The following is a 53,527-nucleotide window of genomic DNA, read 5'->3' on the forward strand; positions in this document are numbered from 1 at the left end:
CCGCCCGTCCGGCACGTGCGGCACGTGACCGGACACCTCTCCACCGGCTCCTGGTCAAGAGTCCGTGGCCTGCAGCATGTAGCCCCGGCCCCACACCGTGCGGATGGACAGGTCGATCGGCAGCAGCCGTCGACGCAACCGCATGATGTGCAGGTCGAGTGAGTTCCTGGTCAGCGCGGGTACCCGCACGGCCAGGCAATGGGTGAACTCGTTGCGGTACACCACTTCGCCGAAGCGTTCCACCAGAAGGGCCATGAGCTCCGTCTGAGTGGTCGAAATGGTGATCGAGCGACTTCCGTAACTCAGGGTTCCCGACGAGTCGAGAATCGGCACCTGGCGGCTGTCGAACCGGTTCTGCAAGGCCTTGACACGCGCCTCCAGATCGTCTTTCGAGATCGGAGGTCGTACCCAGTCCTCAGTCGGGTCGTTGCTCACCGGAGGCACCGCGCCTCCCTCTACGACAAGCAGCCGAGGTATTCCTTCGCTCTGGCAGCGGCTTCTCAGATCCGCCTGTGCCGGCCACCTGACGAAGATGACGTCGGTGTTGCGAACCCCCACGAGTAAATCCCTCCCCCATACGTGGCTACGAGAGCTGTTGCCTGGCTGTCAACTCGTCTCTGTGCCCGTTGGCGAATGGATCGTGGTTCATAGCGTGCCTCCCAGTTTTTGTTTCATCGGTCATCAAAACAACGAGCGAGGTCCCGGTGCGCACGCCTTTGTGGCGCCGCCGGGTTCGTCCGCATTTCGTGACCGCTACACGCCGTCGAGCTTCGGGGGATAACCCACACTACATCCGCACGACGGCACGACTGTGCTGTTACAAATCTTTTTCCTGACCGGTTGCGCGAGCGCGGTCCCGTCCGTCAGTGGCGGCCTGACGGAGTCGGTCAGGCTCGCCTGCCTCGCTGCTGAAGCGCCGGCTCACCTGTCCCGCACCCCCCTTGTGCGCTCCTGGCGACGAGATCCCGCTCGGAACCTCGTCCACCCCCCATGGTGGTCACTCTGTCAGGGTTGACCACCGTGCTGAAAGAAGTTGGGCAGAAACAACCGTCATCTGAAGGCAAGCTGAAGGAAAAGAACAACCGGCCGGAGCGGTACGGCGCGGCCCGAAACGGACATGTCCGGCAGGGGTACCGGCCGCGGGTGCCGCAGGAACTACCAGGTCACCGGCGTTTTCCCGGTCCTGATCATGCCGGGCGGGAGCTTTCCGTCACCTTTCCGCCGAACGGCCCACGCGTCAGTTCGGTGCGGCGTCTTTCACGTATGCGATCACGTCGTTGGTCGCGACGTTGACGGGGGACAGCGGCGAGTAGCGGTACGAGGACGACTCGCGGTGCACGAGTGACAGATCTCCGACGGCGGCGGCCAGCACCCGCGCGTCGACGACGTACCGGTCCTGCGGGACCTCGTGCAGGACCCCTTCGAGGGTGCCGGACGGCGGTGCGTCGACGCCGTGGCGGTCGAGCGTGCCGACGGCAGTCGTCACCAGCGCGTACTCCTCGCCCAGCCGGTCGCTCAGGATCATGCCCGCGCTCGGCCACTCCACCAGCTGCTCGCCCATGTTCATCGAGCTGGTGACCCGCTGCAGATGACCGTTGTGGCCGTTCGCCAGCGTCGGACCGCGCTCGGCGAGGGCGAGCAGGTTGCCGGCCATCATCGACTCCCGCAGGCCCAGCAGCCGTTCCACGCGGTCCGGTGACGTGTCGGCCAGCCAGAAGTGATACTCCAGCACCCCGGTGGCGGCACGGCGGTACAGGCGTGCCCGGTCCCACTCGTCCGGAGTGGACGTCTCGGCCAGGTGCGCGGTCCTGGCGTCGAACAACTCCGCGAGGTCGCCCGCGAGCTGGCGCAGCCGGTCGGCTTCCGGGGTTCGCCCGACAGACTTCGACGGGTCCATCAGCGCGCCGGGATCGGACCACCGGTCGTCGTCGCCGATCAGGCCGTCGAGGGTCTCCTCGGTGCACGGCAGCAGATCCGGGCCGAGACGGGCGGCCAGGTGGCCGTGGAGCGCGATGAGGGCCTGCCGCGGGCTCGCCGCGCCGGAGTCCGTCAGCGGGCCCTCGAACCCGGCGAAGCGCACCTGCTCCGCCGCGGGCCTGCCGTCGTTGTACTCGCGCATCCAGCGGACGAGCTCGCGGTTGCCCTCGGACACGTTGAACCAGGCGTGGCTGAAGCCGCGTTCCACGACCTCGTCCAGCGTGCCCGCACCGGTGGTGACGTAGTCGTCGACCATCAAGCCCAGCAGACAGTCGCTCTCGATCGCGATCGTCCGGAAGTGCTCCTGTTCGACGAGCTGCCGGAAGAGCCCGTTGCGCAACCCGAGCAGCACGTCCTCGCCGTGGACCGGCTCACCCAGGCCGAGCAGTCGCGGCCTGGTCCGCAGCAGTCCCAGCACACCGGCCGCGTCGACGGCCCTGACCGAATCCCTGATGGCGGAAGTCATGGCTCCCAACGTATCGGTGATGATCTTCAGACGGGTTCGCGGTCCAGGATCTCCGAGACCAGGGCGGCGACGTCGGTGGCCACGTGGAAGTGGCCGCCCGGTCGCACGCGCAGCCGGAAGCCGCCCGTGGTGACGCCCGCCCACTCCGGCAGCCGCGCCTCGTCCACCAGCGGGTCGCCCTCGCCGTGGTAGCAGCTCACCGGGCAGGCCAGCGGCTTGGTCTCGGCACCCGGCCGGTAGGTCGCGTGCGCCCGGAGGTCCGCGCGCAGCGCCGGGATCAGGAGGTCGCGCAGCTCCGCGTTCTCGGCGATCCCCCGGTCGATGCCGCCCAGCTCGCACAGGGCCGCCCAGAACTCGGTGTCGGGTGCCAGGTGCAGGTCCCGGTTCATCATGTCGCCGGGCGGAAGGCAGGAGGAGACGTGCAGCCGCGCCGGCTCCCGGCCCATGTCCCGCAGCAGCACCGCGGTCTCGTAGGCCACCATCGCGCCGAGGCTGTGCCCGAACAGCACGAGCTCGCTCGAAGGCAGGGAGAGCAGCTCCCCGACCACGTGACCGGCCAGCGCGGCCACGTCGTCCACGAGATCGTCACCGAGCCGGTCGCCGCGTCCGGGGTACTGGACGGCCACGAGCTCGATCTCGGGCGGAAGTGCGCCCGCCCAGTCCCGGAACGCGTTCGCCGAACCCCCGGAGTGCGGGAAGCACACCAGGCGGACTGTGGGTGCCGCCGACGCAGCCAGTGTCCGCAGCCAACCCTGTCGCCCCATCCGGCTCATCCTTCCGCCTTCCTCCGCGCGCTTTACCTCATCGTTTGTGCTGCGAACCGGAATTTCGCGGCTCGCGAAAGAGATCGGTAAGACCTCGCTGGCCCCGCGGGCGGCGTCACCACAATTCGACTCGGCGACGCGAACGGCGGCGCCGAGTTCTCGTCAGGGGAGTGCGGATGAAACGAGCGGTGATTGTCGGGTCTGGCATTGCCGGTCTTGCCACGGCGCTTCGGCTGGGAATGGACGGGTGGGACGTGCTCGTGCTGGAGCGGTCTCCGGCTCGGCGCAGCAGCGGTTACATGCTGAGCCTGCTCGGGTCCGGCTTCAGCGCCGCCGAGCGGCTCGGGCTGGTTCCCGCCCTGTCGAAGCAGGCGCTGGGCGTGTTCACGAGCGTGCTGGTGCGGGAGGACGGCAGGCCGAAGCTCACCATGCCGGCCGCCTTCGCCGAGGCCGCGATGGGCTCCCGGACCATGGCCCTGTTCCGGCAGGACCTGGAGACGGCGCTGTACGAGGCCGCGCGTGACCACGCGGAGTTCCGCTTCGGCACCACCGCCACCGACATCGAGCAGGACGGTGAGCAGGTCAAGGTCACGCTCAGCGACGGCACGACGGAGATCGCGGACCTGCTCGTCGGCGCCGACGGCGTGCACTCGGCGACCCGCTCCGCGGGGTTCGGCTCGGGTCACCAGGCCGAGATGCCGTACGTGGTGTCGGCGGTGCCGCTCGCCCACCCGATCGCGGACGTCCCGGAGCGGTCCGCCGTGAGCTTCATCGGTCCCGGGCGGTCGGCGGCGGTCATCAACCTCGGTCCCGGCCGGTCGTCGGCGTTCTTCACCTACCGCGCCGAGAACCCGGCTCAGGAGCTGGAGAAGGGCCCGGTGGGCGCGTTGACGGCGGCCTTCGGGGACCTGTCCGCGGGGGTGCCCGACGCGCTCCGCTCGCTCGAGCAGGACCCGTCCGGCGTCTACTTCGACAGCGTCAGCAAGGTGATCACGCCGAAGTGGAGCAACGGCAGGGTCGTGCTCGTCGGTGACGCGGCCTGGTGCGTCACGCTCTTCGCGGGGCACGGAGCGTCACTGGCGCTCGCCGGTGGCGACCAGCTCGGTGCGGCCCTGCAGAAGCACGGCGACGACATCCCGGCCGCTCTGACCGAGTGGGAGGCCGGACTGCGGCCCGAGGTCGCCAAGCGGCAGGCGATGGCCGCCCGCGGCACCTACTACTACGCGCCGCCGAGCCGCTTCCACGTGTGGATGAACACCATGATGACCCGGACGATGACGCTTCCCGGCATCCGCAACCTCGCCCAGAAGGGCATCCAGCGCCAGAACAGCTGAGGCGCCGCGAAAACACTTCTGTCCGATTTCTTTCACGACCCCTGCCCGGCAGGGTCCCGGCAAAGTCGCTCGGCCGTTCCTGGCCTGGGTGCAGGGGCGGCGACTCGATCAAGATCCGCACACGAGCCTGATGTGGATGAACGGAACCTTCATCCACGTCAGGTCGATGAAGGTTCCGTTCATAGACAACGCGCGGTGCGTGGGCGTGCTCTCATCGGGCATTTCGGGCGGGCGGGATGACTTTGCTGTCGCATGACCCCTGCCCGGTCGCGTCGTCACACGTTCGACCGGGTGTGGTAATGCCGGACTAATAGGGCGGTAAATCTTCCTGCGGACTGCGGTACGAACGCGAAATTCCTGCGTCCGCGAACAACAGCACTCGCACGTTGCATGGGGGAAGGATTTGTCAGTGGGTGCCCAGAACTCCGATGTCATTTTCGTCAGATGGCCCGTGCAGGCGGCGCTGAGAAGCCGCTGCAGACAGGACGGAGTGCCGAGACTGCTCGTCGTCGAGGGAGGTGCGCTGCCTCCGATCAGCAACGACCCGGTCGAAGACTGGGTGCGGCCTCCCGTGTCGTGCGACGACCTGCAGACACGGGTCCGCGCCCTGCAGAACCGCTTCAACAGCCGCCGGGCGCCGTCGATCGACTCCACCGGAACCCTGACCTTCGGCCGTCACACGCTCACGATCTCCAGCACGCAGGCGGAACTGATGCGGTTGCTCGTCGAGCGCTTCGGCAAGGTCGTGTACCGCGTCGAGTTCATGCAGCGCTTCGAGAACCGCACGCCGGCGCTCAACCGGAACTCGCTCGACCTGCACATCATGCGGCTGCGGCGCAGGCTCCTGCCGCTCGACCTGTCGATCCGCACGGTGTGGGGCCGGGGCTACATGCTCGACCACGCCGGGTCCGACCGAACGGAGAACGCGTGATGGCCGACATCGACTACGTCGTGGTGGTCAACGACGAGGAGCAGTACTCGATCTGGCGCGCCGGCGAGGCGTTGCCGGCGGGCTGGCGGCCCGAGGGGACCCGCGGCAGCGAGGAAGTCTGCCTCGACCACATCGAGCGGGTCTGGACCGACGTGCGTCCGCTCAGCGTGCGCAGGCGCTTGAACGCCGGTGCGGTCTGAAACCCCAGCGCGACAGACATTTCCGGCCGGGAGCGGTGATCGCTCCCGGCCGGGGTTCTTTCCCGGTCAGCTCTTCGCGCCCACGGACTCGCAGGACGCGCGCACGACGGCGGCGAGCTCGGACAGGGTCGCCGACTCGAACACCGCTCTCATCGGCACGGTGACGCCCAGTTCGTCGCGAAGCCGTCCGGCGAGCCGGGTCGCCAGCATCGACTGACCGCCGAGCGAGAAGAAGTTGTCGCTCGCCTTGGCGTCCGGCACCGCCAGGATCTCCCGCACCATCAGGTAAAGCCTGCTCTCCACGTCGTTCGCCTCGTCACCGGCGGGTGCCTCGTCGGGCACCGCCGCGGACTCGGCGAGAGCACGCAACGCCGTGCGATCGATCTTGCCGTTGGCGGTGACCGGGAGCTGCGGCAGCACGTGAACGGATGACGGCACCATGTGCTCGGGCAGGGTTTCCGCCGCGTGCGCACGCAGTTCGGCAGCGGACACCTCGGCCCCGCCGACGGCGCTGACGAACGCCGCGAGGCGAGCGCCCGCGAGATCGCCGATCACCACCGCGGCGGCGACGTCCACCGAGGCGTGGGCCGCCAGCCGTGCCTCGACCTCGCCCAGCTCGACGCGGAAACCGCGGATCTTCACCTGGTCGTCGCCCCGGCTGGAGAACACGAACTCCCCGTCCGCACGGCGGTGCCCGCGGTCGCCGGAGCGGTACAGCAGGCTGCCCGGTGCGCCGAAGGGGTTGGGCACGAACCGCGAGGCCGTCAGTCCCGGCCTGTTCAGGTAGCCGCGAGCCAGGCCGTTGCCGGCCAGGTACAGCTCGCCGTCACGACCGTCCGGGACGGGACGCAGGCGCTCGTCGAGGACGTGCACGCTGTTGCCTTGCCACGGAGTTCCGATGGTGATCTCGTCGACGGCCGTGATGGGACCGGCCACAGTGGACCCGACGGTGGTCTCGGTCGGCCCGTAGCCGTTGAACATGCGCCGCCCAGGCGCCCACTTGGCCACCAGCGCTCGGGTGCACGCGTCGCCGGTGGACATCACGGTGCCTCCGACCAGGACGTCGTCGGGGTCGGTGACGCTCAACGCGACGGGGGGCAGCACGGCGTGGGTGACCGCGTGGCGCCGCAACGTCTCGCGCAACGGCTCACCCGGCAGGAGTTCCTCCGCCGGTGCCACGACCAGGGTGGCCCCGGACAGCAGAGCCGCGGACCAGTCCCAGAACGCCGCGTCGAAGCTGATGGACGCCCACTGGAGCACGCGGTCGCCTGGGTGGGGCGCGATGGACGCGGCCTGGGCGGCCACGACGTCGGCGACACCGGTGTGCGTCACCGCGACGCCCTTCGGTGTCCCGGTCGAACCCGACGTGTAGATGACGTACATCAGGTGCTGCGGACGCAGGGGAGCGTTGCGGCACGCGTCGGTCAGGTCGTGGCCGGGCTGCGCCGCGGTCTCCCATTGCACCCCGGGGTCGTCGACCACCAGCTCGGGAACGAGTGCCGCGAGGTCCAGCGACACCTCTGTTGACCGGACCAGCAGCACGGGCCTTGCGTCCTCGACCATGTGCGCCAGGCGTGGGGCGGGGTACTGCGGGTCCAGTGGCAGGTAGGCGCCACCGGCCTTGAGCACCGCCAGCAGCACGACCACCAGCTCGTCGCACTTCGGCAACGCCACCGCCACCGCGGTGTCCGGGCCGACCCCGCGCTCGACCAGCACCCGCGCCAACCGGTTGGCGCGGGCGTTGAGCTCGGGGTAGGTCACGACGAGGTCGCCGAACACCACAGCGGGCGCGTCACCCGCTCTGTCCACAATGGACTCGAACAGTTCCGGAACGGTGGGCACCGGCTCACTCCGTCCTCTCGACAAGGGATGTGGTCACTGCTCAGCGGCCGGTGAACGTGACGGGCAGGCTGCTGTGGCCGTTGAGGAAGTTCGAGTAGATGCGCTGGGGAGGCCCGGCCAGCTCGATGTCCGACACCGTGTCCACCAGCGCGGTCAGCAGCGCTCGCAGCTCGGCCCGTCCGAGGTGGGCGCCGAGGCAGAAGTGAGGACCGTGGCCGAACGACACGTGCCTGTTCGGGTCGCGTGCCACCCGGAACTCCAGCGGCGTGTCGAACTGCCGTTCGTCGAAGTTGGCGGAGATGTTCCACAGGGACACGATGTCGCCCGCCCGCACCCGCCGGCCTCCCAGCTCCAGGTCCGCGGTGGCGGTGCGCGCGAAGTGCAGCGCGGGTGTGGCCCACCGCAGCACCTCCTCGACCGCGGTGTCGATCCCGACGTCGCCGTCGCGCACGGCACGCCACTGGCCGGGGAAGTCCGCGAACGCCTTCACCGCGCAGATCGCCGACACGCGGGAGGACTCGTCGCCGCCGATGATCAGGCTGTAGCAGTTGAGCGCCACGTCCTCGACGGACAGCTGCTCGCCGTCGACGGTGGCGGTGGTGATCATGCTGACCACGTCGTCGCCGGGACGCGCTCGGCGTTGCGCTGCCAGGTCGGTGAAGTAGAGCAGGATCTCGTTGCGGGCTTCCAGCGCGGCGTACGGGTCCGCGTCGGCCTCGTCGGAGGACAGGGCTTTCTTGTTCCACCCCAACAGGTCCGGCCGATCGGCCGGCGGGATCGACAGCAGGTCGCAGATCGTGCCCATCGGGATGTGCTCGGCGACCTCGGTGGCGAAGTCGAAGGTCCCCGTCTGCGTGACCTGCTTGATGAGCTCCCGCGTCCGGCGCTCGACCTGCTCCGTGACGTCGCCGAGCACACGGGGCGAGAACGCGCGCAGCATGACGTTGCGCAGGCTCCGGTGCCGCGGCCGGTCGGTGACCGCGAGCATGCGGCCGCCGGCGGAGTCGTCGCCGCGCAGCAACACGTCCAGCACGGTGCCCCGCGCCGAGCTCAGCCTCGCCGCGTCGGTGTAGCAGGCGACGACGTCGGCGTAGCGCGACACCACCCAGAAGCCGGGGCGGTTCTCGTCGCCCTGGTGCCAGAAGACGGGGTCGCGGTCGCGCAGCTCCGCCCAGAACGCGTGCGGGTCGTTGTGCACGAACGTTTTCGGGTCGGCGAGGTCGAGCGAGGTGATGCCGGCCGTGGACGGGCTCATCGACATGACCTTCCTTCCGGGAATCCGCGGACACGGCAGCGCGGCGAGCCGTACCGGTGCCCGCACCGTCACAAACACGGGCGCGGCAGGGGGCGCATCTGGCGCAGTTCTGTCGGAATGCGATCCACCTGAGGCCGTTCTTACCGACATCTTTCAGGCGCGGACTCGCCGACGACGCCGGACATCACGATGGACGGGCAGGACCCACCTCGGCAACGAGGCGACGAGGCGACGCTGGGAGTGAGAGTGTCCAAGCAGGCAGAACCAGTCGAGATCAACGACCCCGACGTGCAGAGCGTCTGGCGTCCCATCGCCGAGGCCGGCGTGCGCGATCTCGCGGCGCAGTACGTGCTCGCCAGCACGTTGGTCGGCACGGCCCGCGCCGGTGTCGCCGAGCGGCTCAGCGAGCAGTGGACCCCGTTCGCGGACGTGGTGCCGGACGGTGCGCTGCCGCACCTGGTCCGCAACACGTTGCGCTACCTGGAGATCCACGACGTCGTGGAGTCCCGCGACGTGAGCTGGGACGGCGCGGAGCTCAGCGCTCTGACGCCGGACGGGGGTCGGTGGAGGCTGACCGAGAAGGGCGCGGTGCAGCTCGCCGAGGTCTCGACGGCGCTGCTCGGCTTCTACGTCGAGTCCTACGGCTCGGTGCTGGCCAACCTCGGCGGTCTGCTCACGGGCACGGTCGACTACGGCACCGACGTGGTGCGCGACGGCGAGTCCCTGGGCCGCCGGTGCGAGCTGATGACCATCAGCTTCCTGTCCAACCTGCTGCGCGACCTGATGCGTCAGCGCGGCGCGCATTCGGTGCTGGACATGGGATGCGGCTCCGGCGGCCTGGTGCTGCACATGGCCGAGACCGATCCGAAGTTCCGCGCGGTCGGCATCGACATCGCACCGGACGCGATCCGGTTCGCCGAGAAGCGGGTCGCCGAACGGAACCTGGCCGACCGGGTGTCCTTTGTGGTCGGTGACGCCTTCGCGCCGGACTCCTGGCCCGCCGAGGCGACCGACTGCGACTTCTTCCTCGCCGTCGGCGCGCTGCACGAGGAGTTCCGCAAGGGCAGGCAGGCCGTCGTGGACCACCTGCTGCGGTACCGCACGCTGCTCGCGGAGCGGCCCGACCGGGTGCTCCTGCTCGCGGAACCGGACCTGCGCGTCAACACCGGTGACGCCGAGTACTACCTGATGCACGTGCTCACCAAGCAGGGGTTCCCGCGCGACCGCGACGCCTGGCTGGACGTCATCGAGGCCGCCGGCCTGACCTGCGAACGGGTCTACTACCAGCCGAACGTCGAGTTCCGGTTCGCCTTCTACGAGATCACCGCGCCACGGGCGTGAGAGCCCGAGAGCCCCCGCCCGGCTGGGCGGGGGCTCTCGCCGTCTTGGGTCGAGGTCAGTGGTAGCGGCCGTGGACGATCGTGCCGTCGGGGTCGAGGAAGTTCTTGAGTCGCCGGGTGAGTGCGGTTGCTGCGGGGTCGGTGTGCAGTCGTTCGCGCCAGTCGGCGTGGTCGACGTCCAGCCGGTAGGGGATGAACCCGGCCGCGGTGAACCGTTGGTACAGCAGGTCGAGCGCACGGTGCGCTGCCGCCACGCCGGCCTCGTCGTCGCGGTCGAACCGCAGTCCGACAACGCTTTCGACGACGTCCTGGTCGAGGACGTGCAACGTCGTGGCCGCGCGCACGCCTGTCTGCTCGGAGACCTCGCGCAGCAGCCGGTCGGCCAGCGCGATCTTCTTGCCGTTGAACGGGATCAGCGGCAGGAACGACGCCAGGCCGATCTTCTCGTCCACCTCGGCGGGCGCGTGGCCGGTCTTGGCCTCGAACACCGTGTTGCGGACGTCGGGATCACCCGCGTAGCCGCGTTCCACGAGCACCGCGGTCTCGTGGTTGGGATGCGCGGGTTCGGTGGCCTCGGTGTGCGAGATGCCGGAGAACAACCCGGTGGCGCGGGCCTCGGCAGTGATCACCCGCACCAGCGCGGCGACGGACTCGGTGGTGCCGTCCACGCAGACGTGCACCAGGTACTTCCCGGGATCGCCGCCGTACGGGCGGGAGGTGATCTGGTCGAAGATCTTCGGCACCCCGCGGACCAGGCCCTGGTGGACCCAGCGCCGCAACGCGTCTGCGGCGTGGTCGAGCACGTCCGGCTCGAACGCCATCCTGATCACCCGCAACGCTTCAGGCCTGGGCAGGAGGCGGATCGCGGCGGCCGTGACCACGCCGAAGCTCGACTGCACGAACAACTGCAACAACGACGGGCCGAGACCGTGCGGGTACACCGGTGTCGCCTTCTCCCGGTCCGGCCACCAGCCGACGCGCACGAGCTCGCCGTCGGGAAGCACGACCTCCAGGCCCGCCAGGTCGTGGACCCGCTGGTGGCGCAGGCCGGAGCCGCGGTCCAGCGCGTTGCCCAGCACGCTGGTCTCCGCCGCCGACACCGTCACGTTCACCATCCGTTCGGTGCCGTCCAGCAGCTCCGACAGCATTCCTTGCGTCACACCGGGTTCGACGACCGCCCACCCCGCGGTGAGGTCGATCTCCCGCACGGCCGCGAGCCGGCCCAGGTCGAGCAGGACCGCGTCGTCCTGCGGCGCGTGGTGCGAACCGAGGCCCCAGTTGCGGCCCGTGCTGATCGCGTGCAGCGGTCCGGCGCCCGGCGTCGCGACGACCTGCCGCGCCTCGTCCACTGTGGCCGGTCGGACGACGCCGCGAATCCGGCGGGTCCGGAACATGCCGGTGTTCGGCCGGTCCGGCTCGGACAGCACGTTCTCCGGCCCGACGATCCGCGCCAGGGCGTCCAGGGGCGGGGTGAGCTCTGTCATGGCGTCTCCAGGGCGGCCGGATGCGAGAAACGTTGGTGTGTGGGCAAGTTCGCCGATTGGTAACACCGCGGCAGAGGCCGCACGGCTGGTTCTTTCACTTGTCCGTCAAGGGGAACCGCGGCCGTCCCCGGTCTCTTTCCCGAATATTTCGCACCCCCTCGGCGGCTGGTGGGGCGGTTGTAGCGTCCGGCCACGACCTCGGCGAAGGCACCACGGCGGATACGGAGGGCACTGATGGTCGAGAGTGAGGGCTCCCACGAGTACCTGGTGGTGCTCAACGACGAGGAGCAGTACTCGATCTGGCGCAGTGACAAGGCTTTGCCCGCCGGGTGGCACGTGGAGGGAACGCGCGGCAGCAAGGACGCCTGCCGTGACCACGTCGACCGGGTCTGGACCGACGTGCGTCCGCTCAGCGTGCGCAAGCAGCTGGACCAACGGGACGGTTTCGTTCCCGTGCACCGGATCGTCGCCGACCGCGCCCGCGAGGTCCCGGACCGCACCGCGGTGACCGACCAGTGGACGAGCATCACCTACGGCCGGCTGATCGACCGTGCCGAGGAGCTGGCCGCCGTCCTGGTCCGGCGGGGCGTGCGCAGAGGTGACGCGGTGGCGGTGCACCTGCAGCGCGGCGTGGCGCTCGTGGTGACGTTGCTGGCCGTGTCACGGGCCGGCGGCACCGCGCTGATGCTGGATCTCGCGGGCCCGGAGCAGTGGCTCAAGGGGTTCGTCGACAGGGCGCGGCCGGTCGCCTGGATCACGCACGAGGACAGCGCGGAGCCGAAGTTCGACGGGACCGTGTGCCGGCTGGACGTCGACGGACGGTTCGTCGGCGACGCCGGTGCGGACGTGGTCGACTTCCCGGAGGTCGGGCCGGAGGACGCCGCGTGCCTGGTCCAGACGTCCGGCTCGACCGGGGAACCCAAGCTGGCGCTGGTGCCGCACCGCACCTGGGCGTTCGCGTGCGAGTCGCAGCAGAGCGTGCACGGGATCGACGCCGACGAGCGCGGAGCCTGGTTGTTCCCCTCGCACACCTGCGTCTCCGTCAGCACGGTGATCTGGCCGTTCCTCGCGGCGGGCGCGCATCTGTCGGTGCCGTCCCAGGAGACCATCACGGCGCCCGCCGAGCTCGCGGCCTGGATCCGCGAGGAACGGATCACGCAGTTCTTCGCGGTCGCCCCGCTCGCCGAGGCGCTGGCGCGGCTCGACTGGCCGCCCTCCGCACTGCGGCTGATGCTCACCGGCAGCGACCGGGTGCGCGAGTGGGGCAGGCAGGACCTGCCCTTCGAGATCGCCAACTGGTACGGCGCGGTCGAGGTCAACATCGTCACCTCGTCGATGCTGCCGTGGGATCAGCGCATCACGTCGGCCACGGCCAGTGCGGCGGACCGGGCGGGAACGCCGCCCATCGGACGCGTGTGGCCGGACGCGACCTGGCGGGTGGTCGACGCGGACGACCGGCCGGTCGCCCCCGGCGAGGTGGGCGAACTGGTCGTCGGCGGCCGCCAGCTGGCCATCGGGTACCTGTCGCCGGGCGCGACCGCGGAGAAGTTCCTGCCCGACCCGCACGCGGTGGTACCGGGTTCGCGCGTCTACCGCACCGGAGACCTGGTCCGCGTCCGCCCGGACGGGGCCATCGAGCACTGCGGACGCGCCGACGAGCAGGTGAAGATCAACGGCATGCGGGTCGAGATGGCCGAGGTGGAGCAGGCACTGCTGCACTGCCCCGGCATCCGCGAGGCCGCGGCCAAGGCGGTCGAGACCTCGTCGGGACGGGCCCAGCTGGTCGGGTACGTGGTGACGGACGTGCCCGTCGCCGACACCGAGCTGCGGCGGACGCTGTCCGACGCGCTCCCGCCGTACATGGTGCCGGTGGCGTTCGTGCGGATGGAACGGTTGCCGCGCAACCGGAGCGACAAGATCGACCGCCAGGCGCTGCCGCACCCGGACTCCGTGACCGCGAGCGGCGGGGACCACCTCGTCGCGCTGGCGGCCGCGACCCTGTCCGAGGTGCTGGACCGCGACTCGTGCGCGCCAGACGACAACTTCTTCCTGCTCGGCGGTGACTCGTTGCTGGCGGCCGTGGCGGCGCGCCAGCTGACCCGCAAGGCCGGACGGCCGGTGTCGGTGGAAGACGTGGTGCTGAACCCCACGGCCCGGGAGCTCGGTGTGCTGCTGCGGACGTCGGCGACGAAGGCGCACCAGAGCTGATGCGCACGATCTCCGTCGTACCGGGGGACGGCATCGGCCCCGAGGTGATCGAGCCCGCGCTGGAGCTTCTCGCGTTCCTCGGGCTCGACGTGAAGCTCGACGTCCTCGACCACGTGAACGCGGAAACCTATGTCAGCACTGGGCGTGCGCTGACCGAGGCGGACCTGGACCGGGTCCGGGGCAGCGCGGCGACACTGCTCGGCGCGGTCGGCGACCCGAGGCTGGGCGACACCCCGTACGTGCGCGAGGTGCTCACCACGCTGCGCGTCGAACTGGACCTGTACGCCAACTACCGGCCGATCCGGCTGTGGCACGACAAGCTGAGTCCGTTGCGGGACAAGACAAAGCGCGGCATCGACTGCGTGATCGTGCGGGAGAACACCGAAGGGCTCTACAGCGGTGCGGGCGGCAACCTGTCCGCGGGGTCGTCGCAGGAGGTCGCGTTCGACCTCGACGTCAGCAGCTACCGGGGCGTGTCGCGCATCCTGGACTTCGCCTTCTCCGTCGCGCGCACCTCCGTGTGCGTCGTGGACAAGGCGAACGCCGTCCGCCACGGCGGGACGCTGTGGCAGCGCTGCTGGCGGGAGGCGGTTGAACGGCATCCGCACATCGACACGACCCACCTCTACGTGGACACCGCGGCGATGAGGCTGGTGACCGACCCGACGGCCTTCGACGTCATCGTCACGAACAACTCCAACGGCGACATCCTCAGCGATCTCACGGCCGGGCTCGCCGGCGGCCTGGGCGTCGCGGCGTCGGCGAACCTCAACGCCGCCACCGGGCAGGGCCTGTTCGAACCGGTGCACGGCAGTGCGCCCGACATCGCGGGAACCGGCGTCGCCAACCCGTTCGCCGCGGTCCTCTCGGTCGCGCTGCTGGTCGAGCACCTCGGCCACGCCCGTGAGGCAGAGGCCGTGCGCGCGGCCGTGGCGGCCGCGATCGAGCACGACCGGGTGACCCCCGACCTCGGCGGGTCGCTGAGCACCAGGCAAGCGGGCGCAGCGGTGCTGGCGGAGCTGCGGTGAGGGACATGAACGACTCCGGAATTGTGATCATCGGCGGTGGCCCGGTGGGTCTCGTCGCCGCGATGTACCTGGCTCCCCGGTTCGGTTCCGTGACGGTGCTGGAGAAGAGGCCGGACCCGCGGTCGCGGCTCGGCGCGGTGGGACGCTCGATCACGGTCATGCTGTCGACCCGCGGCTGGCGCGCGCTGGCGGAGGTGGGACTCGAAGGCCCGGTGCGGTCGATCTGCGTGCCCATCCACGGCCGCTGCGCCCACCTCACCGACGGCAGCTCGCACGTCACCCCGTACAGCCGGGACCGGCGGCCGATCTGGTCGGTCGAGCGCGCACGCCTGCACCGGCTGCTGCTCGACGCCGCCGAGGCGACGCCCGGCGTCCGCCTGTGCTTCGACCAGCAGGTGCGCGAGGTGGACCTGGACGAGCCGGCGGTGGTCGTCGACGGTCCGGCCGGCAGGCAAACGCTGACGTGCCGTCTCGTGCTCGGCTGTGACGGCGCGCATTCCACCGCCCGCGCGGCGCTGGTCGCGCGCGGCGCACGAGAAGAGGTGCGCACGCTCGAAATGGCGTACCAGGAGATCGACGTGCCGGGCGGCTGGCTGGATCCGTTCACAATGCACTACTGGCCGACCGGTGATGGGTTCTTCGGCGCCTTTCCGCTGCCGTCCGGGCACTTCGCCGGCTCGCTGTTCCTGCGTCTCGACGGACCGCCGCCCTCCTACGCCGCCGGCGGCGGGGACCTGTTCGGCATGTTCACCACCCACTTCCCGGAACCCGCCGCCGCGATCGGGGATCTCGCCGGCCAGCTCGCGACGAAGTCCGTCTCGACGATCACGATCGCGAGCTGCGATCGGTGGGTCTGGCAGGACAAGCTCGCGCTGCTCGGCGACGCCTGCCACGCGATGGCGCCGTTCATGGGCCACGGCATGAACTGCGGCTTCGAGGACGTCCGCACCCTCGCCGAATGCCTCGACGGCACCGATGACACGGAATCGGCACTCGCGGTTTACGAGAAGTCGCGTGTCGAGGAGGCGAAAGCGATCTCCGCCCTTTCGCAGCAGCACTACCACACCATGTCCACACCGCCGCAGGACAAAGCGGCCGCGCTCGCCAAGGAAGCCTTGCGCGAACGGCTTTTCGAACTCTTCCCGGACCGTTTCGTGCCGCTGTACGAGCAATGCGCGTTCACCGAGGAGAGCTACGCGACCCTGCTGAACAACGACCTGGTGCTCGAAAGCCTGGTCGAGGAGCTGCTCGGCATTCACGGCCCGGAACTCGTCTCGGCACCGGCGAGCACCTTGCGCGCCTGCGTGCCCGGCGCCGCCGATTCGATCACAAAGGAATCCTGATGTTCATCATCGTCTTCCGGTCCCGCCTCTCCGGGGACGCGGACGAGGACTATCTCGCCGCCGACAAGGCCATGTGGGAACGGGTCCGCGCCATCACCTCCGACGACCCGCAGGACTTCCTGGAGTACGCCAGCGACGACGGTGAACGGCTCGCGATCATCCGCTGGCAGAACGCGGAGACCCTGGAGAAGTGGCGGCGCGACGAGGCGCACCTCGCGGCGAAGCAGAAGGGCCGCGAGAAATGGTATTCGTTCTACGAGATAACCGTCGCCGAGGTGGTCCGCACCAGCACGGGTGGAACGACGGTCGACACCTCGCCGTTGCAGCTCGGCTGACAGCGCCGGCCACCGGGTTTCCGCTGCGTCCGGCAGGTTCTTGCGTGCATCTTTCACGCCGCCCTGGGACGCGAAACACCCGACATAGTATCGAGTTCGTTCGCTTTTCCTCGGGGGAGTCCGCATGAGTTCTATCGCTGTGTCCTCGGCGCAAGAGGCGATGTGGCTGGAACAGAATCTCGCGCCCGAGGTGCCCAACAACACCACGACCATCTGGGTCGTCCGGGGTGAGTTGGATCTGCGCGTTCTCGACGACGCGTTCCGGCTGACGCTCGGCGAGTCGGATCCTCTTCTGGTCAATTTCCGCCGTGAAGGCGAAGAACTGCGTCTGTTCCGCAGGGACCTGGGCGAATGGGAGCCTTTCCACGTCGACGTGAGCGACGTGGCCGACCCCGCGCTCGCGGCGCGTGAGTTCCTCGCCGAGGAGGTCCGCCGTCCGTTCGACCTCGGTGCCGACCTGTTGTTCCGGATCGGGTCCGTGCGGCTGGGCGACGGGCACCACCTCGTCTGCCTGATCCTGCACCACGTGGTGACGGACGGGTTCGGCGTCTTCGCCCTGCTCTCCCAACGCATCGCGGAGGTCTACCGGGCCCTGCGCACCGGCTCACCGGTGCCGGAACGGCCGAGGACCCCGCCGGGGATCGACGCCGAGCGGGAGGCGGAGTACCGGTCGTCAGGGGAGTTCGCGGAGGCGGAGGACTTCTGGCGGGACTACGTCACGGGCGACGGCAGGGCGGCCCGGCTGCCGACCGGCGTGCGGGCCGCAACCACGTCCAGGGTGGCCGACGGCGCGGACGACGCCGGGTTCTGGGACTGCCTGACCGCACCGCTGGGTGCGGCGAGCTACACGGCCAGGGTTGCGGCGAGCGAGGTCGCCCGGTGGCAGGAGGCCGCCGGCTCGACCGGCGTGGCGGTCCCCGACCTGCTCACCGCGGCCACGGCGGCGTTCCTGCAGCGCTGGTGCGACCTCCCGAAGCCGTTGCTGTCCTTCAGCGTCAACTACCGCAGCGGCAAGATCCGGCAGGCCCTGGGCCTGTACTCCAACGCCCTGCCGATGGCGGTGGACGTGCCGCCCTCCGCCGACCTCGTCGCACTGGCGGGGCTGGTGCGCGCGGAGCGGATGCGGGTCCTGCAGCACGCCGAGCACAACGTCTCACTGATCAAGCGCGCGATCGGTCACGCGGGTGACGTCCGCAGCCCGTTCGGTCCCCTCATCAGCGTCGTCTCCTTCCTGCGGGAGCTCGACCTCGCGGGCGCCACCGGGCGTTTCGTCGGCGGCACGCTCGGCCAGACCGACGACATCAGGATCGCCGCGTTCGGCGACGGCGGCGCGGACAGCGACCTGTACTTCCGCTTCGACGCGCCCGCGACCATGTACAGCCGCGAGGACCTCGGCGGGCTCGCCGAACGGTTCGTGACCTTCGTCCGCGGCGCCCTGGCCGATCCTCGTGCGCAGGTCCGGCACGTCAGTGCCGTCGAGGAGGAGGAACGCGCCGCGCTCCTCGCGCGCGGCACCGGCCCGGTCGCCGACGCGGACGGCCTGACGGTGCCCGCCCTGATCGACCGGCAGGCCGCCAACACTCCGGAGGCGGTCGCCGTCGTCCACGACGACACCGTCCTCACCTACGGCGAACTCTCGGCGAGGGCAGACCGCCTCGCCCGCAGGCTCGTCGCACTCGGCGCGGGGCCGGAGCGCTTCGTCGCGGTGTCGCTGCCCCGCTCGACCGCACTGGTGGTCGCGGTGACCGCGGTCCTCAAGGCCGGTGCCGCCGTCCTGCCGATCGACCCGAACTGCCCGGCGAACCGCGTCGAGGCGATGCTGACCGAGGCACGACCCGCGTTGCTGCTCACCGTCGTCGGCACCGACGCGGTGGGCATCACCCCGCTCGACGGCGCGCAGCCGCGGTGGGAGGCGAGCGTCATCGAGCGCGCGACCGGATCGGAGGACGCCGGCGCGCCACTGCCGGAGCACTGGTCCGGCGAGGACGCCGCGTACCTGCGCCAGGGCGTCGTGATCACCCACGCCGGGCTCGTGAACGGGCTGCTGTCGATGCAGGAGCGGTTCCGGCTGGACGAGACCGACCGGGTGCTGCACAAGGCGCCGTCCTCGCTCTCCGCCTCCGTGTGGGAGATCTTCTGGCCCTTGATCGCCGGTGCCGCGGTCGTCATGACGACGGAGGACGTCCACCGGGACGCGATCGCGTTCGCCGCGGCGGTGCGGCGGACCGGGGCGACCACCGCCCACCTCGTTCCGTCCGTGCTCGCCGAGCTCGTGCGGGACGAGGCCGCCGCCACCGACTGCAAGGGCCTCAGCCGCCTCCTGTGCGGTGGTGAGGTGCTGCCGGCGGGCTTGGCGGCACGGTTCCGCGAGATCTCCGGCGTGCCGGTGCACAGCCTCTACGGCGTCACCGAGACGACGTCGGCTGTCATGTCCTGGGAGTACCTGGCGGGGCCGCCCGCCGCACCGATCGGCCGTCCTGCTCGCAACACCGAGGTTCTCGTGCTGGACAGCAGACTCCAGCCGACCCCGCTTGGGGTGGCGGGCGAGCTCTACGTCGTGGGCGCGGGCGTGGCCAGGGGCTACCTGGACCGCCCGACCGCGGACCACTTCGTCGCATGCCCCTTCGGCCCCGCGGGGTCGCGCATGGTCCGCACGGGCGACCTGGCCCGGTGGAACTCCAGCGGGGATCTCGAGTACGTCGGCCGTGCCGATCAGCGGGTGCTGGTTCGCGGCTTCTCGGCCGATCCCCACCAGGTCGAGTCCCTCCTCACGGGCCACGAGGGAGTCGCCCAGGCCGCCGTCGTCGCCCGCCCCACAGGCCCCGACGGGGCCACCCAGCTGATCGCCCACGTCGTCCCCGCGACGGCGGGCCGGCTGGGCGCCGCGGGCGAGGACGTGGACTTCAGCGCCGGGCTGGACGTGGTCGAGCTGCGCCGCTTCGCCGCCGCCGCGCTGCCGGAACACCTCGTGCCCGCGCACTTCATGGTGCTCGACACCCTGCCGCTGACGGCGGACGGCAAGCGTGACCGCGCGGCGCTGCCCGAACCCCAGATCACCCGGCGGACCCACCGGGCTGCGCGGACCGCGCAGGAACGGGACCTGGCCGAGGTCTTCGCCGAGGTGCTGGGAGCGGGCCGCATCGGCGTGGACGACGACTTCTTCGCCCTGGGCGGGGACAGCATCTCGGCGATGCGGGTGGTGGCGCTGGCCCGGGCCAAGGGGCTCGTGGTCACCGCGCGCACCGTCTTCGAATGCCGCACCGTCGCGACGCTGGCAGCCGCGGCCACCCGGACCGACGACGTCGCGGTGGTCGCTCAGGCCGACGACGGCCAGTACGGGCCGATTCCGTTGCCGCCCATGGCAAGGCTCTTCGCCGAGCGCGGACCCGGCCTCGACCGGACCGCCCAGTGGCTGGTGCTGACCGTGCCTGCGGGCATGACCTCCGACCTGCTCCACGAGACGGTGCGGGCAGTGCTCGACCGGCACGACGTGCTGCGCTCCCGCCTCGCCGGGGACTCGCTGGTGATCGAGCCGCCGGGTGCGGTGGACGGGATCGTCCGGAGGGTGCCGTGCGACGGGGACTGGAACGGACCCTCGTGGCAGGCACTGCTGGAAACCGAAGCGGCGAAAGCACTCGCCGAGATCGACGCCTCGGCCGGGCGGATGCTCCGCCTCGTCTGGTTCGACCCGCCCGCCGGTCAGGGCCGGCTGCTCGTCGCGGCCAACCACCTCGTCGTGGACGGGGTCTCGTGGCGGGTGCTCCTCCCGGACCTCGCCGAGGCCGCGGAGCAGATCCGGGCCGGGAAGACCCCGGCTCTCGCTCCGGTGGGCACCTCGCTGCGGCGGTGGCTGGACGAGCTCGCCGCCGACGCCGCACGGCCCGAGCGCGTGGCCGAGCTGGACCTCTGGCGCGGGATCGTCGACCGGCCCGCCGATCCGGTGGGAACCCGGCCTCTCGACCCGAGGACCGACCTCGTCGCGACGGCGGAGACGCTGCGGGTCGAGGTGCCGGAGGACCTGAGCCAGGCCCTGCTCACGTCGGTACCCGCCGCATTCCGTTGCGGCGTGGACGATGTGCTGCTGACCGCTCTCGTTCTGGCACTGGCACAACGCCGCAAGAGCGCGGAAACGGTGGTGCGGCTGGAAGGCCACGGACGCCAGGAAGAGCTCGTCCCCGGCGCCGACCTCACCCGGACCGTCGGGTGGTTCACCACCGTTCACCCGGTTCGCTTCGACCTCTCCGGCGTCGACGTCGCCGACGTGGCGGCCGCGCTCAGGGTGGTCAAGCAGTCCCGGCGCGTTCTGCCCGACCAGGGCATCGGCTACACGCTCCTGCGGTACTGCAACTCCGAGACCGCGGCGGTCCTGCGCGACCACCCGGCCGACGAGGTGGGGTTCAACTACCTCGGCCGGTTCGAGAGCTCCCGCACCGACACGCCGTGGGCGCCGGCCCCGGAGTTCCCCGAGCTGCAGGCGTTGCTGGATCCGGAGATGCCGCTGTTGTCGGCACTGGAGCTCAACTCCCTCGTCGCCGGCGAGCAGTTGCAGGCGCTGTTCACGTTCGCCACCGGAGTGCTGTCCACCGAGGACGTTCGGCAGATCGCCGAGGCCTGGCAGACGGCTCTGCGCGGCCTTTGCGCCCAGGCCACCGCGGGTGCGAGTGGACTGACCCCGTCCGACGTGCCGTTGGTGGACGTTCGCCAGCAGGACCTCGACAGCTGGCAGAGCCGCTTCGGCCGCGTCGGCGACGTCTGGCCGCTGACGCCGCTGCAGCACGGGCTGCTCTTCCACAGCATGTTGGGAGACAGCGCTTCCGCGTCCTACCAGACCCAGTTCGTGTTCCGGATCAACGGGCCGGTGGACGCGACGCGGCTGCAAGCCGCCGCCCAGGCCCTGCTGGACCGGCACCCCAACCTGCGGGTGGCCTTCGTCGCGAAGTCCACCGGCGACCCGGTGCAGGTGGTCGTGGACGGCGTCGAGGTGCCCTTCCGGCATCTCGACCTCACCGGCCGCCAGGACGCCTCGGAACGTCTTGAGGAGGTGCTGGTGGGGGAGCGGGAGGCCCGGTTCGACCCGGATGCCGCGCCGCTGCTGCGGTTCACCCTGATCACCCTGTCCCCGACGCGGGCCGAGCTCGCGCTGACCGCGCACCACGTGCTGTTCGACGGCTGGTCGCTGCCGCTCATCGAGCAGGAGCTGATGCGGGTGTACGCCGGCGGGGCCGTCGAACCCGTCCAGAACGGCTACCGCGAGTTCCTGCGCTGGCAGTCGCGGCAGGACGCCGGTGTCGGCGTCTGGGCCGAGGAGCTGTCCGGCGTGACGCAGCCGACGCTGCTCGCCGCAGGAGTCACCTCCGCGAGTGCCGACGAGATTTCTACCGAGGTCGGTCAGGTCGACGTCCAGCTCACGCGTCAAGAAGCGGCATCGGTGGTGCGGCAGGCAACGGCGTGCGGCATCACACCCAACGTGCTGGTGCAGGGCGCGTGGGCGGTCGTGCTCGCGCAGCTGACCGGGAGCTCCGACGTGCTGTTCGGCAGCTCGGTCACCGTGCGCCCGCCCGAGCTCCCGGACGCGCACAACGTCGTCGGCATGTTCACCAACACCGTGCCAGTGCGGGTGCGGTGCGCGCCGGCCGACAGCCTCGAAGGCGTGTTCCGGTCGGTCCAGGACGCGCAGGCCAGGACGCTGGACCACTACCACGTCGGGCTCGGCGACATCCAGGTGGCGACCGGGCTCACCACGCTCTTCGACACCATGGTGATCTTCGAGTCGTTCCCCGTCGACAGGGCCGCCCTGTCGCGGGCGAGCGCGTCGGCCGAGCTGACCGTCACCGGGATCCGGCCGTTCGCGCCGACCCACTACCCGCTCTCCGTGCTCGCCGCGGCGGATCCGCTGCTGAGCCTGACCCTCCAGTACCAGCCGGACGCACTCGACGCGGAGACCGCTCAGGAGATCGCGGAACGTCTGACGAGGGTGCTGCGGCAGTTCGCGGCCGACGCGCGGTCCCTCGTCGCCGCGATCGACGTGCTCTCCGACGCCGAGCGGCAGCTGGTGGTCCACGACTGGAACGACACCGCTCTCGACGTGCCGTTCGTGTCCGTGCCGGAGCAGTTCGCACGGCAGGCGGCGGCAACTCCGGACGCGATCGCGATCGAGTCCGGCGAGCAGCGCCTCACCTTCGCCGAGCTGAACGAGCGGGCCAACCGCCTGGCGCACTGGCTGATCGCGGAGGGCGTCGGCCCCGAGAGCCGGGTGGTCGTCCTGCTGCCGCGCTCGGCCGACCTGGTGGCAGCGTTGTTGGCGGTGGGCAAGGCGGGCGGCTGCTACGTGCCCGTGGACCCGGACCACCCCGCCGCGCGGGTGCGGTCCGTGATCGACGACTGCGAGGCCTCCCTGGTGCTGGACCAGGTCCTGCTGGACCGGACCGACCTGGCACGCCAACCGGCGCACGACCCGGCCGTCACCATCGCGCCCGACCAGGCCGCCTACACCATCTACACCTCCGGCTCGACCGGCACACCCAAGGGCGTGGTCATCGGGCACAGCGCCCTGACCAACTTCCTCGCGAGCATGCAGCGAACCCTCCGGCTGTCGGCGGACGACCGCTTCGCCGCCGTCACCACCGTCGCGTTCGACATCGCGGCGCTCGAACTGTTCCTGCCGCTCACGACCGGGGCGCGCGTGGTGCTCGCCGACCGGGACCACGTCGCCAACCCGCAGGCGATGCTCGACCTCGTCGAACGGGCGGGCGTCACGGTCGTGCAGGCCACCCCGGCGCTGTGGCAGATGCTCGCGACGCACGACGTGCGGCGCCTCGCCGGGCTGCGGGTCCTGACCGGTGGGGAGGCGCTGCCCCGGCCGCTCGCCGAGAGCCTCTGCGCCAACGCCGCGCAGGTCGTCAACCTGTACGGGCCCACCGAGACGACCATCTGGTCCACCCTCGCGGACGTCATGACGAGCAGGCCGCCGTCGATCGGCACGCCCATCGCCAACACGCAGGTCCTGATCCTCGACCAGGCACTGCGTCCCGTCGGGCCGGGTGTCGGCGGCGACCTGTGGATCGCCGGCGACGGCCTGGCCCGCGGCTACCACCGGCAACCGGGACTGACCTCGACTCGGTTCGCGGCCAACCCGTTCGGCCGGCCGGGCTCGCGGATGTACCGCACCGGTGACCTCGCCCGGTGGTCGCGGACGGGGGAGATCGAGTTCCTCGGCCGGGCGGACTTCCAGATCAAGCTCAGGGGCTTCCGGATCGAGCCCGGTGACGTCGAGCACGCGCTCACCGAGCACCCGGCGGTCGGCGAGGCGGTCGTCGTGGTGCGGGAGGACCAGCCCGGCGACAAGCGGCTTGTCGCGTACGTCGTGGCGGAGGGAGATGAGCCGTCTGCGCGGGAGCTGCAGCTGTTCGTGCGGGAGCGGTTGCCCGACTACATGGTTCCGTCAGCGGTGGTCGCACTGCCCGCGATTCCGTTGACAGCCAACAAGAAGCTCGACCGCGCCCGGCTGCCGCGTCCCGAGGCGAGCAGCGCGAGGTACCGCGCGCCCGAGTCACCGCGGGAGGTCGCACTGTGCGGGCTCTTCGCGGAGATCCTCGGCGCGGAACGCGTCGGCGTCGACGACGACTTCTTCGCACTCGGCGGGCACTCGCTGCTGGCCACCCGGCTGGCCGCGCGCGTCCGGTCGGACCTGGGGGTCGAGATCCCGATCCGGACCATCTTCGCCGCCCCGACCGTCGCCGAGATCGCCCGGCGCTGGAACGACCTCTCGACCTCCGTCCGGAAGCCCCTGCGCAGGATGACCGAAAGGTAGCAGGACGATGTTGCCCCTTTCCCACGCGCAAACGCGCATGTGGTTCATCAACCGGTTCGAGGGTCGGACCGCGACCTACAACGTTCCGATCCTCATCCGGATGAGCGGGCGGATCGACCCGGACGCCCTGCGCGCCGCGTTCCTGGACGTGCTGGCACGCCACGAGATCCTGCGCACGGTCTACGACGAGGTGGACGGGCAGCCGGTTCAGCGGCTCGTCGAGCCCGCCGACCTGACCCCGCCGTGGACGGACTGGGGCAACGTGCCCCCCGACCAGGTGAGCGGCGTCATCGCCACGTCCGCGCGCGAGGGCTTCGACCTGTCGGCCGACCTGCCGATCCGGGCCTACCTGCTGCGCCCCGAACCCGACGCCGCCCTGCTCGTCGTGGTGATCCACCACATCGCGGGCGACGGCGGCTCGCTGGGCCCGTTCACCGGGGACCTCTCGGCCGCCTACCGCGCCCGCGTGACGGGGACGGCGCCGGACTGGGCCGAGCTGCCGGTGCAGTACTCGGACTACGCGCTGTGGCAGCGCGAGCTCCTCGGTGACGAGTCCGACCCCGCCAGCGTCTTCTCGACCCAGCTCGACTACTGGCGGCGGGAGCTGACGGGCGTGTCCCGGCCGGTCACGCTGCCGTTCGACCGGCCACGTCCCGCCAGGGCGAGCTACCGCGGCGACAACCACGGGTTCCGGATCTCCGCGGAGCTCGTCGAGAAGGCCGAGCGGTTCGCGCAGACGCGCAACGTGACGGTCCCGATGGTGTTCCAGGCCGCGCTGGCCGTCCTGCTGCACCGGCTCGGCGGCGACGAGGACATCACGCTCGGCTCGCCGATCGCGGGCCGCACCGACGAGGCCCTCGAAGAGCTCGTCGGGTTCTTCGTCAACACCTGGGTGCTGCGGGTGTCGCTCGACCCCAGTGCGTCGTTCGAGCAGGTGCTCGACGCGGTGCGGGAGAAGGCGCTCGCCGCCTACGACCACCAGGACCTGCCGTTCGAACGGCTGGTGGAGCTGCTGCGGCCCGAGCGGTCGATCGCGCACCACCCGCTGTTCCAGGTCACGCTCGCGTGGCAGAACAGCGTCCGGCAGGAGCTGGACCTGCCGGACGTCACCGCCTCGATGGAGCCGGTGTTCACCGGCACGGCCAAGTTCGACCTGTTCTTCAACCTGATGCCGGACCTGACCGGCAAGGCCGTGACGGTGGACCTGGAGTACGCGACCGACCTGTTCGACGCCGCCACCGCGGCGGCGATCGCGGAGCGCTTCCTCGGCGTGGTCGAGCAGGTGGTCGCGAACCCGAGCGTCGGCGTCGCCGAGGTGGACGTGCCACCTCTGCCCGCGACGAGTGCGGACCAGACAGGCGGCCTGGCCGACGACGAGCGCGAGAAGATCCTCTACCGGTGGAACGACACCGACCGGGACTTCCCCTGCCCGGGGTCGATCCACCTGCCGTTCGAGAAGCAGGCCGCCGCGCGGCCCGACGCGATCGCCGTGCGCTGGGCGGGCGGCACGATCACCTACCGCGAGCTGAACCGGCAGGCGAACCGGATCGCCTGGACCCTCAAGCGCCGAGGCGTGGGGCCGGAGACCGTGGTCGGTGTGGCCGTGCGGCGCGGCCCGCTCATGGTCGCGGCCGTGCTCGGCATCCTCAAGGCGGGCGGCGCGTACCTGCCCATCGGTGCGTCGCTGCCGTCCGAGCGCGTCGCCGGGATGCTCGCCGACGCGTCGGCGCGTCTCGTGCTGACCACCGACGACACCAACAAGTGGACGCCCCCGGACGGTGTCGAGCTGCTCGACGTCGGCGGTGCCGGAATGGCGCTGTCGCTGGACGGCGAGATCGACCCCGATCCGGTGGCCGGCGCGGACAACACCGCCTACATCATCTTCACCTCGGGCAGCACCGGAAAGCCCAAGGGCGTCACCGTGTCGCACCGCCCGGTGCACAACCTGCTGAACTGGTGCCACCGGATCTTCGAGTTCGGGCCCGACGACGTCAGCCTGTGCGTCACGCAGCTGGACTTCGACCTGTCCGTGTTCGACATCTTCGGCATGCTCGGCGCCGGCGGTGGTCTCTACATCGCCGACGCCGTCCAGCAGCGCGACCCCGAGCTGCTGCTCGACGTCCTGCTCTCGGAGCCGATCACGTTCTGGAACTCGGTGCCGGGCACGATGAACCAGCTGGTCCCGCTGCTCGGGCAGGCGGAGGGCCATCCGGGTGCGCGGAACCTGCGCCTCGTCTACTTCTCCGGCGACTACACCCCGCTGCCCCTGCCGGACCAGGTCAAGGCGACCTTCCCGAACGCGCGGATCGTCAGCCTCGGCGGTGCGACCGAGGCGACCGTGTGGTCGAACTTCTTCCCCGTCGGCGCGATCGACCCGGAGTGGCGCTCCATCCCGTACGGGCGGCCCATCGACAACGCCCGCTACTACGTGCTCGACGAGAAGCTGCAGCCGTGCCCGGTCGGCGTCGAGGGCGACCTCTACATCGGCGGGCCGGTCATCGCGCTCGGGTACGTGAACCGTCCGGGCCTGACGTCCGAGAGGTTCGTCGCCGACCCGTTCGGTGACGTCCCCGGTCAGCGCATCTACCGCACCGGCGACCGCGCGAGCTTCTTCCCCGACGGCAACATCTGCTTCCTCGGCCGCGCGGACGGCCAGGTGAAGGTGCGCGGGTTCCGCATCGAGCTGGGCGAGATCGAGTACGCCCTGAGCCGGCACCCCGCGGTGCGCCAGGCCGTCGCGATCACCCGCCGGGACGCCGCGGGCGACCTGCGGCTGGTCTCCTACGTCCTGCCCGACCTGGACGCCGTGGAGAGCGTCGTCGCCGCCGACGAGCAGGTCGGGGAGTGGCAGGAGATCTACGACCAGGGCTACCAGGAGGTCACCGACCGCGAGCTCGGCGACGACTTCGCCATGTGGGTCTCCAGCTACACCGGCGAGCCCATCCCCGTCGAGCAGATGCGCGTGTGGCAGGAAGCCGCCGTGGACCGGATCCTCGCGTTCACGCCGCGGCGCGTGCTGGAGCTCGGCGCCGGGACCGGCCTGCTGCTCGCCCGTGTCGCGGGCAGCGTGGAGACGTACTGGGCGACCGACTTCTCGGAGACGGTCGTGGAGCGGCTCGGCCGGCAGGTGGCGCGGGCCGGCTGGTCGGAGCGGGTGCGCGTGCTGGCCAGGCGCGCGGACGACCTGAACGGCATCCCGGAGATCTTCGACACCGTCGTGCTCAACTCCGTCGCGCAGTACTTCCCGAACGAGGCGTACCTGGAGCGGGTGCTCGACAGCGCCTGGGAGGTGCTCGAACCGGGCGGCAGGCTCGTGCTCGGCGACATCCGCAGGGCCCGGTCCCTGCGCGCGTTCCAGGTGGCCGTGCAGCGGGCCAAGCACGGTGACGTGCCGCCGGCCCAGCTGCGTGGCGCGGTGGAACAGGCCCTGCTGCTGGAGAAGGAGCTGGTCGTCGACCCGGAGTGGTTCTGCCGCTGGGCGGGGCGAGCGGGCGCGGCCGGCGTCGACGTGCGTCTCAAGGACGGCGCGTACCAGAACGAGCTGACCCGGCACCGGTACGAGGTCGTGATCCACAAGCCGGGCGGGCCGGCCGCGGACCAGCCTCTCGTGGTGGCCGAGGCCCCGCGCCTTCCGTGGGACGGCGATCTCGGCGGTCTGGCCGCCCGCGTCCGCGACCTGGGCGAGCCGGCGGTGCGGGTCACCGGCATCCCGAACGCCCGCGTGACCGGTGAGGTGACGGCCGCGCGGGAGCTCGGACTGGAGGAGTCCGAGCCGTCCGCGCAGGCGCCGCTGGACCCGCACGAGCTGACGTCCTGGGCGGCGGGGCACGGCTGGCAGGTCGCGCTGACCTGGTCCGGCGCGGCCGTCGACCGGTTCGAGGCGGTCGTGCTCACCGGCGGTACGCGGCACCAGGCCGTAGCGGGCACCTACGTCCCGCTGACGGGCACCGGCACGTGGATCAACGACCCGGCCGCGGCCGCGGGGGTCACCGCGCTGCCCGCGGTCCTGCGCGAGCACCTCGCGAAGAGCCTGCCCGAGTACATGGTGCCGTCGGCGATCATGCCGATCGGCAGCGTGCCGCTCACCGCGAACGGCAAGCTCGACCGCGCGGCACTGCCCGCGCCCGAGTACGCCGCCGCCCGGCGCGGACGGCTGCCCTCCACGCCGGAGGAGGAGTCGCTGTGCGACATCTTCGCGAGCGTCCTCGGCCTCGACAGCGTCGGCGTGGACGACAACTTCTTCACCATCGGCGGCCACTCGCTGCTGGCCACCCGCGTGGTGAGCCGGATCCGCGCCGCGCACGGGGTGGAGATCCCGATCCGGGCGGTCTTCGAGGCGCCGACGGTCGCCGAGCTGGTGACCCGGCTGGCGGGGCAGCGCGAGGTGAGGCCGGCGCTGCGGCCGCGGTCCAGGCCCGACCGGTTGCCCGTTTCCTTTGCGCAGCAACGGTTGTGGTTCATCCACCGGTTCGAGGGACCCTCACCGACCTACATCATCCCGCTGTCCATGCGGTTGCGGGGCAAGCTGGACGCGACCGCGATGCGCCAGGCAGTGCGCGACGTCGTGGTCCGGCACGAGTCGCTGCGCACGGTGTTCGAGGAAGTGGACGGGCTGCCGTACCAGCGCGTCGTCGACGGCGCCGAGCTGGAGATCCCGTGGCAGGAGCACGACGTCGCCGCGGAGGACCTGCGCGACGCGTTGCGCACCGAGGCGCGCAGGCCGTTCGACCTGGCGGCGGACATCCCGGTGCGGGCCGCGCTGTTCCGCCTCGGCGAGCACGACGCGGTGCTGCTGCTGCCGTTGCACCACATCGCGGCGGACGGCTGGTCGCTCGGCCCGCTGGCGGAGGACCTCACCGCCGCGTACACCGCGAGGTGCGACGGGAAGCCCCCGCAGTGGGCGCCGCTACCGGTCCAGTACGCCGACTACACGTTGTGGCAACGCGATCTGCTCGGCGGCGACGAGGCCCACAGCCTCTACGGCCGTCAGCTCGACTACTGGACCGAGCAGCTGGCGGAACTGCCGGAGTCGCTGGCACTCCCGGCGGACCGCGCCCGTCCCGACGTCGCGTCCTTCGCCGGTGACGTGCTGCCCGTGGAGTTCGACGAGGCGCTGACCGAGGGCATCCGGCAGCTGGCGCTGCGCACCGGGACCACCGTGTCCATGGTGCTGCAGGCGGGTCTGGCCGGGCTGCTCAGCAGGCTCGGAGCCGGGCACGACATCCCGATCGGTTCACCGATCGCCGGGCGCACCGACGAGGCGCTCAACCGGCTGGTGGGCTTCTTCGTCAACACCTGGGTGGCCCGCGTCGACACCAGTGGGAACCCGACGCTGAACGACCTGGTGGACCGGGTGCGCGGGGTCAGCCTCGCCGCGTACGACCACCAGGACGTTCCGTTCGAGCACCTGGTCGAGAAGCTGAACCCCGTCCGCTCGACCGCGCACCACCCGCTCTTCCAGGTGTGCCTGGCCCTGCAGAACAACGTGCAGATGGCCTTCGACCTGCCCGGGCTGACGGTGGCCCACGAGCCGGTCGACATGGGCGTCTCCCGCTTCGACCTGTTCCTGAACCTCCTGGAGATGACCGACGGCGACGGGAAGAACCGGATCGAGGGACTCGCGGAGTACGCGACCGAGCTGTTCGACCGCGAGACCGTCGCCGGGCTCGTGAACCGCTGGCGACACCTGCTGCGGCAGTGGGTCGCCGCGCCGGAGACGCCGATCGACGCGGTGGAGATCCTCACCCCCGACGACGTGGCGGTGTTGCAGCAGTGGTCGGGCGGTGGCACTTCGCGTGTCACGGGAACGATTCCCGAGCGCTTCGCCGCCGTGGTCGCCGAGCAGCCGGACGCCGTCGCCCTCGTGGCCGCGGACGGCACCGAGAGCTGGACCTACGCCGAGCTGGACGAGTGGGCCAACCGCATCGCCCACCACCTGCGCGGACGTGGCGCCGGCGCGGGCCGCCGAGTCGCGCTGATCATGGACCGGTCGCCGCTGATGGTCGCGGCGGTCCTGGGCACGGTGAAGGCGGGCGCCGCCTACGTGCCGATCGACCCCGCCTGCCCGCGCAAGCGGATCGACTTCGTGCTCGCCGATCTCGACCCGGCCGTCGTTCTCGACGACCGACTGTCCGAAGAGGACCTTTCCGGACATCCGGCGTCGCCACCTGTCGGTGATGTCGGCGATGTCGCCTACGTGCTCTACACGTCGGGCTCGATGCCGAACGGGGTGGAGGTGAGCCACCGCAACGTGCTCACCCTCGCGCTCGACCCGACCTGGAGCGCCCACGAACGGGTGCTCGTGCACACCCCGCCCGCCAACGACCCGTCGGCGTACGAGCTCTGGGTGCCGCTGCTGAACGGAGGCGCGGCCGTGGTCGCCCCGCCCGGAAAGCTCGACCCGGCAAGGCTCGCGAGCGTCATCACCGAGCGGGACGTGACCGGGCTGTGGCTCACCGCGGGCCTGTTCGACCTGCTCACGCAGCACCACCCGAAGTGCTTCGCCGGGGTGCGCGAGGTGTGGGCGGGCGGCGACGTCCTGTCCCCGGCCGCGGTACGACGGCTGGACGGCTCGCTCACCGTCGTGCACGGGTACGGCTCCACCGAGACCACCGCCTTCGCGGCCGCGCACCGAATGTCCACAGTGGACCGGTGCAAGGACCCGCTGCCGATCGGCGAGCCCGTGGCGGGCAGCCGCCTGCACGTTCTCGACGACAAGCTGAGGCCGGTGCCGCAGGGCGTGACGGGCGAGCTCTACGTCGGCGGTGACGGGGTGGCACTCGGGTACGCGAACCGGCCGCGGCTCACCGCCGAGAGGTTCGTCGCCGACCCGTTCGGACAGCCCGGTGAGCGGCTGTACCGCACCGGCGACCTGGTCCGGTGGAACCACGGCGGGCAGCTGGAGTTCTTGGGCCGCAACGACAACCGGCTGACCTTCCGCGGCCTGCGCGTCGAGCCCGGCGAGATCGAGGCGGCGCTGCTGCGGCGGGACGGCGTGGCGGAGGCAGTCGTCGTCGCCCGTCCGGACCGGCACGGCGAGCAGCAGCTGGTCGCCTACGTGGTCCCGGAAGTGGTGGAGGGTTCGGCCGCGGACGTGACCGAGCACGTGGAGAAGTGGCGGTTCGTCTACGACTCGATGTACGGCGACACCACCGGAACCATCGGCGAGGACTTCACCGGCTGGAACAGCTCCTACACCCGTGAGCCCATTCCGCTGGCCGAGATGCGCGAGTGGCGTGACTCGACGGTGGCGAAGGTGCGCGGCCTGGGGGCTCGCCGGGTGCTGGAGATCGGCGTCGGTTCGGGCCTGCTGCTCGGGCCGCTCGCGCCGGCCGCCGAGGAGTACTGGGGCACCGACTTCTCCGAGCCGGTGATCGAGCGCCTCGCGGCTCAGATCGGGCCGGAGCTGAAGGACCGGGTGACGTTGCGGTGCCAGGCCGCCGACGTCGCCGACGGGCTGCCCGAGGGGTACTTCGACACCGTCGTCCTCAACTCCGTCGTGCAGTACTTCCCGGACGCGGGCTACCTCGCCCGCGTGCTGGACGTCGCGCTGTCGCGGCTCGCACCGGGCGGCCGGATCCTCGTCGGCGACGTCCGCAACCACGCGACGCTGCGAGCGTTCCTGACGGCCGTGCACCGCGCACAGCACCCCGACGACGGCCCGGCGGTCGTGCGGACCGCGGTCGAACGCGCGGTGCTGGGGGAGCGGGAACTGGTCATCGACCCCGGCTTCTTCACCGAGTGGGCCCGGACCCGTGACGACGTGGTGGCCGTGGACGTCCAGCTCAAGCCCGGCGCGCACCAGAACGAGCTCACCCGGCACCGTTACGAGGTCGTGCTGCACAAGCTGCCGAGCCGGCCGTTGCGCCTCGCCGACGTGCGCACGGCGGCGTGGGGCGTGGACGTGCGCGAGCTGTGCGAGCTGGAGCCGGCGCTGGCCGAGCACGGTGGCCGCCTGCGGCTGATCAGGATCCCGAACGCGCGGCTCGTGGGCGAGGCCGGCGTGGCCGCTCAGGCGGCACTCGACCCGCACGAGCTGGTGGTGTGGGGCGAAGAACGGGGCCACACCGTGCTGACCACGTGGTCGGCGGAGGCACCCGGCTGGTTCGAGGCGGTGATCGTGCCCGCGGGCAGTGCGCACTGCTACGACGGTGTGCACCGGCCGGACTCCGCGGCGAGGCAGCTGGTCAACGTGCCCGCGCTGGCCCGCAAGGTCGCGCGGCTGCCGTTGTGGTTGCGCGAGGAGCTGGCGGCAGAGCTGCCGGAGCACCTCGTGCCGGCCGACGTCATGGCCGTCGAGCGGCTGCCGTTGACCGCGGCGGGGAAGATCGACCTCGCCGAGCTGCCGGAGACCGACCCGGTCGACCACGACCACGCCACGCCGCGCACGCCGCTGGAGGCCGAGCTCGCGGTCCTGTTCGCCGAGGTGCTGGGCGTGGACAGGGTCGGGGTCGACGACGACTTCTTCGACCGCGGCGGCAGCTCCCTGCAGGTCATCCGGCTCATCTGGCGGATCCAGGCGGAGCTGGGCTTCGAGATCCCCGTCCGAACCCTGTTCGGGCACCCGTCGGTGAGCGAGCTCGCGGAGCAGCTGGCGGCCGACCGGGAGGACCACGAGTTCGACGACCCGTTCTCCGTCGTGCTGGCCATCCGGACCGGCGGCGACCGGGCTCCGGTGTGGATGGTGCCGCCGGGCGGCGGCCTGGCCTGGGCCTACCTCGGCTTCGCCCTGCACCTCGACCCGTCGCGGCCGGTGTACGGCCTGCAGGCGCGGGGGTTCGCGGGTGAGCCGCGGGCGACGTCGATCAAGGCCGTGGTGGACGACTGGGTCGACCAGATGCTGCGCGTCCAGCCGGAAGGTCCCTACCACGTCCTCGGCTGGTCGCTGGGCGGGCCGATGGCGCAGGCGGTGGCGGGCGAGCTGCAGAGCCGGGGACGCGAGGTGGGTCTCGTCGGCGTGCTCGACTCGGGCCCGTCGAGCTATTTCGCCGATTTCCGCAGTCCCGACGAGGGGCTGGTGCGCCGCTATCTCGCGCATTACATGGGTCATTTGGCGGGAATGGAGGAGTTCGAGTCGCTCGTCAAGACCGCCACCGCTCTCTTCATCGAGCACACGGAGCTGATCACGCGGTTCACCTCGCCGGTGTTCCGCGGTGACCTGGTCTTCTTCTGCGCCCTGATCGACCAGGCCACCCGTGAACGACGGGAGCTCGAAGTGGAGCTCGACGTCATGTGGCAGGAGTTCACCGACGGAGCCGTGAAGCGCTTCGAAATCGAATGCGCGCACAACGAGATGATGTGGTCCGAGAACGCGGCTGAGATCGGCCGCTACGTCAACAAGATCCTGAGCGAGGAGAAATGACCGTGAATCCGTTCGACGACGACAACGGCGAGTTCTACGTGGTGGTCAACAACGAGGACCAGCACTCGCTGTGGCCCTCGTTCTCCGACGTGCCCGCCGGGTGGCGCGCGGTGTTCGGGCCCGCCGGGCGAGCGGAGAGCCTCGCGTACGTGGACGAGCACTGGACCGACATGCGGCCGAAGAGCCTGCGCGAGGCTGTTCGCTGAGAACCTGCTTCATTCCGCCGAGGACCCCGTGGTGTCGAACCACGGGGTCCTCGGCGGTTTCGGCACGTCGAGGAACGCCACGTACCCGGCGAGCTGGTTCGCGGCTTCGAGCATCGCCACGCCCCGCGTGGTCAGCCGCCGGCGCCAGTCCTCCAGCGCCCTGGCGAGCGCCTGCGTCCCGCCCGCCGTGCGGATCTGCTTCACGACGACCGCGATCCGTTCGAGTCCGTAGCCGCCGCGCCGCAAGAGGTGCGCGAGCTCGGCGTCCCGGACGTCGGCCGCGTCGTAGGTGCGGTGACCGGACGCCGAGCGCTGCGGGACCACGATCCCGGTGTCCTCCCAGTTGCGCAGGGTCGCGGCGGTCACGCCGAGGCGGTCCGCCAGCCTGCCGATGCTGAACGTCGTGCGCCGCCCGTGCGCGGGCTCCGCGATCGGCGTGGTGGCCAGGTGTTCGACCGCCTCCGCGACCGCCTCCAGCGTCTCGCGGTCGCGCAGCAGCTGGGCGTGGCTGCGGTCGATCGCCCACAGCGCCGCGTCCACCTGGCCCGTGTTGAGCGCACGCATGATCTCCCGCGCGATGGCGTAGCCGTGGGCCGGCACGAGCGCGAGCAGAGCCCGCAGGGCAGCGGCGTGCACCTCCGCGTAGACGCGGTAGCCGCTGTCGGTGCGCTCCGCGGGCGGGATGAGCCCGTCGGTCTCGTAGTTGCGGACAGCCTGGGGCGTGATCGAGTGCTCACGCGCGAGGTCGATCGGTCGCAGCTTGCTCACGGTTTTAAACTTTACAGCACCCCACCTGGGCGTTCCCGTAGAAAAGTTCAAACACGGTGTTCAACGATATGATTAGGACTCATGCAAACCAGGAAAGCACAAACACCTGGCTTCGTGAACTTCGACGGGAAGGGGGATCCCGGATGGCTCCGGCAGTTCTGATCTCCGGCTTGACCAAGCGCTTCGAGTCCAAGCGCGGCGCCGTGACAGCGCTCGACGGCCTCGATCTCACCGTGCCCGAGGGCACCATCCACGGCCTGCTCGGCCCGAACGGCGCCGGCAAGACCACGGTCGTGCGCATCCTCAGCACGCTGCTCACCCCCGACGGGGGCAAGGCGGAGGTGTTCGGCCTCGACGTCGTGAAGGACGCCTGGCGGGTCCGCGCGGCCATCGGCTTCACCGGCCAGAGCGTCGCCGTCGACTTCATGCTGACCGGCCGCGAGAACCTCGTGATGATCGGCAAGCTGTTCGGGCTGTCGAAGTCCGTGTCCACGGCACGGGCGGACGAGCTGCTGGAGCGCTTCGACCTCGTGGAGGCGGGCGCGCGGCAGGTGCGCACCTACTCGGGCGGCATGCAGCGCAGGCTCGACCTCGCCGCGAGCCTCATCGCGAAGCCCCGCCTGCTGTTCCTCGACGAGCCCACGACCGGGCTCGACCCGCGCAGCCGCATCGAGGTCTGGCGTTCGGTGACCGAGCTGCGCAAGGAAGGCGCGACGGTCCTGCTCACCACCCAGTACCTGGAGGAGGCCGACCAGCTCGCCGACTCGCTGTCGGTGCTCGGCGGCGGCAAGGTCATCGCGAACGGCACGCCCGACGAGCTCAAGGCTCAGGTGGGCCCGGACTGGGTCGACGTGACGCTCGTCGACACCGAATCCGTTGCCAAGGCGGAGGAACTGCTGCGGAGCAAGCTCGGCGTCGAACCCGTCACCGACACCGAGAACCTCGGGGTGCACGCGCCCGTGGCCGAGGGTGGCCTCGCCGACGTCGTGTACCTGCTGAAGGAGGCCGGGATCGAGGTCGGCAACGTCGCCCTGCGCCGCCCGACCCTCGACGACGTCTTCCTCAAGGTCACCGGCCGTTCCGCGGAGGCGGCTGCCCAGAACGAGAACGGCTCGAAGGTAGGTGCGCGGTAATGGTCGCGATGACTGCTGAACTCCAGCGCGGCAGCGCTGTCCAGGCACCCCGGCGCGGGCTCGGGTGGTGGTTCTCCGGCGCGTTCGAGCTGGCGATGCGCAACGTCCGGCACATCCTGCGCAGCCCCGAGCTGGTCGCCTACGCGCTGATGCAGCCGGTGATGTTCGTCCTGCTGTTCACCTACGTCTTCGGTGGCGCCATCGAGGTTCCCGGGGGCAACTACGAGCAGTTCCTGCTGCCCGGCATCTTCGTGCAGATGGTGCTGTTCAGCTCCGTCTTCGGCACGACCGTCGGTGTGTCCACGGACATGCGCGGCGGGATCATGGACCGCCTGCGCTCGATGCCGATCAGCCGGTCCGCGGTGCTCGTCGGGCGGACGACGTCGGAGATCCTGCGCAACGTCGTGTCCGTGGCCGTGATGATCATCGTCGGCCTGATCATCGGGTTCCGGTTCGAGAACGGGTTGCTGCCCGCACTCGGCGCCCTGGCACTGCTGCTGTTCTTCGGCTACGCCATGTCGTGGCTCGGCGTGTTCGTCGGCCTGACGACCAAGAGCCCCAACGCCGCCCAGTCGGCCGGCCTCACGTGGCTCTTCCCGTTCACCTTCATCTCGTCGGCGTTCGCGCCCACCGAGACGATGCCGGGGTGGTTGCGGCTCTACGCGGACCACAGCCCCATGACCACCACGGTCAACGCGCTGCGCGGCCTGTTCAACGGCACCCCGGTCGGCAGCGAGATCGTCCAGACGCTCGCCTGGTCGGTCCTCCTCGTCGGGCTGTTCGCCTGGCTCTCGGTCCGCAAGTTCGCGTCGCAGTCGAGCTGACAGACGACCTGGAACCACTGGAGAGGCTTTGTCTGAAGCGACCCACGACTTCATCCGGGTGCACGGGGCTCGGGAGAACAACCTCAAGAACGTCGACGTGGAGATCCCGAAGCGCAAGCTGACCGTGTTCACGGGCGTGTCCGGTTCGGGGAAGAGCTCACTGGTGTTCGACACGATCGCCGCCGAGTCGCAGCGGCTGATCAACGAGACCTACAGCACGTTCGTCCAGGGGTTCATGCCGACGCTGGCGCGCCCCGACGTCGACGTGCTCGAAGGCCTCACCACGGCGATCATCGTCGGCCAGGAGCGCATCGGCAGCAACCCGCGCTCCACCGTCGGCACCGTCACCGACGCGAACGCGATGCTGCGCATCCTGTTCAGCCGGCTGGGCGAGCCGCGGGTGAGCTCGCCCCGGTCGTTCTCGTTCAACATCCCCTCGCTCACCGTCTCCAACACGGTGACGGCCGAGCAGGGTGGCCGGAAGGTCGAGGAGCAGCGCGACTTCGAGGTCGCGGGCGGCATGTGCCCGCGCTGCGAGGGCATCGGGGCGGTGAACGACGTCGACCTCGCCGAGCTCTACGACGCGTCGAAGTCGCTCGACGACGGCGCCATCACCGTTCCCGGCTACCACGTCGGCGGCTGGAACTGGAAGGTCTACGCGGGCTCCGGGCTGCTCGATCCGGGCAAGCCGATCAAGGAGTACGGCAAGAAGGAGCTCGACGACTTCCTGTACCACCAGCCGGTCCGGTTGAAGGTCAACGACCTCAACACGACCTACGAGGGGCTCGTCGCGCGGGTCCAGAAGTCGGTGCTGGCCAAGGACGTCGAGGCGCTCCAGCCGCACGTGCGCGCCTTCGTGGAGCGCGCGGTCACGTTCATGCCGTGTCCCGACTGCGGTGGCAGCCGGCTCAACGAGCGGGCCAGGGAGTCCAGGATCGACGGCGTCAACATCGCCGACGCGTCCGCGATGCAGATCAGCGATCTCGCCGAGTGGGTGCGCGGTCTGGACGAGCCGTCCGTCGCGCCGTTGCTCAAGTCGCTGCTGCATTCCCTCGACTCGTTCGTGAGCATCGGGCTGGGCTACCTCTCGCTCGACCGGGCCTCGGGCACGCTCTCCGGCGGTGAGGCGCAGCGCGTCAAGATGATCCGGCACCTGGGGTCGCCGCTGACCGACGTCACCTACGTCTTCGACGAGCCGACGGTCGGTCTGCACCCCCACGACATCCAGCGGATGAACAACCTCCTGCGGCAGCTGTGCGACAAGGGCAACACCGTGCTCGTCGTGGAGCACAAGCCGGAGGTCATCGCCACCGCGGACCACGTCGTGGACCTCGGCCCCGCGGCGGGCACGGCGGGAGGCACCGTCTGCTTCGAGGGCGCTGTCGCGGACCTGCGGACCAGTGGCACGCTGACCGGACGCCACCTCGACGACAGGGCGTCGCTCAAGGACGAGGTGCGTCCGCCGACGGGTGTGCTCTCGGTGCGGGGAGCGAACAAGCACAACCTGCGTGACGTCGACGTCGACATCCCGCTCGGCGTGCTCGTCGTCGTGACCGGTGTGGCGGGTTCGGGCAAGAGCTCGCTGATCGAGGGTTCCGTGTCCAAACGCGACGGTGTGATCGCGATCGACCAGGGGCCGATCAAGGGTTCGCGGCGGAGCAACCCCGCCACCTACACCGGCATGCTCGAGCCGATCCGCAAGGCGTTCGCCAAGGCCAACGGTGTGAAGCCGGGACTGTTCAGCCCGAACTCCGAGGGCGCCTGCCCGACGTGCAAGGGCGCCGGCGTCATCTACACGGACCTGGCGATCATGGCGGGCGTCGCGACGACGTGCGAGGACTGCGACGGCAAGCGGTTCCAGAGCTCGGTGCTCGAGTACCGCCTCGGCGACCGCGACATCAGTGAAGTGCTGGCCATGCCGGTGACGGAGGCGCGCGAGTTCTTCGCCACCGGCAAGGCGCGCACGCCCGCCGTCGTCGCGATCCTCGACCGGCTCGCCGACGTCGGGCTCGGCTACGTCTCGCTGGGCCAGCCGCTGCCCACCCTCTCCGGTGGTGAACGGCAGCGGCTGAAGCTGGCGACGCACATGGCCGAGAAGGGCGGCATCTACGTCCTCGACGAGCCGACAACCGGTCTGCACCTCGCGGACGTCGAGCGACTTCTCGGTCTGCTCGACCGGCTCGTCGACTCGGGCCGGTCGGTGGTCGTCATCGAGCACCACCAGGCGGTGATGGCGCACGCGGACTGGATCATCGACCTCGGTCCCGGCGCGGGCCACGACGGCGGCCAGATCGTCTTCGAGGGCACGCCGGCCGAGCTCGTCGCCAAGCGCTCCACCCTCACCGGTGAGCACCTGGCGGAGTACGTGGGCGACTGAAAGGCACCTGTGGGCCGCTTTCGTTGCGGCCCACAGGTTCTTTCTTCCGCCTGGCACGACAGACCTGCGACATACCTTTTGCTTCCGTTGCACCGCAATGGAACTGTCGTCTCATGACACGTGACGTAGTTGTCGTCGGCGGTGGTCCCGCCGGCTTGGCCGCTGCCGTGGTCCTGGGTCGCGCCCTGCGCTCGGTGCTGGTCGTCGACGCGGGCGAACCCCGCAACGCGCGCGCCGCGGGCGTGCACAACTTCCTGACCCGGGAATCCCTTTCCCCACAGGACTTCCTGGCTGCCGGACGCGCCGACGCGGAGCGTTACGGCGTCACGTTCCGCACCGGAACCGTCAGCGCCGTCACCGGAACCGCACCGGAGTTCCGCGTGGAGCTGGCCGACGGCACAACGCTTACATCCCGGCGCGTCCTGGTCGCCACCGGCCTGGCCGACGTGCTGCCGGAGATTCCCGGCCTGGCCGAGCGCTGGGGCAAGACCGTGCTCCACTGTGGACACTGCCACGGCTACGAGGCGCGCGGGTCGGCCATCGGCGTGCTCGGCGACCAGCTCGGCGCGTTCATGAACACCCTGCTGTGGCGGCAGTGGAGCGAGGACGTCGTGCTGTTCCTCAACGACGCCTTGGTGCTGGACCCCGAGCAGCAGCGCCAGCTCGACGCCCAGGGTGTCCGCGTCGTGCCCGGCCGCGTCGAGTCGTTCACCGACGCGGGCGTCACGGTCGCCGGCGGCACCGTCGTCCCCCGGACGTACCTGGCCCTGCACACCCGAGTCGAGGCACGCGCCGATTTCCTGGAGCCGCTGGGGTTCAAGCCCGTGGACCTGCCTTTGGGGCTCGGCACCTACCTGCCTGTCGAGGACCCCACCGGCCGCACGTCGGTGCCCGGTCTGTGGGTGGCGGGCAACGCGAGCGACGCGCGGGCCCAGCTCACCTCCGCGGCGGCGGCCGGTGTGACCGCGGGCGAGGCGCTCACCATGGACCTGGTCATGGCCGACGCCGCCGCTGTCGCTTAGCGCGATCTCTGTCCTTGCAACGTCTCTGCCGTTCCGCGGGACGGTGATGGGGAAGGCTCATGTTCGCGGTACCCGAGAACACCATTCCGGTGTCTGCTGCGCCTGTCGCGAAACACCCTCTGGTGATAGCGGCGGAGCTGGCGCGCGACGAAACCCGTTGGCGCAACCGCTTGCGCTTCGATCCGGTGTCACGTTTCGTCTCTTTGATCGACCACACCGAGGAGTACGAGGCGTGGCTGCTGACCTGGCTACCGGGTCAGTCCACGGAGCTGCACACCCACGGCAACACGACCGGCGCGTTCCGGGTGGTCTCCGGCGTGCTGACCGAGGAGGTGATGCGCACGAACGAGACACTGGCCCTGGAGTCCGGCCAGACCAGGGTCTTCGCGCCCCACTACGTCCACCGGGTGTCGAACAACGGCAGCGAACCGGCGGTGAGCATTCACGTGTACCGGCCGGTCCGCGAGATGCGCCTCTATCCCTGAACCTGGCTGTGTTGCAACGCTTCAGGCGTCCGGTCCTTCTGCGCGGGGATCCGTTCGACCGACTTGAAGAACAGCATCAAGCCGATGAACGCCAGCGGGTAGACGAGGTAACCGAACCGGCTGGCAGGCATCAGCAGGATCGCCGCGCCCATGCCGACCGTCACGCGCCAGAACGCGTCGGCGGCGGTGTCTGGGCGGCGGACGATCAGCCACGCCACGATGGCGAGGCCGGTCAGGACCAGCAGCGCGAGCGCCGCGAGGTGGCCGGTGGATCCGAGTTCGGTCAGCAGGCGGCCGGGGAACGGGCTCGAGGCCGGTGAGGAGACGTGTGCGCCGCCTGTGGGGAAGCGGATCGCGTGTTCCACGAACGCTTTCGCGTCGACCAGCAGCACCGGCAGGGTGAAGCCGAGACAGGTTGCCGCGAAGAGTGCGATGTGGCGCCTGCCCAGCATGAACACGACGAGCACGACGATCGCCGGCAGGGCGATGAGTTTGATGCTGACGACGGCCGCCGCCACGACGGCGGCCCAGCCGTGGCGCTTGGTGATCACCAGAGTGGCGGTGAGAGCGATCAGGGCGATCACCGCCACGTCCTCGCCCGACGTGGTCGTGGTCAGCAACGTCAACGGGCTCACCGCGGCCAGCTGGGCCGCACGCGTCGGGATGCGTGGCCGGCCCAGCAGCCGCAGGCTCAGCACCACGGCGGCGATGGCGACGAGGGCGAACATGACCCGTGCGTCGGTCAGCGGGGTGTCGCCGAACAACGCCCTGGGCAGGCCGAAGACGGGCATCAGCGGGCCNACGGGCTCACCGCGGCCAGCTGGGCCGCACGCGTCGGGATGCGTGGCCGGCCCAGCAGCCGCAGGCTCAGCACCACGGCGGCGATGGCGACGAGGGCGAACATGACCCGTGCGTCGGTCAGCGGGGTGTCGCCGAACAACGCCCTGGGCAGGCCGAAGACGGGCATCAGCGGGCCGTAGGGCGTGTAGTCGTTGACGTCCGGTGCCCTGCCGAGCGCGGTGACGTCCGTGTAGGGCGTGCCGTGCGCGAGCAGGAGACGCGCGGAGCGTTCGATCACCCAGACGTCCGGCTGGGCGTGCCACGTCCACGGCGTCCCGCCGAAGTCCTCCGCGGCGGCGTTGCGGTTGAAGATCAGCACGCCGAGCGGAGCGATGCCGCCGAGGAGCAGGGCGGTCCAGAGGGCCAGCCGGTTGTTGAAGACCGCGAAGGCGCCGGCGGCCAGGAAGGCGACCGCGGCGAACCCGCCCCACACGCGGTAGCCGTAGAACTCCGACGACATCGTGGTCGCGATGGCGAACACCGCGAACCCCAGGTAGAGCACGCCGTCCGCGCACAACGACCTGCCACGCGCGAAAGTCCGATCCAGCATCGACGACCTCTCGTTCACCAGTCCGATGTGGACGAGAGTGCTGGTCGCGGGGGTGCCGCCGGATCGGCGAGAAGGTCAGGAACGGCTGGCCCATGAGCCAGCGGCGGTCACGCCATCGGCCTTTCGGCTGAGGTCATCCGGCCACCACGTGGGCGCGGAACGCCCAGGCGACGACCTCCACCCGGTTGCGCGCGCCGATCTTCGCCTGCGTGGACGCCAGGTAGGCCTTCACGGTGGACACCGAGATCTTCAGCGCCGCGGCGATCTCGGAGTTGCTCAAGCCGCGTGAGACGTGCCGCACGACGTCCAGTTCGCGCTCGGTGAGCAGGTTCGCGTCCGCGTTCGGCTTCGGGGGAGCGGCGCGGCCCAGCACCCGCAGCACGACCGCGGGCGAGATCAGCACGTCGCCGCGGACCGCCGACCGGACGGCCTCGACGAGCAGGGCCGGGCTGGCGTCCTTGGTGAGGAACCCGGTCGCGCCGTGGTCCAGCGCCTTGTGCAGCACCTCGTCGGTGTTGAACGTGGTCACCACGACCACGCGGGTGTGCGGCGCGAGCTGCCGCGTGACCTCCAGACCGTCGAGCCCGGGCATCCGCACGTCGACCAGGCACACGTCCGGCATCAGCTCTCTCGCCCGCTGCACCGCGCTGATGCCGTCGGCGACGTCGGCGACCACGGTGATGTCGGGTTGTGCCTCGAGAATCAGCCGGAAGCCCGTCCGGACCATGTCCTGGTCCTCGGCGATGAGCACGGAGATCACGCGTTTCCCTCCAACGGCAGTTCGGCGGTCACGAGCCAGCCTTCACCCGTGGCACCGGCGAAGAGCCGTCCACCCAGTTCACTCACCCGTTCCCGCATGCCCACCAGCCCGAACCCGCCTGAGTGCGCGGGCCTGGTCGTACCGTTGTCCGCGACGGACAGCAGCAAGGTTGATGCCGTGAGCCGCACGTCGACCTCCACGCTCGTGGCGTTGTGCGCGTGTTTGTGCGCGTTGGTCAGGGCTTCCTGCACGAGCCGCAGCACCGACCGCCCCAGTTCGGGCCGCACGTCGTCGTGCAGCTCGATGGTCGCCTTCACCGGCAGTCCCGACTTCTGCACCAGCTCGTGGAGATCCGCGGAAAGGTCACTGGTCGCCGGCGTCGCGGTCGCGTCACGCAACGCCCGCACCATCGCACGCATCGCACCCAACGCCTCCGTCCCGCCGTTCACGATGCCCGGCAGCATCTTGCACGCGGCAGATTCGTCCTCTTCGGACACCACCGTCGCGGCCTGCGCCTGCACCAGCATGCCGGTGACGTGGTGCGCCACGACGTCGTGCAACTCCCGCGCCATGTCGAGACGCTCCTCCCGCCGTGCCCGCTCATCCCTTGCGGCAGCCAGTTCCGCGAGCACCCGGTCCCGGACCCGCATCAGGTACCCCAGTCCCACCGCCGCGGCCGCGACCAGCACAACGCTCGGCACGATCACGGGATACATGTACTGGACCGTGCGGACATAGGCGGAGAAGACGCACACCGCGACCAAGGCGACTGTGCAGATCGTTGCGACCAGCGGTGTTGCTGTCCACACCAGCACGACGATCAGCGCCGTCACCGCCACTGCCTCGGTCGCGGTCAGCGGCATCTGGTCGAGCCGCAGGACCTCGGCGAGCCCGCCGTACTTGATCGAGGCTGACGCCCACGGATCGCGCGGCAGCAACGTGACGGCGAGGACCGCTGTGCCGGCGGACGCGGTGGCGAGCACGTGGTGGTGGGCTAACACTGCGGCCAGCACGACCACCGCGCTCAGTGCGAGCACCGCCCAGTCCTGGCCCCGTGCCGGTAGCGCGAACACCACCTGGATGCCGAACACGGCGACGACCAACGTGGCGAGGAGCCAGTGACGACGATAGCCAGCCATGATCGCGATGGTAGGGCTGATGTGGGAGGTCCGCTCTCAGACGCCGCTCCTGCGTTCGAAACGCTCGGAGGCGGCGTGCTGGAGGGCTTCAGTCGTTGCTCACGGTGAAGTCGGTGATTCGTGTTGCCGCGCAACAGGTTTTGTTGTAGGAAACCGCGGTGCTGATGGGTCGCTTCGGTTGTACGGCGGCGAGGAACTGCTTTGCCTGTTCGCGCACAGGTCCGCGCCACTGCTCGTTGTTGCCGGGCGTGGGCACCTTTTTGTTGCCGCTGCCCGCGCTCACCACGGCGTTCTCATCGAGGATTTCGATGGTGCAGCCGTCGGAGTCCTCCTTCCAGCGTGCGTCCGAACCGACGGTCAGGCTGATGTCCATCTCCCTGGCCGGTCCGCGGTTGAAAAAGTCCTCCTTGGCGCGTTCGGCTCCCGGCTGGACCCGGTGATGTCCTCGGTGGTCTCCCAGTACTGGATGCTGAGGACGACAAGGGAGTCCTCGTTGCGGAACGGGCAGATGCGCGTGGACCACCTGGGTCCGTCGTGCTTGTCGTCCGGGAGTGCGGGCGGCAGGTCGACACTCAGCCGCTGCCGGATCTCCTGGCAGCTCCGCCAGTCGCCGACGGAGTACTTGACGGCTCTGGCGGTTGCGTGGTCGTCGTGTCGCCCAGGGGCGTGGACGGAACGCGCCGACCATGGTGGCACGACCTGAGTGGTGCCGCCATTTGGCGTAATCGGCCGGTCATGTCGAGCGGGATGCCTCCTCGACCTGGGTCTTTCGGTCGGCGGGTGGGAGTGGCCCGAAATTGTCGGTGGTGGTCGCTAACGTCTCTCCTGCACCGCCGGACAGGCGGATCGGCTCGCTCGGGGGCAAGGAGAGGAATCGTTGTCGGACTGGGAAAGTGCGAGCACGGCGCGGGTGTTGCCACCTGCACGCCCGCGCAAGCTCGCCAAGGTGCCGTTCGTCGAGTTGGCGGATGGGCGGCTGCAGGGGGTGGTGTCCAGTGGGTCGGACATCGAGCGGGTGTACGTGTCCTCGGTTGCGGCGGGTAGTTACGAGTTTGCCTGCAGCACCAACAACAACCGGCCCTGTGGTGGGGCGCGGGGGTACTTCTGCAACCACATCGGTGCGCTGATCACCGAGGCGGTGTTGCAGTACGGGGTGGCGCGGGTGGCGCGGTATCTGCGGGTGGACGCGGAGGACATGGACGCGGAGGCCATTCGGTCGCTCATGCTGGCGGCGCGGCCGTCGCAGGCGGACAGTGCTGCCGCGGCGCAGGTGTTCAGCCGGTTCCTGCGTCACCTGGCCTATGTGGAGCTGCCGGCCACGACTGGTCCGTTGCCGGAGCTGCAGTGGTTCCCGTCGACCAGGGCGGTGGTGTGATGCGGGCCGATCTGCTGGTGGATCCCGTGGACGGGGTCGAGGAGGTGCTGGCGGTCGTCGACGGCTTCGACCGGGCGTTGGCCGCCGGGCTTCTGAGGCCGCAACCCGCTCAGGCCGCTGGGCTGGTCGGACTGGCTGAGGCGGTGGCGGCGTCTCCGCTGGGGGCGAAGGTGGCCGAGGCCGCGGAGAAGGCGGCGGCCGGTGCTGCGGGGGAGGAACACTTCGTTTCCCTTGCGGGGGCTCGGATCGCGTTGTTCGGGTCGGTGCACGATGCGCTGATGGCGCGGATCGGGCAGGCGACCGGGCGGGCGCAGGAGGACCTGAGCGGGTCGGTGCCGGGTGCGGGCCAGGCCGAGAACCTGTTGCTGGCCGCGCGGTCCTGGTTGGCTGATGTGGCGCGGGCCGGGTGGCAGGGGATCGACCACGATCTGGTTTCCGGTGCTGAGCCGGTGATTTCGGCGTTGTTGCCGGAACCTCGTCTGCGCCGGTTGGCCGCGCTGCTGGACGGGTTCGCGGCCGAGTTGGCGGCGTCGTGTCCCGGTTCGGCTCTGGAGCGGATTCCGGTGCGGCGCTGGGGAGATCTGTGGTCACGGGCGTTGCTGCTGACGCTGCCCAGGGCGATGGAGGCTCCCGCGAGCACGGTGACCGGGCGGTTGTTGCCGCTGGGGGTGGATCTGCACGAGCACGCGACCGCCGCGCAGGCGCAGGTGCACGCGGTGTTCGAGCCGGCTGACGGTGGGGCGCCGCGGTTGGTGCGGGCCAGTGTGTCCGCGCCGAAGCCGGACACGATCATCGGTGCCGGGATCTGGCAGTTGCTGCGGCCGCATTTGTCGTTGCTGGCAGCGGTCAGCGAGGGTCGGTCGATGGAGTTGACCGACATGCCGATCACCGCTGAGGGCGACCTGCTGTGGGTGGACGAGTGCGCGCGCAACGGTGAGCCTGCTGATCCGTTCGTCACCGCGCGAGTTGTCCTGCCGACCGCGAGCACGCCGCCGACGGCGCCGTTGGACCGTCACCCGGCCCGCATCGCCGTGCCCGTGTTCCTGGAGGGCTACACGGCCGAACAAGGCGACGCGCTGACCTTCAGCCTTGCCGGGCAGCCGGTTGCTGTGGACACCGATCGGGTGCCGGCCGCCGGGCCGCTCACGCCCGAGGCGGTGGCGGCGTCGAACGCGTGCATCGGTCTGCTGCGCTGGGACGCGGGCACGTTCCGGGTCCAGCCGCTCGCGGTCGAGACCACGGCGCGCAAGAAGACCGTGGCACTGCACGCCGGTGCCTGGGCCGGTGGCGCGGTGGACAAGGCCGGGGTCAAGGCGGAGAAGGCCGCGACCGACGCCGCGACTGTGCTGCGTGAGCGCGCCGGAAGGTTGCTGCGCAAATGACCGACGCACAGGAGAACCGCCGGCAGGTCCTGTACTGGCGGTTGCTGTCCCGGCTGTTCGACCACGAGGAACAGTCCACTTTGGAGTCAGCGAGTCTGGCCGTGCTCCAGGACATCGGCCTGCCGCCCGCGCTGCTGGACCCGCAGACCGGCGTCGACTCGATCGTGCAGCGCCACCCCGAGCTCGCCGCCGAGTTCGACGGCGTGATGGTTCCCGAGCAGGGGGACGACCGCGACAAGGCGGCTGAGGTGCGCAGGGCCGCGCTCGTGTCGAAGGTGTTGCTGAACGTCTTCAACACCGGGGCCGGCAACGTCACGGCTGGGCAGCTGTCGCGGTGGCAGGCCGACGCAGGGTGGCTGGAACGTGCGTTGGGCTGCCAGCCGGGGGCACTGCGCGGCAACGGCAGGAAAGCCGGACAGACGGGCACCGGGATGGGGCCGGGCACGCCGGACCTGAGCAACCTGATCCCGCAGATCGGGCCGGAACTCGGTGCCCTGGAAGCGGATCTGGTCAAGCGCATGCACCTGCGCGAGGTGCTCGCGGACCCGGCGCTCGCCGCCCAGCTCACGCCGAGCATGTCGCTGATCGAGCAGTTGTTGCGGGACAAGGACAACCTCTCCGGGGTGGCGCTGGCCAACGCCAAGTCGCTGATCCGCCGCTTCGTGGACGAGGTGGCCGAGGTGTTGCGCACGCAGGTGGAGAAGGCCTCCGCCGGGGCGCTCGACCGGTCGGTGCCGCCCAAGCGGGTCTTCCGCAACCTCGACCTCGACCGCACGATCTGGAAGAACCTGACGAACTGGAGTCCGGAGGAGGAGCGGCTCTACGTCGACCGCCTCTACTACCGGCACACCGCGCGCAAGACCACGCCGCAGCGGTTGATCGCGGTGGTGGACCAGTCCGGCTCCATGGTCGACTCGATGGTCAACTGCACCATCCTGGCCTCGATCTTCGCCGGTCTGCCCAAGGTCGACGTGCACCTGATCGCCTACGACACCAGGGCACTGGACCTGACCCCGTGGGTGGCGGACCCGTTCGAGACCTTGCTGCGCACCAACCTCGGTGGTGGTACCGACGGCACGGTCGCGATGGCGCTGACCCAGCCGAAGATCGCAGAGCCGCGCAACACCGTGGTGGTGTGGATCTCCGACTTCTACGAGTCCTACTGCGAGCAGCTCTACGACTCGATGGCGGCGATCCACCGCTCCGGGGCCAAGTTCATCCCGGTCGGCTCGGTGACCAGCTCCGGCCGCGGCAGCGTGAACCCGTGGTTCCGCGAGCGGTTCAAGGATCTCGGCACACCGGTGATCTCCGGCCACATCCGCAAGCTCGTCCACGAGCTCAAGACCTTCCTCACCATCTGACTTTCTTTCTGGCTAGAAAGGCACCACAAGACATGTCCGACCTGTTGCGCGCCCCCGCCGAGCTCAAGTACGCCGAGGAACTGGACTGGCTGGAGTCGGTCGACGACAACCCCAAGCCGTTCTCCTGGCGGTTGTCGCCGAAGATGATCCGCCTGTTCGTCCTGGGCGCCGAGCGGTCCGACGGCCTCGACCGGGAGGTCGCGCAGAAGTGGTTCGGTGACCGCAGCATCGTCGAGCGCGCCATCGTCACGCTGGCGTCCGACCGCGGTCTGCTGCTCATCGGCGACCCCGGCACCGGCAAGAGCTGGCTGGCCGAGCTGCTGGCCGCCGCGATCTCCCGCAACTCCACCCAGGTGGTGCAGGGCACCGCCGGCACGACCGAGGACCACATCAAGTACTCGTGGAACGTGTCGATGGTGATCGCCAAGGGCCAGTCCCGCGAGTCGATGATCCCGTCGCCGATCATGAACGCGATGGAGTCCGGCACCATCGGCCGGTTCGAGGAGCTCACCCGCTCGACCAGCGACGTCCAGGACGCGCTGATCTCGATTCTCTCCGAGAAGTACATCTCGGTGCCGGAGCTCAACGACGACAACATCGTGTTCGCCAAGCCGGGTTTCTCGGTCATCGCCACCGCGAACAGCCGCGACCGAGGCGTCAACGACCTGTCGTCGGCGCTGAAGCGGCGGTTCAACTTCGTGCGCATCCCGGTGGTGACGAACAAGAAGAGCGAGGCCGAGATCGTCCGGTTCCGGACCGAGGAACTGCTGCGCCGGCACCAGATCGAGCTGGACGTGCCGCCGACCCTGCTCGACGTGCTGCTGCGCAGCTTCGCCGACCTCCGCGCGGCGTCGGCGGCGGCGGGCAGCGACGACGAGAAGCTGGAGTCGGCGCTCTCCACCGCTGAGCAGATCGGCGTGCTGGAGGACGCCATCCTGCACAGCAACTTCTTCGGCGAACAAGCACTCACCGCGCGCACGCTCGGTTCCTCACTGGTGGGGTCGCTGTCGCGGCGGGCGCCGGAGGACCTGGCGATCATGAACAAGTACCTGCACGGGGTCGTCGAGCCGCGGGGCAAGGACGAGGGCGGGCTGTGGCCGGAGTTCCTGGCCGGCGGCCGCGACACGATCGCCACCCTCTCGTGAGCTTCGAGTCGCTGCGCACGCAGCTGAACGAGGCCGCGACGGCCTTCTCGGACGGACCCGGTGCCCTGGAAGGCATCCTGCTCGGCATGGTCGACGACGTCGACCGCGCGGTACGGGAACCGCTGGAGATCTTCCCGGTCTGCCACCACTCGCCGGCCTCGGCGGTGGCCATGGCCCGCCGGTTGCGGGACAAGCAGCCCAAGGTGGTCTACCTGGAGCTGTGCGAGGACATGGCGCCGCTGCTCACCGAGCTGCGCAACTGCCGTCTTCCCGTTGCGGTGCAAGCGTTCTCCAGCGAGGTCGACGGGTTCCCGGCCGACTGGGCGCCGCTGTCCGTGGTCGCGCCGATCACCGAGGCGTCCGCGGAGTACCAGGCGATCGCCTACGCCCTGGACACACCGGGCGTCGAGCTGGTCCTGGTCGACCGGTCCTCGGACCACGTGTTCCAGTGGCAGCCACCGGAGACCAAGGCAGCGGACGAGGACGCGCTGCACGGCGACGCGGTCGGCGTGGAGATCGGCGACCTGCGGCCGCGCTTCGCCGAGCTGGAGGAGCACCTGCTGCACCACGGCAAGGTGCGGCACTGGTCGGAGTGGTGGCACCAGTACGTCGAGCTCCCGCTCGGCGACAGCGACCACGACACGTACCGCCAGGTGATGTTCCTGATCGGCAGCCTGTTCCGGCGGCTCGCTCCCGGCAACCCGCACCGCGTACGCGTCGACGAGGACCGCGAGCGCTACATGTGGACCCGCATGCGCGAGCACCTGGCCGCCACCGGCACGGACCCGGCGGACTGCCTCTACGTCTGCGGCGCCTTCCACGCTGCCAGCCGGGTCGCGGAGTTCGGCGTCGACGGCAGCGACGGCTTCGTGATCAGTCCGCGCAGCGCGACGAAGTGGCAGCACGGCCTGATCCCGTCGAGCCACGCGGCGATCGAGGCGCAGTTCGACCTGGCGGCGGGCTCGGTGTCCATCGCGGCCACCGAGTGGGCGAAGAACCTCAAGCGCACCAAGGTGAAACCGTTCCAGCTGGCCGGTCAGGCAGGCAGCAAGAAGACCAAGAAACCCGCCGCACTGCCCGGCCAGGTCGCCGAACTCGCTGCGGTGGACCAGCTTTCCGGCTTCCTGCAACGTCCACCGGTCCTCGACCGCCTGGACGAGGCCGAGCTGCTGGGCTGGTCCGTGGAGATCGTCCGCGCGGCCCGCCGCAACGGTTATCTGGCCTCCACCGCCGACGCCATCGCGGTCTTCGAGACCTCGATCCTGCTGGCAGGTATGCGCGATCGAGCCAGGCCGACGCCGTACGACTTCCAGGACGCCGCCGTCACGTGCATCGAGAAGGACGTCGTCCCGGGCCGCCGGGACGTCCGCCGCCTGGTCGAGATCATGATGGGCGGCGACCGCATCGGCCAGGTCGGCTACGACGCCCTGCCACCGCTGGCCCGCGACGTGCACGACCGCCTCGCCCCGCTCAACCTCAAGCTCCAGCAACGCGGCGTGCAGCGGGCGTTGCTGGACATCGCCTCCCAGCCGGAGCTCGAACCCTGCTCGAACCTGCTGTGGATGCTGCGCTACCTGCTGCCGCACGGCGCCGCCCGCCCGATCATGGGCGAGCGGAAGCTGGGCGAACGCCCGATCCAGGAGTCCTGGGACCTAGCCCTCGGCACCCACCAGCGATCCCTGATCGAACTGGGCTACGAGGGCGTGAGCGTCGAACAGGTCGTGGAACAACGCCTCCGCCGCAGCGCCTACGACCCGCAGACCACCACGGCTTCGGTGCTCGAGGCCGTCGAGGACGCCATCCGCTACCTGCACAGCCCCCGCCTGGCAGGCGAACTGGGCACCCGCGCCCTGGAAGTCCTGTCAGGCGAACGCACGGTGGACGGCGCCCCGGAGGTCCTGCGCCGCTCCCGCCGCCTGCTCGCCTACTACCGCACGAACGAACCCGTTCTGCCGCAATGGATCGAATCCTTCGTCCGGACCGGCTACGCCCACTACTGCACCCTGCTGCCGACGGCGTTCACGGAGGAGGAAGCGGGCGTCGACCAGGTGGCCGCCATGCTCGGCTTCCTGTTCAGCATGGAGTCCCTGGCCCTGTCCCTGGGCTGCGACCGCACCCAGCTGGAACTGGCGGTGGCCCAGTCTCACCCGGAAGAGCCGTCGAAGGTGGCCCTGCTGTGGGCGGCCCAGGTCCACCTCGGCCGCCTGTCGAGGGCCGAACTCCGCACCCGGTGCGACGACCTGCTGGGCAACCCGCTGTCGCTGCCCAGCTATCCGCGCTACCTGAGCGGTTTCGTGCACGCCCTCGACCCGGTGCCGAGCCTGGTGGACTTCGTGGTGGAGACGATGTCCAACGCCTTCGCCCACCTGCCCGACCACCTGCTGCTGCCCTGGCTGCCCACCCTGATCAGCACCCTGCGCGCCCGCGGCGCCCAGTTCGTCCCGCTGCTCATCCGCGAGGCCGGCCGCCTGTTCCCAGGCCGCCTCCCGGCACTGGACGAGTGGGTCGCACCCTGGCACGACCAGCCCGCCCCCGTCTCCGTGCGCACGACCACCGGCAAGGGCCTCACCCTGCTGGCCGCCCACCCGGCGACCTGCGACGCGGTGGCCGACCTGCTCGGCTGCGAGGGTTCGTGGCAGACCGCACCGGGCGGGGTGGCGCTGCTGAGCCGTCACCCGGACACTGCGGTGGCACTGGAGGCGCTGCTGGCAACCTGAGTCGACGACCGGGGTCACGCCCGCCGCAAGCGCGCCGTCACGTCCCACTGAGGCGACGGGCTCGTGAGCGGGCGGTCCCCGTATTCCATGATGTCGCCGTCCACCTGCAGCCCGATCGTGGCGTAGCCCGTGCACGTCCCACCCCACCCGGTGGACAGTGTGACGAGATCAGCGGCGACCCCTTCCAGCCTCAGCCTGCCCTCGCAGTCGTAGGAGCCTCCGACGTGCACCATCCGCACGGAGCCCACGTCGGTCAGCAGGTCACCGGCCGTCAGCTGCACCTCGACGGTGACCGTGTGCCAGGAGTCGTCGCCTTTCTGGCCCTGTCCGTTCCAACGACCGGCGTACCCGTCCGGAAGTCCTTGAGCAGCGGGCTTCTTCGGGGCCGGCTTGGACGGGGTGGCGGTGGGTGCGAGAACCGTGGTCCGTTCCGGGGCGTCCGGTGATGCGGGCGGGGAGGTCTGCACGGCCGACGACGCCGCGGCCTTGCCTTCTTCCTCCGGCCACAACCTCGGGACGAACTCGGCGAACACCGTCGCGGCGGCCCCCAACAGCCCTATCACCACCCCCGCAACAACGGTCGGAGCCTTCCAGCCTGCTCGGGAGCTTCCATCGCCTGTCGCCATGGGTGTCCTCGGCTCTACGCGGGTTCGTACTTGGTTCTCGCCGCCCCTCTTCGGGGAGTTACACGGCCGGGACGCCACCTCCAGTGGCACCCTGGGACGCAGCGGCATCACGGCCGCACGGCACCACGAGGTTTCCGCAGTGACTGATCATCTTGTTCCCGCGCTGGCACGGTTCGTGCGCTCGATCGCGGTCCTCGCGATGCCCGCGGAAAGCCAGACGCAGTGGCTCGACTCGCTCGGCCTGCCTGGTGGGGCGCGGATCGCCGACGAGCTGGCGCTGGGGTTCGACGACGGGTTCGGAGCTGCTGCCGCAGTTCGTGGAACACGGGTGGGTCGCGGAGCAGGTCGCCGGGAAGCTGCGTGAGATCGACTCGTTGCTCTCGGCCATGAGCAAACCCGGGAACTCCGCGGTGTGGGACGTGTCGGCTCTCGGCAGCGCGAAGGAATGGGCCGAGGTGAGGGAGAAGGCCGCGGTCGCCCTTATCGAGATCTGACCGGGGCCGGAACGTCACGCGTCGATCTCGAAGTCCAGGGTTCCGACGGACTCCAGGCATTCGTTGAGCACGCCGGTGTGGAAGCGGGTCGCCTCGTCGTCGCCGCGGAACAAGGGCTTCTCACGTTCCCCGCCGCAGTAGGACTGACTCTGTCGAAGCGCTCGGGTCGCGTCGTAGCCGATCGGCCGGAGGTAACGGCGGAACCGACCCGCCGCGTCAGCCAACCGAGGGGAGGAAGCGGGCCGTGAGCAACCTGGTCTTGTTCACCGAGTCGCGGCGACGTCTCGAAGATCACCTTGATCTCGTGTCACAAGTTGCTGCCGATGGCGACGCCGCATTCGCCATGTCGATGATGCGCCGAGACGTCCCAGGCTTGGCCGCAGCTGTGCATGCGCTTTTCGACGAGCATCTCCCGGACGAGAACGGCTGTGCAAGAAGTGTCGCAACGGACCGTTCTGGCGCAGGATTCGCTCGCCGTGCCGGATTCCTCGGGCGATGTGAGTCCTAATGGGACAGTTGCCGCTCGATCGTCCATACGAGCCTGAACTGCCGCGGCCGACCACAGCTGATCAAGCGCAAAGGGAGCCGCGCTGGACGAGTAGGGGTGTGTCAAACGAGCGGTGTAACTCGGGTTGAAGGAAACTA

Annotated in this window: 36 protein-coding genes; 22 read left to right on the forward strand and 14 right to left on the reverse strand. The window is 70.3% G+C overall.

Annotated features, from left to right (window positions below; translation table 11 throughout):
- Window positions 1–54: 54 nt before the first annotated feature.
- The 3 genes from LFM09_RS40005 to LFM09_RS40015 form a co-directional block, all read right to left on the reverse strand.
- Window positions 55–435: a helix-turn-helix domain-containing protein gene (locus tag LFM09_RS40005; protein ID WP_414101845.1), complete on the reverse strand. Its 381-nt coding sequence runs from the start codon at window positions 433–435 to the stop codon at window positions 55–57.
- 802 nt (window positions 436–1,237) lie between these two features.
- Complete coding sequence (locus LFM09_RS40010; RefSeq protein ID WP_414101846.1) at window positions 1,238–2,443, reverse strand: erythromycin esterase family protein; 1,206 nt, start codon at window positions 2,441–2,443, stop codon at window positions 1,238–1,240.
- Window positions 2,444–2,469: 26 nt separating this feature from the next.
- Window positions 2,470–3,207 carry a thioesterase II family protein gene (locus LFM09_RS40015; RefSeq protein ID WP_414101847.1) on the reverse strand — a complete coding sequence of 246 codons (738 nt, stop codon included), beginning with the start codon at window positions 3,205–3,207 and terminating at the stop codon, window positions 2,470–2,472.
- Window positions 3,208–3,383: 176 nt separating this feature from the next.
- Between LFM09_RS40015 and LFM09_RS40020 the strand changes: the two genes are divergently transcribed.
- From LFM09_RS40020 to LFM09_RS40030, 3 genes are all read left to right on the forward strand, one after another.
- Entirely contained in the window at window positions 3,384–4,541 is a 1,158-nt protein-coding gene (locus tag LFM09_RS40020) for an FAD-dependent oxidoreductase (protein WP_414101848.1), read from the forward strand.
- Between the two features lie 490 nt (window positions 4,542–5,031).
- Window positions 5,032–5,472 carry a helix-turn-helix domain-containing protein gene (locus LFM09_RS40025; RefSeq protein WP_414101849.1) on the forward strand — a complete coding sequence of 147 codons (441 nt, stop codon included), beginning with the start codon at window positions 5,032–5,034 and terminating at the stop codon, window positions 5,470–5,472.
- Window positions 5,472–5,672 carry an MbtH family protein gene (locus LFM09_RS40030; protein WP_414101850.1) on the forward strand — a complete coding sequence of 67 codons (201 nt, stop codon included), beginning with the start codon at window positions 5,472–5,474 and terminating at the stop codon, window positions 5,670–5,672. Before LFM09_RS40025 ends, LFM09_RS40030 begins: the two co-directional genes overlap by 1 nt.
- Window positions 5,673–5,738: 66 nt before the next feature.
- On the opposite strand, the gene LFM09_RS40035 is transcribed toward LFM09_RS40030, so the two are convergent.
- On the reverse strand, window positions 5,739–7,514 hold the full coding sequence (locus tag LFM09_RS40035; protein ID WP_414101851.1) for a non-ribosomal peptide synthetase: 1,776 nt from the start codon (window positions 7,512–7,514) through the stop codon (window positions 5,739–5,741).
- A 40-nt stretch (window positions 7,515–7,554) separates the two neighbouring features.
- Window positions 7,555–8,769 carry a cytochrome P450 gene (locus tag LFM09_RS40040; protein WP_414101852.1) on the reverse strand — a complete coding sequence of 405 codons (1,215 nt, stop codon included), beginning with the start codon at window positions 8,767–8,769 and terminating at the stop codon, window positions 7,555–7,557.
- Between the two features lie 246 nt (window positions 8,770–9,015).
- Between LFM09_RS40040 and LFM09_RS40045 the strand changes: the two genes are divergently transcribed.
- A complete protein-coding gene (locus LFM09_RS40045) occupies window positions 9,016–10,110 on the forward strand; it encodes an SAM-dependent methyltransferase (RefSeq protein ID WP_414101853.1) in 1,095 nt (364 codons plus the stop codon).
- Window positions 10,111–10,165: 55 nt separating this feature from the next.
- Here LFM09_RS40045 and LFM09_RS40050 read toward each other — a convergent pair whose 3' ends face one another.
- Complete coding sequence (locus tag LFM09_RS40050) at window positions 10,166–11,593, reverse strand: FAD-binding oxidoreductase (RefSeq protein ID WP_414101854.1); 1,428 nt, start codon at window positions 11,591–11,593, stop codon at window positions 10,166–10,168.
- Between the two features lie 234 nt (window positions 11,594–11,827).
- Here LFM09_RS40050 and LFM09_RS40055 point away from each other — a divergent pair, with 234 nt between their 5' ends.
- From LFM09_RS40055 to LFM09_RS40085, 7 genes are all read left to right on the forward strand, one after another.
- On the forward strand, window positions 11,828–13,801 hold the full coding sequence (locus LFM09_RS40055) for an AMP-binding protein (protein ID WP_414101855.1): 1,974 nt from the start codon (window positions 11,828–11,830) through the stop codon (window positions 13,799–13,801).
- The gene (locus LFM09_RS40060; RefSeq protein ID WP_414101856.1) at window positions 13,801–14,829 is read left to right on the forward strand and encodes an isocitrate/isopropylmalate dehydrogenase family protein; all 1,029 of its coding nucleotides are present in this window, start codon (window positions 13,801–13,803) and stop codon (window positions 14,827–14,829) included. The genes LFM09_RS40055 and LFM09_RS40060 overlap by 1 nt, the downstream gene beginning before the upstream one ends.
- 5 nt (window positions 14,830–14,834) lie before the next feature.
- Window positions 14,835–16,172, forward strand: a complete 1,338-nt coding sequence (locus LFM09_RS40065) for an FAD-dependent oxidoreductase (RefSeq protein ID WP_414101857.1) — start codon at window positions 14,835–14,837, stop codon at window positions 16,170–16,172.
- Window positions 16,172–16,507, forward strand: coding sequence for an antibiotic biosynthesis monooxygenase family protein (locus LFM09_RS40070; protein ID WP_414101858.1), 336 nt, complete (start codon window positions 16,172–16,174; stop codon window positions 16,505–16,507). Before LFM09_RS40065 ends, LFM09_RS40070 begins: the two co-directional genes overlap by 1 nt.
- Window positions 16,508–16,631: 124 nt before the next feature.
- Window positions 16,632–24,317, forward strand: a complete 7,686-nt coding sequence (locus LFM09_RS40075) for an amino acid adenylation domain-containing protein (protein ID WP_414101859.1) — start codon at window positions 16,632–16,634, stop codon at window positions 24,315–24,317.
- A gap of 7 nt (window positions 24,318–24,324) precedes the next feature.
- Window positions 24,325–33,678, forward strand: coding sequence for an amino acid adenylation domain-containing protein (locus tag LFM09_RS40080; protein WP_414101860.1), 9,354 nt, complete (start codon window positions 24,325–24,327; stop codon window positions 33,676–33,678).
- Window positions 33,675–33,884 carry an MbtH family protein gene (locus tag LFM09_RS40085; protein WP_414101861.1) on the forward strand — a complete coding sequence of 70 codons (210 nt, stop codon included), beginning with the start codon at window positions 33,675–33,677 and terminating at the stop codon, window positions 33,882–33,884. The genes LFM09_RS40080 and LFM09_RS40085 overlap by 4 nt, the downstream gene beginning before the upstream one ends.
- Window positions 33,885–33,893: 9 nt before the next feature.
- On the opposite strand, the gene LFM09_RS40090 is transcribed toward LFM09_RS40085, so the two are convergent.
- Window positions 33,894–34,643: a TioE family transcriptional regulator gene (locus LFM09_RS40090; protein WP_414101883.1), complete on the reverse strand. Its 750-nt coding sequence runs from the start codon at window positions 34,641–34,643 to the stop codon at window positions 33,894–33,896.
- A gap of 152 nt (window positions 34,644–34,795) precedes the next feature.
- On the opposite strand from LFM09_RS40090, the gene LFM09_RS40095 reads away from it, so the two are divergent.
- From LFM09_RS40095 to LFM09_RS40115, 5 genes are all read left to right on the forward strand, one after another.
- Entirely contained in the window at window positions 34,796–35,785 is a 990-nt protein-coding gene (locus tag LFM09_RS40095; protein WP_414101862.1) for an ATP-binding cassette domain-containing protein, read from the forward strand.
- An 8-nt stretch (window positions 35,786–35,793) separates the two neighbouring features.
- Complete coding sequence (locus LFM09_RS40100) at window positions 35,794–36,609, forward strand: ABC transporter permease (protein WP_414101863.1); 816 nt, start codon at window positions 35,794–35,796, stop codon at window positions 36,607–36,609.
- 28 nt (window positions 36,610–36,637) lie between these two features.
- Window positions 36,638–38,986: an ATP-binding cassette domain-containing protein gene (locus LFM09_RS40105; protein ID WP_414101864.1), complete on the forward strand. Its 2,349-nt coding sequence runs from the start codon at window positions 36,638–36,640 to the stop codon at window positions 38,984–38,986.
- 113 nt (window positions 38,987–39,099) lie between these two features.
- Window positions 39,100–40,008 carry an NAD(P)/FAD-dependent oxidoreductase gene (locus LFM09_RS40110; protein ID WP_414101865.1) on the forward strand — a complete coding sequence of 303 codons (909 nt, stop codon included), beginning with the start codon at window positions 39,100–39,102 and terminating at the stop codon, window positions 40,006–40,008.
- Between the two features lie 59 nt (window positions 40,009–40,067).
- Complete coding sequence (locus LFM09_RS40115; protein ID WP_414101866.1) at window positions 40,068–40,493, forward strand: cysteine dioxygenase; 426 nt, start codon at window positions 40,068–40,070, stop codon at window positions 40,491–40,493.
- On the opposite strand, the gene LFM09_RS40120 is transcribed toward LFM09_RS40115, so the two are convergent.
- The 4 genes from LFM09_RS40120 to LFM09_RS40135 form a co-directional block, all read right to left on the reverse strand.
- Window positions 40,484–41,284 (reverse strand): glycosyltransferase 87 family protein, encoded by an 801-nt coding sequence (locus tag LFM09_RS40120; RefSeq protein WP_414101867.1) that lies wholly within the window; start codon window positions 41,282–41,284, stop codon window positions 40,484–40,486. The genes LFM09_RS40115 and LFM09_RS40120 overlap by 10 nt on opposite strands.
- A gap of 732 nt (window positions 41,285–42,016) precedes the next feature.
- The gene (locus LFM09_RS40125; RefSeq protein WP_414101868.1) at window positions 42,017–42,643 is read right to left on the reverse strand and encodes a response regulator; all 627 of its coding nucleotides are present in this window, start codon (window positions 42,641–42,643) and stop codon (window positions 42,017–42,019) included.
- A complete protein-coding gene (locus tag LFM09_RS40130; RefSeq protein WP_414101869.1) occupies window positions 42,640–43,782 on the reverse strand; it encodes a sensor histidine kinase in 1,143 nt (380 codons plus the stop codon). Before LFM09_RS40130 ends, LFM09_RS40125 begins: the two co-directional genes overlap by 4 nt.
- Before the next feature lie 88 nt (window positions 43,783–43,870).
- Window positions 43,871–44,155 carry a hypothetical protein gene (locus LFM09_RS40135; RefSeq protein ID WP_414101870.1) on the reverse strand — a complete coding sequence of 95 codons (285 nt, stop codon included), beginning with the start codon at window positions 44,153–44,155 and terminating at the stop codon, window positions 43,871–43,873.
- Window positions 44,156–44,659: 504 nt separating this feature from the next.
- Here LFM09_RS40135 and LFM09_RS40140 point away from each other — a divergent pair.
- From LFM09_RS40140 to LFM09_RS40160, 5 genes are read left to right on the forward strand one after another with little or no spacing between them, the layout of a single operon-like run.
- Window positions 44,660–45,157, forward strand: coding sequence for a hypothetical protein (locus tag LFM09_RS40140; protein ID WP_414101871.1), 498 nt, complete (start codon window positions 44,660–44,662; stop codon window positions 45,155–45,157).
- A complete protein-coding gene (locus tag LFM09_RS40145; protein WP_414101872.1) occupies window positions 45,127–46,539 on the forward strand; it encodes a hypothetical protein in 1,413 nt (470 codons plus the stop codon). The genes LFM09_RS40140 and LFM09_RS40145 overlap by 31 nt, the downstream gene beginning before the upstream one ends.
- Window positions 46,536–47,900 (forward strand): VWA domain-containing protein, encoded by a 1,365-nt coding sequence (locus LFM09_RS40150; RefSeq protein WP_414101873.1) that lies wholly within the window; start codon window positions 46,536–46,538, stop codon window positions 47,898–47,900. The genes LFM09_RS40145 and LFM09_RS40150 overlap by 4 nt, the downstream gene beginning before the upstream one ends.
- A 32-nt stretch (window positions 47,901–47,932) precedes the next feature.
- Window positions 47,933–49,045 (forward strand): ATP-binding protein, encoded by a 1,113-nt coding sequence (locus LFM09_RS40155; RefSeq protein ID WP_414101874.1) that lies wholly within the window; start codon window positions 47,933–47,935, stop codon window positions 49,043–49,045.
- The gene (locus LFM09_RS40160) at window positions 49,042–51,762 is read left to right on the forward strand and encodes a DUF5682 family protein (RefSeq protein ID WP_414101876.1); all 2,721 of its coding nucleotides are present in this window, start codon (window positions 49,042–49,044) and stop codon (window positions 51,760–51,762) included. Before LFM09_RS40155 ends, LFM09_RS40160 begins: the two co-directional genes overlap by 4 nt.
- A gap of 14 nt (window positions 51,763–51,776) precedes the next feature.
- Here LFM09_RS40160 and LFM09_RS40165 read toward each other — a convergent pair whose 3' ends face one another.
- Window positions 51,777–52,313: a hypothetical protein gene (locus tag LFM09_RS40165; protein ID WP_414101877.1), complete on the reverse strand. Its 537-nt coding sequence runs from the start codon at window positions 52,311–52,313 to the stop codon at window positions 51,777–51,779.
- A gap of 214 nt (window positions 52,314–52,527) precedes the next feature.
- On the opposite strand from LFM09_RS40165, the gene LFM09_RS40170 reads away from it, so the two are divergent.
- Entirely contained in the window at window positions 52,528–52,752 is a 225-nt protein-coding gene (locus LFM09_RS40170; protein WP_414101878.1) for a hypothetical protein, read from the forward strand.
- 144 nt (window positions 52,753–52,896) lie between these two features.
- Here LFM09_RS40170 and LFM09_RS40175 read toward each other — a convergent pair whose 3' ends face one another.
- Both LFM09_RS40175 and LFM09_RS40180 read right to left on the reverse strand, forming a co-directional pair.
- Entirely contained in the window at window positions 52,897–53,106 is a 210-nt protein-coding gene (locus LFM09_RS40175; protein ID WP_414101879.1) for a hypothetical protein, read from the reverse strand.
- A gap of 83 nt (window positions 53,107–53,189) precedes the next feature.
- Window positions 53,190–53,527: hypothetical protein (locus tag LFM09_RS40180; protein WP_414101880.1), on the reverse strand; the 338-nt coding region annotated here is incomplete at its 5' end.

Origin of the sequence: Lentzea alba (genome assembly GCF_047445655.1) — a bacterium.
GTDB lineage: Bacteria > Actinomycetota > Actinomycetes > Mycobacteriales > Pseudonocardiaceae > Lentzea > Lentzea alba_A.

Coding starts and splice junctions, on each gene's coding strand:
- LFM09_RS40010 (WP_414101846.1), bottom strand. CDS start 2,443: ATGACTTCCGCCATCAGGGATTCGGTCAGGGCCGTCGACGCGGCCGGT.
- LFM09_RS40015 (WP_414101847.1), bottom strand. CDS start 3,207: ATGGGGCGACAGGGTTGGCTGCGGACACTGGCTGCGTCGGCGGCACCC.
- LFM09_RS40020 (WP_414101848.1), top strand. CDS start 3,384: ATGAAACGAGCGGTGATTGTCGGGTCTGGCATTGCCGGTCTTGCCACG.
- LFM09_RS40030 (WP_414101850.1), top strand. CDS start 5,472: ATGGCCGACATCGACTACGTCGTGGTGGTCAACGACGAGGAGCAGTAC.
- LFM09_RS40040 (WP_414101852.1), bottom strand. CDS start 8,769: ATGAGCCCGTCCACGGCCGGCATCACCTCGCTCGACCTCGCCGACCCG.
- LFM09_RS40050 (WP_414101854.1), bottom strand. CDS start 11,593: ATGACAGAGCTCACCCCGCCCCTGGACGCCCTGGCGCGGATCGTCGGG.
- LFM09_RS40055 (WP_414101855.1), top strand. CDS start 11,828: ATGGTCGAGAGTGAGGGCTCCCACGAGTACCTGGTGGTGCTCAACGAC.
- LFM09_RS40060 (WP_414101856.1), top strand. CDS start 13,801: ATGCGCACGATCTCCGTCGTACCGGGGGACGGCATCGGCCCCGAGGTG.
- LFM09_RS40065 (WP_414101857.1), top strand. CDS start 14,835: ATGAACGACTCCGGAATTGTGATCATCGGCGGTGGCCCGGTGGGTCTC.
- LFM09_RS40070 (WP_414101858.1), top strand. CDS start 16,172: ATGTTCATCATCGTCTTCCGGTCCCGCCTCTCCGGGGACGCGGACGAG.
- LFM09_RS40075 (WP_414101859.1), top strand. CDS start 16,632: ATGAGTTCTATCGCTGTGTCCTCGGCGCAAGAGGCGATGTGGCTGGAA.
- LFM09_RS40080 (WP_414101860.1), top strand. CDS start 24,325: ATGTTGCCCCTTTCCCACGCGCAAACGCGCATGTGGTTCATCAACCGG.
- LFM09_RS40085 (WP_414101861.1), top strand. CDS start 33,675: ATGACCGTGAATCCGTTCGACGACGACAACGGCGAGTTCTACGTGGTG.
- LFM09_RS40095 (WP_414101862.1), top strand. CDS start 34,796: ATGGCTCCGGCAGTTCTGATCTCCGGCTTGACCAAGCGCTTCGAGTCC.
- LFM09_RS40100 (WP_414101863.1), top strand. CDS start 35,794: ATGACTGCTGAACTCCAGCGCGGCAGCGCTGTCCAGGCACCCCGGCGC.
- LFM09_RS40110 (WP_414101865.1), top strand. CDS start 39,100: ATGACACGTGACGTAGTTGTCGTCGGCGGTGGTCCCGCCGGCTTGGCC.
- LFM09_RS40115 (WP_414101866.1), top strand. CDS start 40,068: ATGTTCGCGGTACCCGAGAACACCATTCCGGTGTCTGCTGCGCCTGTC.
- LFM09_RS40120 (WP_414101867.1), bottom strand. CDS start 41,284: ATGCCCGTCTTCGGCCTGCCCAGGGCGTTGTTCGGCGACACCCCGCTG.
- LFM09_RS40130 (WP_414101869.1), bottom strand. CDS start 43,782: ATGGCTGGCTATCGTCGTCACTGGCTCCTCGCCACGTTGGTCGTCGCC.
- LFM09_RS40135 (WP_414101870.1), bottom strand. CDS start 44,155: ATGGACATCAGCCTGACCGTCGGTTCGGACGCACGCTGGAAGGAGGAC.
- LFM09_RS40150 (WP_414101873.1), top strand. CDS start 46,536: ATGACCGACGCACAGGAGAACCGCCGGCAGGTCCTGTACTGGCGGTTG.
- LFM09_RS40155 (WP_414101874.1), top strand. CDS start 47,933: ATGTCCGACCTGTTGCGCGCCCCCGCCGAGCTCAAGTACGCCGAGGAA.